Origin of the sequence: Mesorhizobium sp. M1409 (genome assembly GCF_040317535.1) — a bacterium.
Lineage (GTDB): Bacteria > Pseudomonadota > Alphaproteobacteria > Rhizobiales > Rhizobiaceae > Mesorhizobium.
The window spans coordinates 1-56,127 of record NZ_JAMYKV010000029.1; the positions used below are offsets into that span (position 1 = coordinate 1).

Consider the following 56,127-nt stretch of genomic DNA (forward strand, 5'->3'; position numbering starts at 1 on the left):
GCCTCAGGCGCTTCCACGCCATCGCAGACGGCTTCGCCCTTGCCAAACCAAACTGACCCCGAAGCAAATGTGTGCGCACGCTAGCTATACGGGGAGAGGGTGAGGGTGAGGGGTAGCGCGACGCCTCGCTTTTTATTGACGGGTTCGATCAGGCCAGTCAGTCTGTGAGCCCGCCAACTGCTGTCAGGCATGATGAACTATTCCGACACATCCATCGCCACGACCACCCCGTTCCTCAGCCTCGAGAACGTGCGCAAGACCTATCCGGGCGTCGTCGCGCTCGACGGCTTCTCCATGGAGGTCAGGCCGGGCGAGGTCATCGGCCTCGTCGGCGAAAACGGCGCCGGCAAATCGACACTGATGAAGATACTCGGCGGCGTCACCACGCCGGACAACGGCACGATCACCGTCGACGGCATCGCCCACAATAGCCTGACCGTCGAAGCCAGCCTGGGCTCGGGCATCGCCTTCGTCCACCAGGAACTCAATCTGTTCGACAATCTCGATGTCGCCGCCAACATCTTCTTCGGCCGCGAGCCGTTGCGCGCCGGGCCGCTCAGGCTTGTCGACCGCGCAAAACTGCGCACCATGGTGGCGCCGCTGCTGAAGCGCGTCGGCGCCAATTTTTCCGCCGACACACCGGTCGCCGCTCTGTCGCTGGCGCAGCAGCAGATGGTCGAGATCGCCAAGGCGCTGTCGATCGAGGCAAGGCTGGTCATCCTCGACGAGCCGACATCGAGCCTGCCGCTCGCCGAAACCGACAAATTGCTCGACGTCATCAAGGCGCTGAAGGCCGACGGCATCAGCGTCATCTTTATTTCGCACCGCCTGCACGAGGTCGAGCGCGTCGCCGACCGCGTCGTCGTGCTGCGCGACGGCATGCTGGCCGGCACCTTGCCGAAGAGCGACATCGGCCATGACCAGATGGTCAAGCTGATGATCGGCCGCATGCTGAAGGAGCGCGAAAAGGCCTCCGAGGCCGCGCGCGCGCCCGGCGCCACAGCGCTTTCGGCCAAGGCCATCCGCACGCCAGCCTATCCCGGCCGGCCGGTCGATCTCGACGTCAGGCGCGGCGAAATCCTCGGCCTTGCCGGCCTTGTCGGCTCCGGCCGCACCGAACTGGCGCGGGTTTTCTTCGGCATCGACTCAAGTCTTGGCGGCGCGCTCGAGCTCGACGGCAAGCCGCTTGTGCTCGGCTCGGCGGCCGACGCCGTCGCGCATGGCATCTTCCTGGTGCCGGAGGACCGCAAGCTGACCGGCATCCTGCTCGACCTGTCGATCGCCCAGAATATTTCGCTGCCCAATCTGCCGGCGCATGCGCGACGCTCCCTGGTGTCCGCAAGCGCCGAGACCGCCACCGCCGAGAAACAAAAGAAAGATCTCGGCATCAAGGCGCCGTCGGTGCAAACGCGCACCGGAACGCTGTCGGGCGGCAACCAGCAGAAGGTCGTGCTCGGCAAATGGCTGGCCATGAATCCGAAAGTGATGATCCTCGACGAGCCAACGCGCGGCATCGACATCGGCGCCAAGGCGGAAATCTACGGGCTGATGCGCGCTCTCGCCGATGCCGGCGTCGCCGTGCTGATGATCTCCTCAGACATGGAAGAGGTGATCGGCGTGTCCGACCGCATCGCCGTCATGCATGAGGGCCAGATCTCGGGCATTCTCGACAAGGACCGGTTCAGCCAGGAAAACGTGCTGCTGCTGGCGGTGGGTAAGCAGCCGAAATAGGTTTTTGCCGGGGTCTCGCGCAAGCGCGATCTGCTCAGGCATTGGGGAGAAAACGATGAGCAAGAAAGATCTCGGCCTGCTGATCCTGATCCTGGTGGTCGGCGCCATCGTGGCGATCATCAATCCGCGCTTCCTGTTGCCGATCAACCTCGCCAACACCTCGAACCTGATCGGCCTGTTCGGCATCCTGTCGATCGGCCAGGCCTTCGTCATCATCACCGGCGGCATCGAACTGTCGGTCGGCTCGGTGGTTGCGCTGCTGGGAACGTTGTTCATCGACTTCATCGCCGTGCGCGAGGTGGCGTGGCCACTGGCCTTCGTGCTGATCCTCTTTCTTGGCGCCATCATCGGCCTGGTGCATGGCTGGCTGATCACAAGGCTCAAGCTGCAGCCGTTCGTCGTCACGCTGTGCGGTCTTCTGATCTACCGCGGCGTCGCCCGCTTCTACACCGCCGACGGCACCGCCGGCTTCGCCTTCGGCCAGAATTTTCCCGAGCTCGAATTCCTCACCGCCGGGCGCTCCTATGGCGTGCCGAACAGCTTCATCGCGCTCATCGTCATCGCCATCGTCATGTGGGTGGTGCTGCACCGCTCGGTCTTCGGCCGCTATCTCTACGCCATCGGCAAGAACGAGGAGGCGGCGAAATATTCGGGCATCCGCACCGGCCGCGTCGTCATGGCCGCCTATGTCATCTGCGGCGTGCTGACGGCACTGTCGGCGATCTATTTCGCCATGTACACGCGCTCGATCTCGCCGGCCAGCCACGGCCAGTTCTACGAACTCTACGCCATCGCGGCCGCCGTGCTCGGCGGCTTCTCGCTGCGCGGCGGCGAAGGCTCGCTGATCGGCGTCATCCTCGGCACGGTGCTGCTGCAGGAGCTGCAGAACCTCGTCAACCTGCTCGGCATCCCGTCCTCGCTCAACTTCGCGGTGATGGGCGGCGTCATTCTCATCGGCGTGCTGGTCGACCAGCAATGGGGCGTATTCCGGGAACGGCGGCTGATGGTCGACGCCACCCGCAAAAGCGCCGCCGGTGCGGCCGCGGAATAGGCCGGGCTCGAAGCAGGTTAGATCAGCCCCAACATATCGGAAAGGGCCATCGCCTTGCGCAGTACCTCGGCGAAGCGCTCGCCGGCCGCGTCGCGCGGGCCGCTATTGTCGATCGAGGTGACGCCAGGGCCGGACAGAGTGACATTGGCGCTGCGCGCCAGCCGCGCCAGCACTTCGCCGCGCGATTCCCGCCCCCGCATCGCCAGCCGCTCTGCCAGCACGTCGGGCGAGGCGGTGATCTCGACGACAGCCAGGTTGGCATAGCGTTCGCGCAGCACCGGGATGATCGCGCGCGACACATTGGCGACGGCCACGCGGCCATTGGCGACGCACCAGTCGACATCGGCCGGGATGCCATAGCGCAAGCCATGCGCCTCCCAGGAAATGGCGAAGGCGCCATCGGCTTCGGCTTCGACGAAGGCGGCATCGGCGAGCGTGTCGTGGTCTTCGCTGGCGGCATCGCTCGGCCTGGTGATGACGCGGCGGACGAACTCCAGCCTTGTCTCCTCGGCAAAGCAGGCGCGGGCGTAGCCGATCACCGTGTCCTTGCCGGCGCCGCTTGGGCCGACCACGGCGACGAAGACGCCATCGCGGATCGGAAACGTCTCGGCCGACAATTCACGCTCGATCGATGCCGACACCATCATGCCACCCGGCGCCCCTGGCGCCAGACCGTGCGTACGACCGGAACATGGTCGTCGACGCGCACGCGCACCAGATCAGCGCGGCGGCCCTGCTCGATGACGCCGCGGTCGGTCAGGCCAATTGCTTCGGCTGGATTTTTCGAGACCATCGCGACCGCCTGCGGCAATGAAATGCCGTCGACGACGTCTCCGAGGAAGAACGCCGACTGGATCAGACTGAAAGGGATATAGTCGGACGATAGGATGTCGAGCAGGCCGTCGCTGGCCAGAGTGCGGGCCGAGACATTGCCCGAATGCGAGGCGCCGCGCATGACGTTGGGCGCACCCATCAGCACGCCGAGGCCAGCCTCTTTCGAGGCCCTCGCGGCCTCCTCCGTTGTCGGGAACTCGGCGACGCGCACGCCCTGTTCGATCGCTTCGCCGACATGGCCAAGGGTGGCGTCGTCATGGCTGGCCAGCACGATGCCGCGCTCATGGCAGGCGGCGGCGATCACCGCCCGGTTCGGTACCGAATTGCGCGCCGATTCTCCCATCCGCTTTTCGCAGAACAGTTTGAAGTCGCGATCGGTCAGCTTCAGCTTGCGCTGGTAATAGTAGGCATAGGTTTCGAGGTTGACGAACTGGCGCTGGCCGGGCGCATGATCCATCAGCGATGCCAGCTTGACCCGCTCGTCGCCATCGAAATTGGCGAATGCCTTGAGGCAGTCCGGCGCCGAAACCTCGCAGCGCAGATGGATGAAGTGGTCGGCCCGCAGACGATCCTGCTGCACACTGTCCTCGATCGCATCGGCCAATTTGCGGATGTCGGTCGATGTCAGGTCGGCGTCCTCGTCCATGCCGACGCGCAAGGCGTCGAGCACTGTGGTGATGCCGGCGGTCGCCACTTGCGCGTCATGGGCGAGCACGGCGGCGATCGGGTTCCAGCGCACCTTCGGCCGCGGCGCGTAGTGGCCTTCGAGATGATCCGTATGGAGTTCGACCAGCCCGGGAATGATGTAGTCGCCGCCCATATCCTCGCCGGCCATGCTCCCACTGGTATGGCAGGCGCCGGCGTCGATGCCGGCGATAAAGCCGTCGCGCAGCACCAGCGAACCCTCGACGATCTCGTCGGCAAGGACGATGCGGGCGTTGTGGAGAACAGTCTCGACGGTCATTTCAGGCAGTCCTTGGTTAGTCCAGCTGGGGTTGTTCGGCGGGTGCTCAGGCGGTTCTTCTGGCCGGGCGGCGCCCGAGCACGTGATGCGAGAGCACCATGAACGGTGCGCCCGGTTCGGTTTCGACAAACAGCGTCAGCGCATCCACCAGCACCGGCTGTCGCAGAATGTCCGCGAACAGACTATCGATTGCTGCGCGCAAACGAGGGCTTTCCTGTGACGTCGCCCGGCCGGACAGCGTCATGTGAAAGCGAAACGTCTCGAAGACATAGGGGTAGCCCCATCGGCAAAGATTGCGGAACTCGGCCGGCTTCAGCGAATCCGGGCCGCGCCGCTCGATCTCGGATTCGGTCAGCGGAGCGCGAAAGCGATCGAAATCGCGCACCACGTCATCGGCGAAGCGGTTGAGCAGAGGCAGCGGTCCTTCCGGCACCAATGCGAAGAAGCCGTCGATCTGGCTGACGACGAGACGCGGGATGGTCGCCATCGGCGTCGCCTCGGCGAAATGGTCGAGTGCGGCGCGCAGCGAGGCTTCCGTCTCGTTGGCGGCCAGGTGGAACGGCGCCTTCAGCGTCGCGTGAAAACCATAGCGGCGCGCCGAAGCGGTGTGAAAAGCGACTTCCGCCGCCGACAGGTCGGCCACCGCCTCGACCGGCCTTGTCGCGGCACCAAACGGGTCGCGGCCGAGCCAGTTGGCGGCGATCCGCGCCAGTGGCTCGTCCTGCCGGGGGGTGAAATAGAGGGCGTAGCGCATGAAAAGTCCTTCTCAGCTCCGCTGCCATAGGTGATTTCCATGACGGATTGACGAAGCTTTGAAGGGTTTTCGAAGGCAAATCGACCCAGCCGGGTCCTTAGCCGACATTTTTCTTGGGCTGGACCAATTTTCCAGACGTCGGCGCTGCCCCTCACCTGCCTGCCGGCATCCTCTCCCCGTATAGTGACGGGGAGAGGGGCGCTGTCGTCGATGGTTTCGCCAATCACCATCGTAGCAAGAAGAAATGCCGAGGTTGTGGCCGGCCTCCTTCTCCCCGTCCCTATGAGGGGCGGCGCCGACTTTCGACAATGGGTTGGTTTCCAAGAATGGGGAGCTGTCTTTGTCTGAAGCCATTCTATTGGAGGAGCAGATCAGGCCTTCATCAGCCATTCGTGCTCGGGCGCGTTGTGGAATTTCCACGTCCGCTTCGGCCCGGCCATCACGTTGAGATAGTAGAGGTCGTAGCCGTGACAGGCGGCGCAGGGATGATAGCCCTTGGGCACCAGCACGACATCGCCGTCCTCGATCGCCATCGCTTCGTCGAGCGCGCGATGACCATTCTGGTCGGCGTCGGTGTAGACGCGCTGAAAGGCAAAGCCCTGCGGCGGGTTGAGCCGGTGATAGTAGGTTTCCTCGAGATAGGATTCATCAGGCAGATTGTCCTGGTCATGCTTGTGCGGCGGATAGCTCGACGTATGGCCGCCGGGCGTGATGACCTCGACCACCAGCAGCGAATCGGCCGGCTTGCCCTCCGGCAGGATGTTGGTGACGTAGCGCGTGTTGGTGCCCTTGCCGCGCACCTCCTGGCCGAGATCGTCCGGTGCGATGACCCGCACCGGCAGGCCGCCGCCAAGGCCCGGCGCCGAGCAGACCGCGAGTTCCAGGTCGGTATCCGCGGTTACCGACCAGTCGGAGCCCTCAGGCACATACACCGACCACGGCTTGCCTTCGAAGGGCGACATGCGCTCGCCGAGCAGGCCGAGTTCCTTGCCGCCGGCTCTCGCATTGCCCTTGCCGGTGACGAACACCAGGCAGACTTCGCGATCATCCGTCTTCCCGAACGCGCTCTCGCCCGGCTTCAGCCGATGCAGGTCGAAACCAACATAGGTCCAGCCCGCGATTTGCGGCGTCACATGAGCGACGCGGCCATGGCCCTTATTGGCCTTCACCAACAGCTTCGACATTGTGTCTCTCCTATTCCATGGCTTGACGGGCTACAGGCCTTTGAAACCAAGCCGTTTGTTTGAAAGGACTATCGCAAATCTTCGAGTTTGGCCGGCGCTTACAACTTCGTCATCCTAGGGCGTAGCAGGAGCGAAGCTCCGTCGCGAAGACCCTAGGATCCATGCCGCAACCCCAGTCCAAGAGCGCAGCGGAACGGAATTCTGCACCGCAGCGGCTGTTTTGACATCACGGCATGGATCCCGGGGTCTGCGCCGCGTCGCTTCGCTCCTTGCTTCGCCCCAGGATGACGAAGCTAGAGGCCTTGCGGCTAGTCTCCAACGCACGCGATCCATCATGCGCGCAGTGCTCAAGCCGTAAGCCTTCTGCGTCATAGGCCGCTCTATTCCTTCGGCTCGGCGTTGCCGTCGTCCGCGGGCTTGTAGAGGTAAAAAAACTGCCAGACCGCGTAGCCGGCGAAGCCGAGGGCAAGCACGCCCCAGAACGGCGTGCCGGTTGCGAATTCGATGATCGACCAGACGACGCAGACCGCGACGACGGCGACACGCCGCCACAACGGCCGGAAGAAGGGGTGCTCGGAATCTTTCATCGGGCCAATCTACAGCAATCGGCTTTGCCGGGAACCCATCGCATCAGGCCCCCCTTGATCAGACATTGGGAAACCCTTGCGTCTCGACCGTATAGCCGGCGGCGGTCATCACGCGCATCAATTCCTTGTAGCCGACCTGCGCCATCCTGAGCGGCGGGTTCTTCTTCGGATCCTGCTCGGCCTCGACCACGAACCAGCCCTCATAGCCATGGTCGGCAAAGCGCTGCACGATGGCGCCGAAATCCAGCGAGCCGTCGCCCGGCACCGTGAAGGCACCCAGCGCCACCGCGTCGAGGAAGGACTGTTTTGTGCGGTCGAGTTTGTCGATCACGCCCATGCGCACATCCTTCACATGCACATGGTTGATGCGCTTATGATGGTTGTCGATGGCGCGCAGAACGTCGCCGCCGGCGAATGCCAGATGTCCAGCATCGAGCAGCAGCGGAATGCCGGCTCCGGAATGGCGCATGAAAGCATCGAGTTCCGGCTCGGTCTCGACCACCGCCGCCATGTGGTGGTGGTAGGAGAGCGGCATGCCCTGTTCGGCGCACCACTCGCCGAATTCGGTGACGCGTCTGGCATAGGTCTTCATCTCGTCGTCCGACAGCTTCGGCTTGGTGGCCAGCGGCTTGGAGCGGTCGCCCTGGATCGAGCGACCGACCTCGCCATAGACGATGCAAGGCGCGTTCACGGCCTTGAACAGGTCGATCATCGGCTGGATGCGATCCTTGTTGTCGGCCATCTCGCCATCGACCAGCGTGCCGGAGAACCAGCCGCCGCACAGCGTCACGTCGGCTGCCTTGAGGATCGGCAGCATGACATCGGGGTCATTGGGAAAACGCCGGCCCATCTCCATGCCGGTGAAACCGGCCGAGCGCGACTGGCGCAAACATTCTTCCAGCGACACGTCATCGCTGAGTTCCGCAAGATCGTCGTTCCACCACGCAATGGGGGACATGCCCAGTTTGGCTTTCAAGTCGTCACTCCGGTCCTTGTTCACCCTCCCCCTTGTGGGGAGGGTCGCTGCGAAGCAGCGGGGGTGCGGCGCCGACCCCCCACCCGGACCTTCGGTCCGACCTCCCCACAAGGGGGAGGTAGGGGCTTGGCCGCGTTACATCAATCGCCGACGGTCTGCATCTTCCGCTTCTCATCATAGGCCTTGCGCGCCGCGTTCACCTGGCTGCGCGCCGACACTTCCGGCACCGCCACATCCCACCAATGGCCTCCGGCATCGGTGGAAACCAGCGGGTCGGTGTCGATGACCAGCACGGTGGTGCGGCTGTTCGTCTTCGCCTTCTGCAGCGCGTCTTCCAGCCCGGCGATCGACGGCACTTTTTCGGCAATCGCCCCCATGCTGGCCGCATGCGCGGCAAAGTCGATGTCGGGCAGAACTTCGTGGCGCGAGTCCTTCAGGAGATTGTTGAAGTTGGCGCCACCGGTCGCCATCTGCAGCCGGTTGATGCAGCCATAGCCCCTGTTGTCGAGCAGCACGATGGTCAGCTTGAGGCCGAGCATCACCGAGGTGGCGATTTCGGAATTCAGCATCAGGTAGGAGCCGTCGCCGATCATGACGACGACCTCCTCGTCGGGCTTGGCCATCTTCGTGCCGAGCCCGCCGGCAATCTCGTAGCCCATGGTCGAGAAGCCGTATTCGGCGTGATAGGAGCCAGGCGCGCCAGCCTGCCAGAGCTTGTGCAACTCGCCCGGCAGGCCGCCGGCGGCATGCAGCAGCGTCACGCCGGAGCTCATCGCGCGCTGCACGGCGCCGATCACTTGTGCGTCCGACGGGTAGGTGGCATTGGTCGACGCGGTCACCTTGGCCGCCTCGGCCTGCCAGGCTGTCTTTCCGGTGGCCGCATTATCGGTCCAGGTGGAAGGTGCCTTCCAGCCTTTAAGCGCTGCACCCAGTTCGGCCAGACCCTCGGCTGCATCGGCGACCAACGGCAGCGCGCGGTGTTTGCCGGCGTCGAAAGGCTGCACGTTGAGCCCGATGATGGTCTTGCCGGAGTTCTTGAACAGCGCCCACGAGCCGGTTGTGAAATCCTGCAGGCGCGTGCCGATGGCAATCACGACATCGGCTTCCTCGGCCAGCCGGTTGGCGGCCGAGGTGCCGGTGACGCCGACCGCCGCCATGTTGAGCGGATGGTCGTCCGGCAGCGAGGATTTGCCGCCTTGCGTCTCGCAGACGGGGATGCCGGCGTTTTCCACGAATTTCGCCAGCTCGTTCGAGGCCTGGGAATAGAGGACGCCGCCACCGGCGATCACCAGCGGCTTTTTTGCTCTCTTGAGCGCGGCGACAGCCGCCGCAAGCTCATGACGGTCCGGGCGCAGCCGGCGCTGATGCCAGACCCGCTCGGCAAAGAAGCTCTCGGGATAATCATAGGCCTCGGCCTGGACGTCCTGGCACAGCGACAGCGTCACCGGGCCGCATTCGGCCGGATCGGTCAGCACCTGCATGGCACGGGTCAGCGCCGGAATGATCTGCTCCGGCCGGGTGATGCGGTCGAAATAGCGCGACACCGGACGGAAGCAGTCATTGACCGTCGCCGTGCCGTCGGAAAAGTCCTCGGCCTGCTGCAGCACCGGATCCGGGATGCGGTTGGCAAAGACATCGCCGGGGAGAAACAGGACGGGCAACCTGTTTACATGGGCGAGCGCCGCCGCCGTCACCATGTTGAGCGCGCCCGGACCGATCGAAGAGGTCGCCGCCATGAAACGGCGGCGGAAATTGGCCTTGGCATAGGCGATCGCCGCATGCGCCATCGCCTGTTCGTTGTGGGCGCGGAAGGTCGGCAGTTCGTCGCGCACCTGATAAAGCGCCTCGCCGATGCCGGCGACATTGCCATGACCGAAGATCGCCCAGACGCCGCCGAAGATCGGCATGGTCTTGCCGTCGATCTCGGTCATCTGCTTGCTGAGAAAGCGGGTCAGCGCCTGCGCCATCGTCAGGCGGATTGTCTTGCTCATGGTGTCTCCTCCGCAGTCGTTGTGCCGCGCTTCTTATGCCGCTTTGCGGCCGCGCGCGGCAAGCCACGCTTCGGTCAGCTGTTCGAAGCGCTGCGCCATGTCGGCGATAGCCTCGTCATCCGACATCTTGCCGGCCAGCCATTGTTCGGCAGCGTGGACGAAGATGGTGCGGCCGACGGCAAAACCCTTGACGATGGGTGCCTTGGCGGTGGCGGCGAACGCGGCTTCCAGCTCGTCCTGCGGCGCTTCCAGGCCAAGCAGCACGACGCCGCGGCACCAGGGATCGTGCTTCAGGATGACGGCTTCGATCTTCGCCCAGGTACCGCTCGATGCCTGTGGTTCGAGCTTCCACCAATCCGGCTTGATGCCGAGCGCATAGAGTTCCTCCAACGCGCGCGGGATCGTCGTGTCGTCGAGCTTGCCATGCTTGCCGGCAATGATCTCGATGAGAAGTTCTCTGCCTACTTTCCGCGCGCCTTCGAACAGCGCGCGCAGCTTCTGCTGCTGTTCTTCCTTGAGCGCCGCCGGATCGTCGGGATGGTAGAAGCACAGGCACTTGATGCAGTGATCGACCGGCCATTCGGTGAGCTGCGAGCCGATGTCCTGCGAGAATTCGAAGCGCAGCGGCCGCGAGCCCGGCAGTTCGACCGGCCGGCCGAGCCAGGCGAAGGGGTGACGGGCGAATTCGAACATCGCCTCGCGGCCATGCTTCTCGTCGATCAGCATGCCGTAGCCGTCGCGGCCGGCGGCGACCTTCGCCGCTGCCTTGACCGCCAGCACCTTGAAGTCACGGATGCGCGCCGGATCGGCACCGGCCTTCGCCGCCACATCCTCGAGCTGCACGCGGTGGTCGCAGGCAAGCGCCATCAGTGAGGGAATGTCGCGGCGACGCGTCGTCGCCCAATGGATGTGGTTGATCGCCTCGTCCTTGCGCAGCGCCAGATGCTTGCTGCCGTGATTGAGGAAGAACCGCAACTCCTCGAAGGTCGGATACTCCGGCGCGCAGAGCAGCCGCGATACGGCAAAAGCGCCGCAGGCATTGGCCCAGGTTGCGGACGTCGCATGGTCTTCTCCGCCCAGCCAGCCGCGCAGGAAGCCGGACATGAAGGCGTCGCCGGCGCCGAGCACATTGTAGATCTCGATCGGGAACCCCTTGCCGACGACGCCGTCTTCCAGGTCGTCGCTGATCGGTCCGTCATAGGCGATGCAGCCCATGGCGCCGCGCTTCAGGACGATGGTGGCGGACGACAGCGAGCGGATCGTCTTCAGCGCGCTCAGGCAATCATCGGTGCCCGACGCGATCATGATCTCTTCCTCGGTGCCGACGATGAGGTCGCAATCGGGCAGCACCGTCTTCAGCTGGGCCGAGACCCGGTCCGATTTCACATAGCGCTCGAACCCTTCGGCATGGCCGGCAAGACCCCAGAGATTGGGCCGGTAGTCGATGTCGAACACCACCTTGCCGCCCTTGGCCTTCATGATGCGGATCGCCTTGCGCTGGGCGGCATCGCTGTTGGGCCGGGAAAAATGGGTGCCGGTGACGACGATCGACCGGGCCGAGGCGATGAAGGCCTCGTCGATGTCTTCCGGCGCCAGCGCCATGTCGGCGCAGTCCGAACGGTAGAAGATCATCGGCGAGACGCCTTCGTCCTCGACCGACAGCAGCACCAAAGCGGTCAGCCGCTCCTTGTCGGTCTTCAGCCCGTCGACATTGACGCCTTCGCGCTTGAGCTGCTCGCGGATGAAGCGGCCCATCTGCTCGTCGCCGACGCGGGTCAGCAGCGCGGAGCGCAGGCCGAGCCTGGCCGTGCCGACCGAAATGTTGGCCGGGCAGCCGCCGACCGACTTGGCGAAGGAGGTGATATCCTCCAGCCGCGAGCCGATCTGCTGGCCGTAAAGGTCGACGGAAGCGCGACCGATGGTGATGACGTCGAGCGGCGCCTGTTTCGTGTCCACGGCTTCGCTCATTGGAACCTCCCGTCGGCCTTGTTGTCATGAACAACATTGTTGGGTAACACGCGCGAGCGGCAGCGTGGCGCCGGGAATATGAAATAATAATTCCAATCCATAGTCAATATGGAATGAGCGTTCCTTCGTTTAAAAGTGCCACCAAATGATGCGTAGGGGAGGAGACTTTGGCGGGTCTGTCTCCGTTCACCACGGAAGCGGGCCATCGTCGTTGAAGTACCCGGCGTTCGGACCATCGGCATCCAGGGTCGCCAGGCGTATGACGATCTCGGCCGCCTGCTGCACGGTGCGGTGGCCCTTAAATCCATTCAGGTCGGTGGCGGTATAGCCCGGCGCCGCTGCATTGATCTTGATGCCTTGCGGCGCAAGCTCGCGGGCGAAGGCGACGGTGATGGCATTCAGGGCCGTCTTCGAACTGCCATAACCCATCAGATTGACCGAATGGTTCGGCGTGGCGGAATCGAGCGCCCTCCCGATGGAACCCGTGGAACTGCTCACCATCACGATGCGGGCGGCCGGCGCTGCAAGCAGCAGCGGCAGGAAGGCCTGGGTCACGCGGATCGGCCCGAAGACATTGACGTCATAGGTCGCCATGACATCGGCAATGTGCTGCTGGCTCGGCGGCAGCTCGTAGTTGATGGCGACGCCGGCATTGTTCACCAGCACGTCGAGACAAGCGCTTTCCGCCCCGACAGTCTTGGCGGCCGCCGCCACGCTTTCGTCCTGTGTGACATCCAGCTCGAGCCATTGAACGTCCAGGCCTTCGCTGCGCAATTCCTGTGCCGCCGCCATGCCACGCTCGGCATTCCTGGCGCCAAGCCAGACCTTGAAGCCCGTCGACGCCAGACGCCGGGCGATTTCACGGCCGATGCCCTTGTTGGCGCCTGTCACCACAGCGGTTTTCGATTTCATCATTTGTATCTCCATCTCTTCCTGTCGAAGACCCCAGAGATGGCGCCCTGTGGGAAACACCGCGCGCCGAAAACTCTCCAGCTCTTGCCCAATCCTCTCATATGGGTTGCGCGGCCCATTCGGATGCGCGATGCTGAGATCATGAGCGAGGCACTGCAAGAGTTGATCGATATCGCCGCGCGCCATGCGCAGGGGCGACGCACGAGAACGGCGATCCCTCGCGTTTCGATCGGCCGCAGCGAAGTCGCCACGGCGCCAATGGCGGGGGTATGGGGGTCGGGGATCCTGTTCGTGCTGCAGGGTGCGAAAACGGTTCTGATCGGGGGCCGGACCCTTCGATACAATCCCGCCAGCTATTTCATCTACACTGTCGACACTCCCACCATCAGCCAGTTGGTCGAAGCGAGCCCCAGACATCCCTACCTGGCGATCGGCTTCACCCTCGACCTGCAGGCCGTCGCCGCCCTCCTCGTCGAGCATGAACCCGCGCTCGGCGGCGACAGTTTCTCCACCTCGCCCGTCAATGACGACCTGCTCGACGCCTTGCGGCGAATGATGCGGCTGCTCGACCGGCCAAGGGAGATTCCCGTGCTGGCGGCCACGCTTGAACGCGAGATGTTGTTTCGGCTGCTGCAAGGCCCCCAGGGCGGAAAGCTTCGCCAGCTTGCGCGCGCCGACGGCCATCTGTCCCGGATCGGCCAGGCGATTGCCTGGATCCGGTCACATTGCCATCAGCCGGTCCGGGTCAGCGATCTGGCTGAAATCGCCCATATGAGCAACGCTGCATTTTTCCGCCACTTCAAGGCGGCGACGGCCATGAGCCCGATCCAGTATCAGAAACAGATCCGGCTCCTGGAAGCCCGCCATTTGCTGGCCGCCCAGCCAGGCAATGTTGCAAGCGTTGCCTTCGCCGTCGGCTACGAGAGCGCTTCCCAGTTCAGCCGGGAATATGCCCGTCAGTTCGGCTTGTCGCCCGCGCGCGACGCGGCGCGGCTTTTGGCGGCAGGCGAGGCGTCCGTAGAGGTTCTCTAAGCTTTGCGCTTGCGGCCCGTGTCGCGTCGTTTCTCGCCGACGCCGACGGTCAGCGCCATGGCCAGCGCCATCGTCGCCGACAGCGAACGGAAGCCGGCGAAATCGGCCTCGGCAACCTCGAACCAGACCTTGGCGAACTGGGCGAGCGGCGAGAACGAGCTGTCGGTGATGGCGACGATCGGCACACCCTGTTCCGAAATGCTGCGTGCCTCCTCGATGGTGGCCGGGGCGTAGGGTGAGAACGAGATGGCGATGACGGCATCCGCCGGCGTGGCGAAGGCGATCATCTCGGCATTCAGGCCGGCGGCCGATTCGATCAGCTGGTTGCGGATCTTGAGCTTGCCCAGCGCGTAGGCGATGTAGGACGCCACCGGATAGGAGCGGCGCTTGGCCAGCACGTAGATGGTCTCCGCCTTTGCCAGCAGGGAGATTGCGTCTTCCAGATGCGCTTCGTCCAGCGCGCGCGAGATGTCATTGAGCGAGGTGGAGGCGGCAGCGACGAAACCGTCGAAGATCGCCCGGTGGCCGGCGCCCCCCTCGGCCTTGGCGCGCAAGGCCTGCAGCCTTTCGTCATAGGACGAGTTGCGCTCGCGCAGCCGCTCGCGGAATACCTGCTGCAGGCTGGTGAAACCGTCGAAGCCAAGCTGCTGGGCAAAACGGATCAAGGTCGAAGGCTGCACGCCGGCCGAAGCGGCGATGCTGGCGGCGGTGCCGAAGGCGATGTCGTCGGGATTGTCGAGCGCATAGGCGGCGATCTGGGCGATGCGCTTCGGCAGGCTTTCGCGCCGATCGAGGATCGTTGCGCGCAGCGTCTCGAAGTCGCGAGGTACCCGTTCGTCCATCGTCGCCCTGTCCAAGCTCATGCGTGAAGCGTCCCTCTGTGCCCCATCATAGTGAGCCTGCGCAAGAACGCCATAAAAAATGAGACATACATTCCATTCCAAGAGAAAATGGATTAATTCATCCACGAAGCGCTTCAGGCAGTGGAGGAACGGAAAATGGTCGGCGTCGGTCTCATCGGCACGGGTTTCATGGGCAAGTGTCACGCCATAGCATGGAGCGCCGTCGGCGCCGTCTTTCCAGACGTGCCTAAACCCCGGCTGGTCCATCTCGGCGAGGTCAATGAGGAGCTTGCCCGGCGCAAGGCGGGCGAGTTCGGTTTCGCCAAGGCCTCCGGCGACTGGCGCGCGGTCGTCAACGATCCGGAGGTCGATATCGTCTCGCTGACCACGCCCAACCAGTTCCATCCGGAGATGGCCATCGCCATCCTCGAAGCGGGCAAGCATCTGTGGTGCGAAAAGCCGATGGCGCCAAGCTTTGCCGAGGCTGAAGCCATGGCGGCGGCGGCGAAAAAGTCCGGCAAGGTTGCCGCGCTCGGCTACAACTACATCCAGAGCCCGGCGATCCGTCATATCGGCATGCTGCTCGATGAGAAGATCATCGGCGAGGTCAACCATCTGCGCATCGAGATGGACGAGGACTTCATGGCCGATCCCGAGGCGCTGTTCTTCTGGAAGCACGAAGCCACTTCCGGCTACGGCGCGCTCGACGATTTCGCCGTGCACCCGTTGTCGCTGGTCTCCGCCCTGTTCGGCCGCGTCGCCAGCGTCATCTGCGACATGGCCAAGCCCTATGCCGATCGCAAGGTGGCCAGCGGCGGCCGTCGCGCGGTGGAGACCTATGACATCGCGAGCGTGCTCATGCATCTGGAGAACGGCATTGCCGGCACGCTGCTGGTCAACCGCTCGGCCTGGGGCCGCAAGGGCCGCATCGCCGTCCAGATATTCGGCTCGAAAGGATCGATCCTGTTCGACCAGGAACGATCGAACGAATTCCAACTCTATCTCACCGCCGATCGGCCGACCGAACAGGGCTACCGCACCATCCTGGTGGCGCCGCACCACAAGCCCTACGATGCTTTCCTGCCGGCGCCAGGCCATGGCCTCGGCTTCAACGACCTCAAGATCATCGAATGCCACGAATTGCTGACGCGGCTTGCCGGCAAGCCGGCGCGGCTCATCGAGTTTGCCGAAGGGCTGGAGATCGAGCGCACGGTGCACGCGATGGCGCGCTCCTTCGAGGAAAAGCGCTGGGTCGATGTCAGGTAGAGCCATGTAGTTCGTCGACGGGGAAGGTTACCGACTCTCGGCGGGCAAGATTTCACCATTCATTTGGTGACCCGTCGCAGACATTCGCGATTGGCCGAAGCCTCCCTGTCGCTTCGCTCCTTGCTTCGCCCCAGGATGACGAAGTAACGGGCGTTTCGGCCAATCCCCAAGGCATGCGACCTGCCAAGGCAAGCACCATCCGACCGGTCAAAAATTTCCACGCCAAGTATCTGCGGTCACCTCAGCCGCCAGCGGCCGGAGTGTCCCAGCCGCTGACCCAGACCTGCCGCAACCGGTCGCCAATCCCCGGGCGACCGCCTTTGCCGGCCGGGCGGCCGGACTGCTTCTGGTTGTGGTTTCAATGCTGACCGCCTGGCAAGGCTTGAAGGCGGCGTGAATCCAGGTCTGAACCTGAAAACCGCCGCCTTATCCCTACCGGCTTCACCAATCAGGCGGCTCCCTGGCGGCTGTCGATCATGGCGCGGCGCACGGAGCGGCGCCACTCGACGGCGCCGGCAAGGCCGTGCAGCACCGTCTCGGTGGTCGCCCAGCCGATGCAGCCATCGGTGATGCTCTGGCCATAGACCAGCGGCTTGCCTGCCACCACGTCCTGCCGGCCGGCGACGAGGTTGCTCTCGATCATGACGCCGATGATGCGCTCGTCCCCCGCCGCGACCTGGCCGGCGACATCGGCCGCCACCTTGGGCTGGTTCTCGGGCTTCTTGGCTGAGTTGGCGTGGCTGACATCGATCATCAGGCGCGGCGCGACGCCGATGCGGGCAAGCTCGGTGCTGGCAGCTTCGATGCTCGCCGCGTCATAATTGGGCGCGACGCCACCGCGCAGGATGACGTGACAATCCTCATTGCCTGTCGTCGTCGCGATGCCGCTGCGGCCACCCTTGGTCACCGCCATGAAATGATGCGGCTGGGCGGCGGATTTCACCGCCTCGGCGGCGATCCGCAAATTGCCGTCGGTGCCGTTCTTGAAGCCGACCGGGCAGGACAGGCCGGAGGCAAGCTCGCGGTGGATCTGGCTCTCGGTCGTGCGCGCGCCGATCGCGCCCCAGGCGACGAGGTCGGCGATGTATTGCGGCGTGGTCATGTCGAGGAATTCGGTCGCCGCCGGCAGGCCGAGATTGTTGACGGCGGAGAGCACATTGCGCGCCATCCTCAGTCCCTTGTCGATGTTGAAGCTGCCGTCGAGGTCGGGATCGTTGATCAGGCCCTTCCAGCCGACCGTCGTGCGCGGCTTCTCGAAATAGACCCGCATCACGATCTCGAGCCGGTCCGACAGGCTCTCGCGCAGCGCCGCCAGACGGCTGGCATAGTCCACGGCGGCGACCGGATCGTGGATCGAACACGGCCCGACGATGACGAGCAGCCGGTCGTCGATGCCGTTCAAAATAGCGTGGATTGCGTTGCGTGACGCGCTGACGGTGCGCGTTGCCGTCAGCATGCGCGGTATCTCCCGCATCACTTGGTCCGGCGTACTCAATTCCCTGATTTCCTTGACCCGAAGATCATCTGTGGTGGTCAACACGGCTTTCTGCTCCTGTTTGGGGAACCTGCCGGCTGAAAACAAAAAAGCCGCCAGGTATGGCGGCTGTTCGGATCTTGTTGCTGCAATCTTCAGATCGAGCGCAATCCTCCCGCCGCCAGCGAGCTCCTAAAGTACCAATACGTGGCGGTCAGGTTGATCATGTGGCTGATATAGTCGAAGCGGAGGAGCTTGTCACGTGCCTGATCGGGCTTACCAGCGCGGATCAGGCCATTCGACGTTATCCCACTCCAGAAGGTCTCCAGGTGACAAAAGATTCTTCTCACCACGTTGAAGGCGGTATGTGTAGAGGGTTTCGTACATGGGCTCGAAACTGGATAGTAGGTCCAGAAAATGCCGCCTCCGCTCGGATTTTGACCATGAGCAGAAAATTGCGGTACGGCTCCAGAGACCATCGAAAACATTGCGGTATGCTGGATCCAGCCGCTGCCAACGCGCGACTGCTTCAGCGCCAAGCGCTGCGAAATCCTCCTTGAGAGCCTCCTCGATTACGGCTTCCAGAGCATAGACAATGGCCTGGGTTTTTGCGGTGTGTTCGAGATACGCCAGCGATACCCTCAGCATCCTTTGCTGAAGAAGAATAACGGGCCACAGCGCCTGGACTCCATAACGGATGCCCATTTCCTCATGATCTGAGGAGGGGTGTAGAATCTCGCGTTGGCGTTCGTAGGCCTTCCGGACATCGTAGGCTAGATTTAAGAACAGGCCTTCCCTGTTCTTAATGAGTGGCGATCGCTCATTGACCTCATGCACGACCGTGCGGAGCCATTGAAGAGATGTATAGTCACCAACCAGAAGAATGCCGGCGTGATTTTTCAGTAAGCGATATGAGAGCAAACGCACCCTCCTGTCTCAGGCGGCTTTCCAGACATGCTGCACCGAGCGGCTCATGCAGTCCAGGGATCGAAGAGTTCAATTCCAAAGCCTTCGAAATCCTTCGTATTGCGCGTTGCCAAGGTGAGTTCTTGCGCAATCGCCGTGGCTGCGATCAGGCCGTCCATCGACGCCAGACCGCGACCGCGGCGCTTCGCAAGGCCCATCAGGTCGCCCCAGGCCAAGGCAACCAGTTCGTCCACCGGAATAACCCGCTGCTCGAAGCGCTGCGGCAGGTCCCGAGCAAGCCACTCGGCCAGTGCCTCACGTTTCCGGCCCTCATCCATGAGGGCAACCCCGCGCCGGATCTCGGCAATCGACACGACGCTGATAAATGAGCGGTCCTCATCAAGCCCGTCCAGCCAGTCCAGAACGCGTGCGTCCGGTGCCGGCCTTGTCACCTCGGACAAGACATTCGTATCGAGCAGTAGCCTCACAGCGGCAGATCACGCGGTTCGTCACGCTGACGCTGAAGGTCGAGATCGGCGCCGCGCAGCGGCGACTCCAGCAGGAACTCCGCAAGCGTACCCTTGCGCGCGGTCTTCCGCTGCCATTCCTCGGCCGAGACGACAACCACGCTTGGTTTGCCGTTTCTAGTGATCGTCTGCGGTGAAGACTGTGCGCGCTCGATAACTTCCGAGAGCCGGGCTTTTGCCCCGGCGACCGTCCAGTTGGTATTCTCTTTGGGCGCAGATAGCATTGCGACCTCCATGACCAGTCTGACTATCCTGACTATATGGGAATGGCGATGCGGCGGCAACAGGGCGCGGGGGCTAACCGATGGTAGCCAATTGCGGGATGGGCCGAAGCCTCTCGACTTCGTTATCCCTGGGCGAAGCAGGAGCGAAGCTCCGTCGGGGAGACCCTGGGACCCATGCCGGGACGCCAATCGAAGAGTGCAGCGGAGCAGAAGTCTGGACTGCTGTGACGCTCGGAAGTCGCGGCATGGATCCTCGGGTCTGCGCCGCGTCGCTACGCTGCTTGCTCCGCCCGTGGATGACGAAGTGATGCCGCCAGACTCGCCGACGCTACTCCGGCGATGACCCTGCGATGCTCTGGTCGTAGTCGACCAGCGATCCGGTCATGACGCTTGACTGCGGGCTGACCATGTAGCTGATCAGCCGCGCGAGCTGGTCGGGCTTCACCAACTGGCCCATCGGCTGCGCCGCCTCGGCCTTTGCCAGCCAGTCGTCGGGCGCGTCGTGCCATTTCTTCTGCACGATGTCCTCGCCCTCGGTGTCCATCCAGCCGGGCAGCACGGCGTTGCTGCGGATGCGGTTATAGCGATACGCATTGGCGACATTCTTGGTCAGCGTCATCAGCGCGCCTTTGCTGGTCGAATAGGGCGTCAGGAAAGACTGCCCGCAATGCGCCGACATAGACAGCACATTGACGATCGAGCCGGGCGCCTTCTTCTCGAGCAGATGCGCCACCACGCCCTGCATCAGGAAAAACGGCCCGCGCACATTGGTGTCGAAAATACTGTCGAAAAGCTCTTCGCTGGTTTCGACCAGCGAACCACGCGCCGACGTCGCGGCGGCGTTGACCAGCGCGTTGATGGTGCCGAAATGCGAGATCGCCGTGGCGACCGCGCGCTTGCAGTCGGCGACCTTCGAGACGTCCGCGCTGATGAAGATCGCGTCGACACCCAATTTCCTGAAATGGGCAACGGCCTTGTCGCCCTTCTCCTGCGAGCGGCCGATGAGCGCCAGCGCCCGGCAGCCCTCGTCGGCCAGCGCCTCGGCAACGGCAAAGCCGATGCCTTGCGCACCGCCGGTGACGATGGCGCGTGTCTGCGAATTGCGATCGGCGGATGCACTCATCGCTATGCTCCTGGGTCTGGGGTCTGGGGTCTGGGGTCCGGATTCCGGTTCTTACTTGTCGAGGCGGACGGTCTTGCCCGATGTCGCGGATTTCAGCGCCGCATCCGCCAGCTTCAGCGCCACCAGCCCGTCCGCGCCGCTTGGCGCCGCCTTCTTGCCCGACGTCGCCGCTGCGATGAAGGCAGCGATCTCGTTGGCATAGGCGTCGAGATAGCGGGTCATGAAGAAGTCATGCAATGGCGGGCGGGTGTAGCCCTTCTCGTTGGCCAGTTCGATCGACACCGGGCGTTGGTTCTCGGCCGCGATCATGCCTTTCGAGCCATGCACCTCGATGCGCTGGTCGTAGCCATAGGTGGCGCGGCGCGAATTGGAGATGACGGCCTGCTTGCCCGAAGCGGTCTCGAGGATGACACTGACGCTGTCGAAATCGCCAGCCGCGCCGATCTTCTTGTCGACCAGCACCGAGGCATGGGCGCTGACCGCCACCGGCTCCTCGCCGAGCAGGAAGCGCGCCATGTCGAAATCATGGATGGTCATGTCGCGAAAAATGCCGCCCGAGCGCTTGATGTAGTCGATCGGCGGCGCACCCGGATCGCGCGAGGTGATGGTGACCATCTCGACGGTGCCGATGGCGCCGTCGTCGATCGCCTTGCGCACGGCGGCGAAATGCGGATCGAAGCGCCTGTTGAAGCCGACCATCAGCGTCGCCTTGGTCTTGTCGACCACCGCCAGGCATTTCTCGACGCGCTTGACGTTCAAATCGATCGGCTTCTCGCAAAAGATCGCCTTGCCGACCTTGGCGAAACGCTCGATCAAATCGGCATGGGTATCGGTCGGCGTGCAGATGACGACGGCGTCGATGTCCTTGGATTTCTCGATGGCGTCGATTGTGCGCACTTCGGCGCCGTAGGCGCTCGCCAACTCGGTCGCCGCCTTCTCGAACGCGTCGGCGACGGCAACCAGTTTGGCCTGCGGATTGGAGCCGACGGCGCGGGCGTGAACCTTGCCGATGCGGCCGGCACCGAGGAGGGCGAAGCGGAGAGTCATGGAAATTTCCTCTAGGGATGGGTTAGAGAGAGTGGTGTCTCCACCTTGCTGTCAGCGAAAGGTGGCAGGGGTATTTTTCCAGCGAGCCAGATTATTCCTAAACCGGGCGACCACCCTGTTTAGGCCGCGAGTTCCGCCTCGCCGGTCTTGGCGCCGGTGATGTAGGAGACGATATCGTTTCCGTCGGTGTTTTCCTTGCGCAAATTGGCGACGATGCGGCCGCGCCGGAACACGACGATGCGGTCGCAAAGATCGAACACCTGGCGCATGTTGTGGCTGATCAGGATCAGCGGCTCGCCATTGTCCTTCAGCGTGCGGATGATGTTTTCGACCTGCGCCGTCTCCTGCACGCCGAGTGCGGCCGTCGGCTCATCCATGATGATCAGCTTGGAGGCGAAGGTCGCGGTCCGGGCGATCGCCACGCACTGGCGCTGGCCTCCGGACATGTGGCGGATGGTGTTGGACAGATTGGGGATCTTCACCGCCGTGCGGATCAGCGCCGCCTCGGTCGCCTTGCGCATATATTTGCGGTCGAGGATCGAGAACGGCCCGAGATTGAACAGCACCTTTTCGCGGCCGAGGAACAGGTTCGAGGGCACGTCAAGATCGTCGGCCAGCGCCAGGTTCTGGAACACTGTCTCGATGCCCGCCGTGCGAGCCTCGATCGGCCCGGTGAAATTCACTTCCTTGCCGTCGAACCAGATCTGGCCGCTGGTGCGCTGCTCGACGGCGGTGATCTGGCGAACGAAGGTCGACTTGCCGGCGCCGTTGTCGCCCATGATGGCGACATGCTCGCCCTTGCGCAGCTCGAAGTTCGCGCCTTCCAGCGCATGCACGCCGCCATAGCGTTTGGTCAGGTTTTCGGTCTTCAGGACGATGTCTGACATGGTCAAGCCCTCATTGCCCGCAGGCGTTGGCGCCACTGGTCGAGAACGACCGCACCGACGATGATCACGCCCTTGACCATCTCCTGGTAGTAGGCGTCGAGGCGCAGGAAGGTGAAGCCGGAGATGATGACGCCGAAGATCAGCGAGCCTATCACCGTGCCGATGATCGAGCCGCGGCCACCCGACAATGAGACGCCGCCGATGACCGCCATGGCGATGGCGTCGAGTTCGTACATCACGCCCATGCCGGACTGCGCGGTCAGGTTCTTGGAGCTCAGCACCACGGCGGCGAGTGCGGCAAGCACACCGGCGATGACGTAGACGAGGATCTTGTGGTTGGCGATCTTGATGCCGGACATGCGCGCGGCATCCTCATTGGAGCCGATCGCGTAACAGTGCTTGCCGTACCTGGTGTAGGTCATGATCAGCTGGAACAGCACCGCCAGCGACAGGAAGATGATGACGGGCATCAGGCCTTTGCCGATGCCAGCGAAACTCTCGGTGGGAAACGAGATCGGCTGGCCCTTGGACCACCATTTGGCGATGCCGCGCGCGGTCACCATCATGCCGAGCGTGGCGATGAACGGCGGTATGCGCGTGTAGGCGATCAAGGCGCCGTTGACCAGGCCGGCAAACAGGCCGCAGCCGATCGCGACCAGCACCGGCACGATCACCGGCAGGTCGGTCCAGCCCTGTGCAAGGAACATCGCCTTGGGATTGGGATTGCCGTTGACGGTCGCCACCTGGGCAAAACTCATCGCAATCATCGCGGTCGCGCCGACGATCGAACCCGAGGACAGGTCGATGCCGCCGGTGATGATCACCTGCGTCACGCCGATGGCGATGATGCCGACGATCGACACCTGCAGGATGATGATCTGCAGGCGGGCTTCGTTGAAGATCGCGCTGACGTCGCCGCGGGTGTTGAACAGGAAGCTGTCGCCAAGAAAGATGCGGCCGATCAGTTCGAAGACGACAACAAGAATGACAAGCGCCAGGAAAACGTTGAGCTCGGCAGGCCATGCGCGCTTCTTCGCGTCATAGCCAACTCCGCCGACGCCATGAGATGTCTGTGCCACGTATTCTGTCCTCCGTCAGCCGCGGTCGCCCCTCGCTGCCTTGCCGGCGCCGAGGGAAAGAGGAGCGGCGCTGTGAGCGCCGCTCCGTATGTCCGCCGCTCAGTTCTTCTTCAGGAACTTGTCGATGTTGGCCGGCGTCACCAGCTGGAAGGGGACGTAGACCTTGTGTTCGACCTTTTCGCCCTTGGAGAGCTTGAGCGCCGCATCCAGCGCACCGGCGCCCTGGCCGGCCGCGTCCTGGAACACGGTTGCGTCGAGGTCGCCCGCCTGCATGGCGGCAAGTGCGTCCTGGGTGGCGTCGACGCCGCCGACCACGACCGTCTTCATGTCGATGTTGGCGGCCTTCATCGCCTGGATGGCGCCGATGGCGCTTTCGTCATTGTTGGCGATGACGCCGTCGAATGGCTTGCCGGTCGACAACCAGTTGGTCATCAGGTTCTGCGCCTCGTCGCGATTCCAGTTCGATGTCTGCTTGTCGATGATCTTGATGAAGCTGCAGTCCGGCGTAGCGATCACCTCTTCGATATCCTTGGTGCGCTGCACGGCGGCCTGGTTGGAGAGCTCGCCCATGATCACGTAGACGTTGGCTTCCTTCTTGCCGGCTTCCTTGAACAAGCGGCAGACTTCCTTGGTCTCGAGCGTGCCGGAATCGGCCTCGTTCGAGGCGACGAAGGCCTGGTTGTCAGGCAGGGTGTCGACGTTGACCGGCTCGCGGTTGACGTAGACCAGCGGGATCTTGGCCGCGGCGGCAGCGTCCGACATAGCCTGCGTGGCCGAGGTGTCGACCGGATTGACGATGATCGCGTCGACGCCCGAAGCGGCGAAGTTCTTGATCTGGTCGAGCTGCTTGGCGACGTCGTTTTGCGCGTCCTCGACCTGCAGCTCGACGCCATCCATGCCCTTGGCCTGCTCGATCATGCCGTTGCGCAGCACGGTCAGGAAGTTGTCGTCGAACTTGGCCATCGACACGCCAACCTTGGCGGCCATGGCGGATGAACTCATCAGCGCCGCGAAAGCGACGCCCAAAATCAGTTTCTTCATTGTGTTTCTCCTCCACATGCTGGTGTCCGGTTTCACCGATTTATCCGGAATCCCCGATCTCCCCGGGGAATCTCTCCCTGATATCGTTTCTGTTCCGGGTGACGCCTTGCCGTTTGCTGGAACGCCAACCCCTCCGTTTGAAACAGATGTTCCGGAACGAAAGAACCAAAATATATAGTTGGTGAAATATTTATTCCATTTCACATCCGGGCGTCAAGGGCGATTCAGAGGCCTGCCGGCCGATTTATGCATCGCCCTGATAGATTCTATCATTTGCCTCGGCGGCTCGCGCGACGGAAGCTAGATGTTTTCCGGCAGATAGATGTCAAAGGGCAGGAAGGTCTGGCCTGGAGCGTTGGCGGCGCCGGTTTCGATGGCATGCGCCATCAGGTCGACAAGCTCGCGACACAGAGCGGCGAGCGGCGTCGAGATCACCATGGTGAGGATGTTGTCGGCGAGTGCCGCGCGCGATTCGGCGTTGATCTCGTTGCAAACGACCACCGGCATGTTCGCGGGCCTTGCTGCCCGCAGCGCCGAAACCGCGCCTTCCATGCCCCCGCCGGCGACGTAGCAGCCGACAAGATCCGGATAACGCGCCAGAAGATCGATCATCGCATCATGGGTCACCTGGTTGGCTTCCAGATTGACCAGCGTTTCAAGCACGCTGAAGTCCGGCGCATGCTCGCGGAAGAAGGAGCGAAAGCCGATCTCGCGCAGCTCGTGGCCGTGGAAGCGGTGGCTGCCGACGAAGAGGGCGACCTTGCCAGGCTTCTTCGCTGCCTTGGAGATCATCCATGCGGCGGTGCGCCCGACCTTGCGGTTGTCGAGGCCGATATAGCCCTCCCGGATGCCGGCGGCAAAGTCGGACAGCACCGAAAAGACCGGCTGGCCTCTCGCCTTCAAGGCTTCCACGACCGCTGTCAGGGTCGGATGGTCCGGGCCGACAACGGCGATAGCCCGCGATTTTGCCGCCAGCTTGCGCATCTGGGAGGCGATCTCGTCGGGAGCCAGGGAACTGGCGAAGTCGATGGTCGCAACACCGCGGAAGCGTTTCGATTGCGAGATGGCCAGTTCGAGTTCACGCGCGAAGTCACCGTAGAAGGCATCATTGCCCCGCAGCAGCAGGAAGCCCAGCCGGTACTCAGGCAATTCCTGGCGCATGCGCTGCTTGATAAGTCCGGCGGCGTGATAGCCGATATCGGTAGCGGCCTCGTAGACGCGGCGCGCGGTCTCCTCGCGCACCGGCAGCCGGTTGTTCAGCACGCGGTCGACGGTGGCGACACTGACGCCTGAGACGCGCGCCAGATCAGTGATGGTCGGCCGTTTCGCCATGCTTGCCTCATTGGAATTGCCTGAGGCTTCCTACACCATTCTGATGGGAAATGATAGAAACTATCTTTATGATGTTGAGTCTATCATGATCCGGCGCTATTTTTCAGTCTCGAAGACAAGGGATCTCAGGCATTCGTTTCGGCGAGTGCCGTGCCGTGGGAGGCAACCATGCATGCTGCGCCGTCCCGGCGTGACTACAGCCTGATCGGCCGCGACGCCAAGCTCGCCGTCGAGACCGGCCTGTCCGCGGCCGAGTGGTATCACACCGACGTGTCCCGCAAGCAGATGAAGGAGCTGATGCAGCGCTCCGACTGGCCGGCGATCCGCGATACAGCGATCTGGTTCGCCGCGCTGATCGTCAGCGGCGCCGGCGGCGCCTGGTTCTGGGGCAGCTGGTGGTGCGTGCCGTTCTTCTTCGTCTATGGCGTTCTCTACGGCTCGTCGACGGATTCTCGCTGGCACGAATGTGGCCACGGCACCGCTTTCCGGACGCAGTGGATGAATGATGTGGTCTATCAGATCGCCTGCTTCATGATCATGCGCAATCCGGTGACCTGGCGCTGGAGCCACACGCGCCACCATACCGACACCATCATCGTCGGCCGCGACCCGGAAATCTCGGTGATGCGGCCGCCGGACCTTGTTCGCGCCGTGCTGGGCTTCGTCGGTGTGCTCGACGCCTGGCATGCGATGAGCGACATGCTGCGCAATGCCGCCAGCAACATCAGCGCCGCGGAAAAGACCTTCATTCCCGAGCAGGAGCAGCCGAAGGCGATCCGCGCCGCCCGCGTCTGGACGGCGATCTATGCCGCGACCATTGTGTTGGCGCTCTACACCGGCTCGTTCCTGCCACTGATGCTGGTCGGCCTGCCCAGGCTCTATGGCGCCTGGCATCACGTCATGGTCGGCCTGCTGCAGCATGGCGGCCTGGCCGACAATGTCATCGATCACCGGCTCAACAGCCGCACTGTCTACATGAACCCGATCAGCCGCTTCATCTATTGGAACATGAACTACCATGTCGAGCATCACATGTTCCCGATGGTGCCCTATCATGCGCTGCCGAAGCTGCACGAACTGATCAAGCACGACCTGCCGACGCCGACACCGTCGATCCTGGCCGGCTACCGCGAGATGATCCCGGTCTTCCTGCGCCAGCTGCGCAACGAGGACTATTTCCTCAAGCGCGAGCTGCCGCCGACCGCCCGGCCATATCGCGAAGAATTCCACAACGATGCCGTCGCGGCAGCGGCGGAATGATCGTGCTTCTATCCGATTTTCAGGGGAGGACTGAATGAGCGACTGGGTTGAGGCCTGTGGCGCCGAGGACATCGACGAGGAGGATGTGATGCGCTTCGATCATGGCGGCCGCACCTTCGCCATCTATCGCAGCCCCGACGATGAGTTCTTCGCCACCGACGGCCTCTGCACGCACGAAAAGGTGCACCTGGCCGACGGGCTGGTGATGGACGACATCATCGAATGCCCCAAGCACAATGGCCGTTTCAACTACAAGACGGGTGACGCCCGCGGCGCGCCGGTCTGCGTCAACCTGAAGACCTATCCGGTCAAGGTCGACGCCGGCAAAGTCCTGATCCAGATCGGATGACTGATATGGCGCGGGGAATGGTCATCATCGGCGCCGGCGAATGCGGCGGGCGCGCAGCGTTGGCTCTGCGGGAGCTGGGCTATGACGGGCCGGTGATGCTGGTCGGCGACGAGCCGCATCTGCCCTACGAGCGCCCGCCGCTGTCCAAGGACGCGATGGTCAGCGATACGCCCGAAATCAAGGCGATCGCCAGCGACGCGATTCTGGCCGAGAAATCGATCCGGCATATCCATTCCGTCGAGGCCGTGGCGATCGATCGCGCGGCGAATGCGGTGCGGCTGTCGGACGGCTCGGTCCTGCCCTATGACAGGCTCCTGCTGGCGACCGGTTCGACGCCGCGCAAGCTGCCGATGCCCGGATTGGGTTCGCGCTGTGTCTATCTCCGAACCTTCACTGACGCGCTCGCCATTCGCGCGCATCTCAAGGTCGGCAATCGGATCGCCATCATCGGCGGCGGCTTCATCGGCCTCGAACTCGCCGCTGCGGCGCGCAAGCTCGGAGCGTCGGTTACCGTCATCGAGGCGCAGCCGCGCATCCTGATGCGCGGCGTGCCGGCCGAGATCGCCGAGATCATCCATGAGGCGCATGTCGCCGAGGGCGTGACGATCCTGTGCGGGACCGGCATCGCGTCCATCACCGACGATGGCAACGAGGTGCGCGTGACGCTTGCCGGCGGACAGCAGATATCAGCCGACCTCGCCGTCATCGGCATCGGGGCCGTGCCGGTGACCGGGCTTGCCGCCGAAGCAGGGCTGACAATCGACAACGGCATATCAGTCGATGCGCAATTGCGCGGCAGCGATCCCGACATCTTTGCCGCCGGCGATTGCTGCTCGTTTCCGCTCGCCGTTTATGGCGGCCGGCGCGTGCGGCTGGAAGCCTGGCGCAACGCCCAGGAGCAGGGCGCGCTGGCGGCGAAAAACATGCTGGGTGCCGGCGAGGCGCATGCGGCGGTGCCATGGTTCTGGTCGGATCAGTACGGCCTGAGCCTGCAGATCGCAGGGCTCTCCGACGAGGGCCGCAGCACGGTGCGCCGCGATCTCGACGATGGTGCCTTCATCCTCTTCCATTTGGCCGAGGACGGCCGGCTGGTGGCCGCCAGCGGCATCGGCCCCGGCAACGCTGTCGCCCGCGACATCCGGCTGGCCGAAATGCTGATCGGCAAGCGCGCGAAGCCGACGCCGGAGGCGCTGGGATCGCAGGCCGTCAAGCTGAAGTCATTGCTGGCGGCTTGAGCCACCGCGCCGCTTTTCGAGATCGGCGCCGCCCCTCATCTGCCTGCCGGCATCTTCTCCCCGTATAGTGACGGGGAGAAGGGGGCTATCATCTCCGGTTTCGCCAGTCACCAGCACTGCAAGAAGGCGCCGAGGTCGCGGCCAGCTACTTTCTCCCCGTCACTATACGGGGAGAAATGCCCGGCAGGGCAATGAGGGGCGGCGCAAACGTCAGCGAGTTCGCTGCTGAATCCGCAACGCGCCCTAAAACAGCGCCTTCAGCTCCGGTAGCTTGTCGTTGACCAACCAGCCGTAGTAATTCTCCTCCGGCAGCTTCTCCGGCTCGCCGGCAGCGCGGCGCCTGTCGTTCTCCGCCTTCAGCGCATGGGCGCGCTGCTCCGGATTGCCGACATTGTAGAGCGTGGCGGTCAGTCCCGGATTGCCCGAAATATCGAAGCCGGCGATGCTCTTGTAGGCGTCGATCGATTTCCTGATTGTCGCGGCGACGTAAGCCAGCGTCAGGTCGGGATCCATGATGGTCTTGTAGACCGAGTTGGGATCGCCGACGTCGAGCTTCGGCAGGCCGGAAACCTTGTGCACCAGGTCGCTCATCTGCAGGGCGGTCAGCGGATTGAGCTGGCCGAGGCCGAAGGTCTGGCCGGCATAATAGGGCTGGAAGAAGGTGGCGCCGAAGCGGTCGTCGGGAAAGCTTGTCCCGCCGACGGTCTTGCCGCGAAACCAATGGTTCCACACCTGCTCGCGGCATTCCCACAGATCGTAGCTGTCCGACACCCCGGCGCATTTCTTGAATTCCGGCCGCTGCACGAAATCCGTGATGTCCTCGCCGTCATAGGCGAAGGACAGCTTGCTGGAGAGATAGGAGATCGCCTTGACATAGTAGGTCTGCAGCCGGTCGTAGGCGTCGACATTGTAGGTGTGCTCGCCGACGATGGCGCCGACGATGTGCAGGGGATCGATGCCGTAGGTGGCCGCTGCCTTCTTGATCTTGCCGCGCAGGTCGGCGTCGTTCTGCAGCAAGGCGTAAACCTTGCGGTACTTCGCCTGGAAGGTGGTGTTGGTCGCCTGCGTGCGCCGGCTTGAAGCGCCGGGAATGTCCGGCTGTACGGCATTGCGGTTTCCCGCCGGCACCAATGTCGCCGCCTCAGTGGCGAACAGCGTCGCCGCCAGCGTCAAGCCGAGAATGAGGAGGATCAGTTTTTTCATGCGCCGCCGCCCAAGCAATTCCAGGAAAAGTGTGAAACGGTTTTACGTCCGGAATTGCGTCAACCAAGAGATCGAGAATGCCGCGCAAACTAGGTAAAGCTCTCTCTCGAGTCGAGAGCACCCCTTCACCCAGCATTACGAAAGATGGCCAGATGGTACCATCTGGCCACACCCGAAACTTGTTTGCCCGACGTGTCGCCTGGACCGGCGCCGGGATGACCCGGCGCCGCCGTTTAAAGGATGAATCGCGACAAATCCGTGTTGCGCGACAGATCGCCGACGTGCTTTTCCACATAGGCGGCGTCGATCGTGACGCTCGTTCCGTTGCGGTCCGGCGCGTCATAGGAGATTTCGTCCAGCACCCGCTCCATCACCGTCTGCAGCCGCCTTGCGCCGATGTTCTCCACGCTGGCGTTGAGGTCGACGGCGATGCCGGCCAGCGAATCGATGGCGTCGTCCGTGAAGGTCAGGTCGACGCCTTCGGTCTTCATCAGCGCGATATATTGCTTGATCAGGCTGGCCTCGGTCTCGGTCAGGATGCGGACGAAATCGTCCTTCTCCAGCGCCCGCAGCTCGACGCGGATCGGCAGTCGGCCCTGCAATTCCGGCAAAAGGTCGGACGGTTTGGAAACGTGGAACGCGCCCGAGGCGATGAACAGGATGTGGTCGGTCTTCAACGGTCCGTATTTGGTCGCCACCGTCGTGCCCTCGATCAGCGGCAGCAGGTCGCGCTGCACGCCTTCGCGGGAAACGCCGGCGCCCATGCCGCCTTCCCGTGACGCGATCTTGTCGATCTCGTCGAGGAAGACGATGCCGTCATTTTCCGTCGCGTCGAGCGCCCGGCGCACCACTTCGTCCTGATCGAGCAGCTTGTCGGACTCATCATTGACCAGCAGCGCGTAGGATTCCTTGACCGTCGTCTTGCGCGACTTGGTCTTCTTGCCGCCCATCGCCTTCGACAGCATGTCGTTGATGTTGAGCACGCCGATATTGGCGCCCGGCATGCCGGGAATCTCGAAGCCGGGCATGCCGCCAGTGCCGGTGTCGGCGACTTCGATCTCGATCTCCTTGTCGTCGAGCTCACCGTCGCGCAGCTTCTTGCGAAAGCTATCGCGGGTGGCCGGGCTCGCCGTCTTGCCGACAAGCGATTCCAGCACGCGTTCCTCGGCATTGATATGGGCGCGCGCCTTGACGTCCTCGCGCATCTTCTCGCGCACCAGGCCGATGGCGATCTCGACCAGATCGCGGATGATCTGCTCGACATCGCGGCCGACATAACCGACTTCGGTGAACTTGGTCGCCTCGACCTTGACGAAGGGCGCACCGGCCAGCCGCGCCAGGCGGCGCGAAATCTCGGTCTTGCCGACGCCCGTCGGCCCGATCATCAGGATGTTCTTCGGCATCACCTCTTCGCGCATCTGGCCTTCCAGCTGCTGGCGGCGCCAGCGGTTGCGCAAGGCGATGGCCACGGCGCGCTTGGCGTCTTTCTGGCCGATGATGAAACGGTCGAGTTCCGAAACGATTTCGCGGGGAGAAAATGTGCTCATATGACTAAATTCCACTTTGCCACTGCTTGATGGCCTCTAACGGATGCAGCAGCATGATCACGTTGAGTGTCAGATTGTCCCGGATGAGATAGCCGGTACCCAGTTCGAAGATGACGGCCAGGCTGACGATCACCCATATAGGTAGCGTTCGCGCCATCACAAATCCCAGCACCATGGCCAGTGTGTCGGACACCGAATTGATGATGCTGTCGCCGTAATAATCGAGCGAGATGGTGCCGGCGCGGTAGCGGTCGATGATGAACGGGCTGTTCTCGACCAGCTCCCAGCCGCCTTCGATGAGGACAGCGAATGCCAGCCTCAGTCCGATCGGTGAGCGTGGAAACAAAAACCGCGCCAAGGCATAGAACAGGAAGCCGTGGATGAAATGCGATGGCGTGTACCAGTCGGAAATATGCTGGGAATTCTCCGAGCTCTGCACGACACCATGCCAGAGTTTGACGTAGCCGCAGGTGCAGATCGGTGTCCGTCCCATCAAATAGAGCGTGACGGCCTGGACGGTGATCAGTCCAAGCACGATGAGAACCCCCATCCGCCAACTGTTTTCGTAGGCCGATAGGTTTTTGTCCTCGCCGGATGCTTTCATGCCGTCATTCCCCCTCATGCCCTTCGAACTCTTCGGTCATCGCAGCCCGCTACGCCTTCAGCGGCGGCAGCCAGCGGATTACGGCCGCCGGCAAAGTGGGCTTGACGACAAATTCGCCGGATACGCTGCCAGCCCGCCCCGAAAAGGATGATCAACGCGCCGACAACGACCAAAATCAAGGCAAAAGGCGGAATGCCAGTCGAATGGGAGGCGGAGTTGACCAGATAGTAGATGCCCAGCGAGCCGAAATAGGCCAATGTGGGAACTAACAGCGAACGGCGGTCTATGGCGAGCGCAACATAAACGAAGCTAAGGATCAGGATCGTCAGCATGCTGGTCGCATTGGCGTCGGGTGCGATATGTCCGAATGCGACGTTCTGGCCAGTTGCCATGATAAAGAGCGGATGCACCAGCATGGGCGCCGATACGACATGCAGCCAGAACGCACAATCGGACCAGATCTTGCGTCGATCTCGGTCGTGGATGTCGAAAGCCACGGCCGTCGAGAATACGATTAGGCCGCAGATCAGCGGCATGTAGAGTGCCGCGCGGAGCAATTCGGGAACATCCTCGAGGCTTGGCGGCGCAACCGCGCCCGTCGTCACGCCGTCGTACAGGATTATCGCCGTTTGCAGGAAAGCAAGTAGGGTGAAGGCGATGGCGATGACCCCGGCAAGGACGGGAACGCGAAAGCGCCAGAAATAGATCACCGCCGCCGCTATTCCCCCGCCGAGAAACAGATATCCGGCCCGGGAAGCCGTTTGGCGCAACGCCAATAGCTGCCAGATGGTCTCCGGCATGCGGATGTCAAAGCTGGCCCTAACCCCCAGCGCCAGCGCGACCAGGATGGCGACAATGAAGATCAGGGCAAGCACGGAAGAAGACAATTTCATCCGGTGCTGGCGCGTGACAATTTCGGCGAGCGCCCAGGCGAAAACCGCAAGAATGCAGGCAATCCAGAACGTCTGACCAGGAAGCATGGTGATGAGGACGAAGAAAATACCGGCGTTGAGCAGAACAGTCCCCACGGTGATGAACAGATCATTGCCGCCGCCGACCAGTCGCAGGTTTTCCTCGTCACCCTCATCATCGACGCGCTGGGCCTCAGCCGCGACCGAGCGTTCCATGGCCTCAAGTTGATCCCGCAGCGCCTGCGAAATCAGACCCGAGGCGATTGCCTTGTCGAGTGTTTCCGCGCGGATCAATCGGGCTCCTGTGGCGCGTCGCGCGCCATCATCAATGCTGGCCCGTATTCCGATATTCTGGTGTCAAAGGCAACAAAGCCGGCCTTTTCATAAGCGCGGATAGCCCGCCCGTTGGCGGGATCCGGGTCGATGATGACGCGCGGCACGCCTTCCTCGAACAGTTGTTCCACGAACTGGCGCACGATTGCCGAGCCGTGGCCGAGCCCGAGCAGTTCCGGACGGCCGATCGACAGGTCGATGCCGAGCGTTCCGTAAGGCTGGTCGGCATAGGGGTGGTCGTCTTCCAGATGCGGGTCGTAGCTCTGCAGATAGGCGATCGGCTTGCCGTCGAATTCGACGATCAGCGGCTCGACCGAAATCGAGTCGATATGATCGCGAATCTCGGCGATTTCCGTTTCGGGATCGTCCCACCACTCCGCCACATGCGGCTCGGCGAGCCAGCCGGCGATCATCGGCAAGTCCTTCTCCGTCACCGGCCGAAAATCATACCTATCTTCTTGTTGCACCGTGATCTTTCCCGAAAAAACCGGTTGCCACTTTTCGGGATCATGGTCGGCGGCCGGGTCAGCCGGCATCGAGCGTTTCGAAGACGAAATTGTTGTTGGTGTAGACGCAGATATCGGATGCGATCTGCATCGCCTTGCGGGCGATCTCCTCGGCGTCCTTGTCGCTGTCCATCAGGGCACGCGCCGCGGCCAGCGCGTAATTGCCGCCCGAACCGATGGCCATGACGCCATGTTCGGGCTCGAGCACGTCGCCGGTGCCGGTCAGCGCCAGCGAGACTGACTTGTCGGCAACCAGCATCATCGCTTCCAGCCGGCGCAGATAGCGGTCGGTGCGCCAGTCCTTGGCGAGTTCGACGCAGGCGCGCGTCAGCTGGTCGGGATATTGTTCGAGCTTGGCTTCAAGCCGCTCCAGAAGCGTGAAGGCGTCGGCCGTGGCGCCGGCGAAACCGGCGATCACATTGCCGCCCTTGCCGATGCGACGAACCTTTTTGGCGTTGCCCTTCATGATGGTCTGGCCAAGGCTGACCTGGCCGTCGCCGGCGATCACCACCTTGTTGCCTTTGCGCACCGTCACGATGGTCGTGGCGTGCATGGTCAGTTCGTTCGACATTTCCTGGCTCCGAGCGGCGCTATCCCAAAAGGCGATTGGCGCGGTACGAGTAACTTGATCGGCCATATGTATGCATGGGCCCGATGATTGCAAACCGCTCGATACCGACCCGGATGGCAACTGGCAATCGCCGGATCATGCTGCTAGAAGGCTCTCGTTTTCAAGCCGGTGAGGGCTTGAAAGCGTGAAACCCTGGGACAAGGACAAGGTCATGTCGCCCCGCTCCGCCGAAGCCAGCCGCAAGACCAAGGAAACCGATATCGCGGTATCGGTCGATGTCGACGGCTCGGGCAAGTCGGACATTTCGACGGGCGTCGGCTTCTTCGACCATATGCTGGACCAGCTTTCGCGCCACTCGCTGATCGATATGACGGTCACGGCCAAGGGCGACCTGCATATCGACGATCACCACACGGTCGAGGACACCGGCATCGCGCTCGGCCAGGCGCTGGCCAAGGCGCTCGGCGAACGGCGCGGCATCATGCGCTATGCCTCGATCGACCTTGCCATGGACGAGACGCTGACGCGTGCGGCGATCGACGTGTCCGGCCGTCCGTTCCTGGTCTGGAACGTTTCTTTCTCGTCGCCGAAAATCGGCACGTTCGACACCGAACTGGTGCGAGAGTTCTTCCAGGCGCTGGCGCAGAATGCCGGCATCACGCTGCATGTCACCAACCATTATGGCGCCAACAACCACCACATCGCCGAGACCTGCTTCAAGGCGGTGGCGCGTGCGCTGCGCACGGCACTTGAACGCGACCCGCGCCAGCCGGACGCGGTACCCTCCACCAAGGGATCTTTGAAGGGATAGCGTCATGGCCGCCTATGTCGTCATGGAACCGCCCGGCCGCGACGAGAAGGCCGATACGACGGCCTTTGTCCGCGACGGCTTCGCCTGGCTGGGTTTTCTGGTGCCGCCACTCTGGTTCGCCTGGCATCGGCTGTGGATCGAAGCAGGCCTTGCCTTCGTCGTCATGGGCTTGCTTTCCATGCTCGGCCAAAAGCTCGGCCTTGGGCCGGCCGCATCGCTGCTGTCGCTGCTGGTTTCGCTCTATGTCGGACTGGAAGGACAGGTGCTGCGCATATCGGCGCTTCGCCGGCGCGGCTGGCATGAATGGGGCGTGGTCGAGGCCGGATGGCTCGATGATGCCGATACGCGCTATGCGCTGGAGACGGAAGCGCTTTCCGATCAGCCTCCACCGGCACGGCGCATGGTCCCGGACGCTGCCCTGGCGCGGCCGTCGCAGCCGGGCATCGCGCTGGGGCTGACGCATATTCCGGGAAGAAGCTGACATGCGGGTTGCGATCATCGATTACGGCTCGGGCAATCTGCGCTCGGCCACCAAGGCTTTCGAGCGCGCCGCGCGTGAAGCCGGCATATCCGCGGAAATCGACCTGACCGCCGATGCAGGCAGGGTGCGCACGGCCGACCGCATCGTCCTGCCCGGCGTTGGCGCCTATGCCGACTGCGCGGCCGGCTTGAATGCCGTCGAAGGCATGTGGGAAGCGGTCGAGGAGGTCGCGATTGCCAAGGGTCGGCCTTTCCTCGGCATCTGCGTCGGCATGCAGCTGATGTCGCAGCGCGGCCTGGAAAAGACTGTCACCAACGGCTTCGGCTGGATATCGGGCGACGTCAAGGAGATCACGCCCGCCGATCCGGCGCTGAAGATCCCGCAGATCGGCTGGAACACGATCGACCTCAAGCGCCAGCATCCGCTGTTTGCCGGCATTCCGACCGGGCCGGACGGGCTGCATGCCTATTTCGTGCATTCCTACCATCTCGATGCGCGCAAGGCGGATGAAGTCCTGGCGGTCGCCGATTATGGCGGCCCGGTGACGGCGACCGTCGCCCGCGACAATCTCGTCGGCACGCAGTTCCATCCTGAAAAGAGCCAGGCGCTGGGCCTGGCGCTGATCACCAATTTCCTGCGCTGGAGGCCCTGAAACACATGAGCAAGAAGGGCTATTGGATGGCGATGATCGATGTCCGCGATCCCGAGGTTTACAAGCAGTATATCGAGGCGAATGCGGTGGCCTTTGCGAAATACGGCGCGAAATTCCCAGTGCGGGCCGGTCGCTACGAGAATCCCGAAGGACCGACCGGCAACCGTCATGTGCTGGTCGAGTTCGACTCCTACGACAAGGCGGTCGAATGCTATCATTCGCCGGAATATCAGCACGCCTCGAAGTTCCGGCTTGCCGCCTCATCAGGCCATTTCGTCATCGTTGAAGGCGCCTGAACGGATGATCCTTTTCCCCGCCATCGATCTCAAGGACGGCCAATGCGTGCGCCTCAAGCACGGCGACATGGCCACCGCGACCATCTACAATGACGACCCGGCGGCCCAGGCCAAGGCCTTCGAGCAACAGGGCTTCGAGTGGCTGCATGTCGTCGACCTCAATGGCGCCTTCCAGGGCCAGAGCGTCAACAGTGCGGCGGTCGGTGCCATCCTCAAGGCGACGAAAAACCCGGTGCAGCTCGGCGGCGGCATCCGCTCGCTGGCGCAGATCGAGGACTGGCTCGATCGCGGGCTGGCCCGCGTCATCCTCGGCACGGTGGCGGTGCGCGATCCCGACCTGGTCAAGCAGGCCTGCAAGACGTTCCCGGGCAAGGTGGCCGTCGGCATCGACGCCAAGGACGGCAAGGTCGCCGTCGAGGGCTGGGCCGAGGCGTCGAGCCTCGGCGTCATCGAACTGGCGAAAAAATTCGAGGGCGCCGGCGTCGCCGCCATCATCTACACCGACATCGACCGCGACGGCGTGCTGACCGGCATCAACTGGGATGCCACCATCGATCTCGCCGACGCCGTGTCGATCCCGGTGATCGCGTCCGGCGGCCTCGCCTCGATCGCCGACATCGTGCGCATGACCATGCCCGACGCGCGAAAGCTCGAAGGCGCGATCTCAGGCCGTGCCCTCTATGATGGCCGCATCGATCCGTCCGAGGCGCTGGCGATCCTGAAAGGCCGGCCGGCGGCGGAGACGCGGTCGTGAAGATCTCCATCATTCTGGCCTCCTATGACAGCGGCCATTACCACGACGGCATGGGCCAAGGCCCGGATGCGCTGATATCGGGCGGTCTCGTCGATGCGCTGACCATGGCTGGCCACGATGTTGCCGTGGAAGACATCGGCAGGGTCGGAGACAACCAGGAGCGCGAGATCGCCACCGGCTTTGCCGTCTGCAACGCGGTTGCGACCGAGGTTCGCCTTGCCCTGGATGGTAGCCGCTTTCCCATCGTTCTCGCCGGAAACTGCCTGACCAGCGCTGGCGCGGTCGCCGGTGAGGGCGCCGATGCGATCATCTGGGCCGACCAGCATGGTGACCTCAACACACCCGAGACATCCATATATGGCTTTCTCGACGGAATGGCGCTGGCCACTGTTCTGGGCCTGTGCTGGCGGCCGATGGCGGCGGCCATTCCCGGCTTCAAGCCGATCGATCCGTCACGCTGCGTGCTCGTCAATGCACGCGATCTCGATCGGGCGGAAAAGCAGGTCCTCGAGACATTGCCGATCATCCGGACGGAATGTCCTGGGGTGGCCCAGGCGACCGAAAGATTGAAGGTCGCCGGCGCCAGACGCGTGCACATGCATCTCGATCTCGACGTGCATGATCCCCAGGAGCTGCAGGCCAACCGCTACGTCAGTTCCGGCGGGCCGAGCCCGGAACAGTTGCGCGACGCGGCTTGCGCCGTGGCGCTTGCGGTGCCGGTCGTCGGCATCACTGTTTCCGCCTATGATCCGGCCTTCGACGCGCAGGGCGATGTCCCGCCGCTGGTCGGCCAAATGCTCAACGATCTCATCGCCACGATAGAGGGCTGCTGATGCTGAAAGCCCGTGTCATCCCCTGCCTCGACGTCAAGAACGGCCGTGTCGTCAAGGGCGTCAACTTCGTCGATCTGATCGATGCCGGCGATCCGGTCGAGGCGGCCAAGGCCTATGACGCGGCCGGCGCCGACGAGCTTTGCTTTCTCGACATCACCGCTTCGTCGGACAATCGCGAGACCATCTTCGACATCGTCGCCCGCACCGCCGAACAATGCTTCATGCCGCTGACCGTCGGCGGCGGCGTGCGCCAGGTCGCCGACATCAGGAAGCTGCTGCTGGCCGGCGCCGACAAGGTGTCGATCAACACGGCGGCGGTGAAGAGCCCGGACTTCGTCGCCGAGGCGGCCGACAAGTTCGGCAACCAGTGCATCGTCGTCGCCATCGACGCCAAGCAGGTGTCTGGCGTCGGCGAGGCCGACCGCTGGGAGATCTTCACCCATGGCGGGCGTGAGAAGACCGGCATCGACGCGGTCGAATTCGCCCGGCTGATGGTCGATCGCGGCGCCGGCGAGATCCTGCTGACGTCGATGGATCGCGACGGCACCAAGGCCGGCTACGACATCGCGCTGACCCGCGCCGTCGCCGACGCGGTGCGGGCGCCGGTCATCGCTTCCGGCGGTGTCGGCACGCTCGATCACATGGTCGAAGGCATTCGCGATGGCCATGCCGGCGCGGTGCTGGCGGCCTCCATCTTCCATTTCGGCACCTACACGATAGCGCAGGCCAAGGCGCATATGGCCGCCGCGGGGCTGCCGATGCGGCTGGACTCCCTCGGTAATCGGCCTTAAAGCATGATCCCGAAAAGCGGGAACCGGCTTTCGAAAAAAGATCATGCTTAAACAAGCAGATAGATGACGGTCATGACCGAGTTTTCGCTATCCGACCTGGAAAAAATCGTCGGGGAACGCGCCCATTCCGGTGATCCGGACTCCTGGACCGCAAACCTGTTTGCGCGCGGCATCGACAAGGCGGCGCAGAAGCTCGGTGAAGAAGCGGTCGAGACTGTCATTGCCGCCGTCAAGGGCGATAAGCAGGCCCTCGTTTCGGAAAGCGCCGATCTTGTATATCATTGGCTCGTCGTTCTCGGCCTCTCCGGGGTTCCGCTGAGCGACGTGCTTAGGGAACTCGAAGGCCGCACCAGGCGTTCGGGCATCGCCGAGAAGGCGTCACGGCCCAAGGGCTGACCGCGAGGAGGGCAGGTATCTCGATGGATCAGCTCGCGCCAACCGAGAAATATTCCCCCTTTCGTTTCTTCTCCGCCGAGCAATGGTCGCAATTCCGCGCCGACACGCCATTGACGCTGAGCGCGGACGAATTCCGCCGCCTGCGTTCGCTCAACGACCCGATCGACCTCGAAGAGGTCAAGCGCATCTATCTGTCGCTGTCGCGGCTTTTGTCCGCGCATGTCGAGGCGAGCCAGCTGCTGTTCAGGCAGCGCCAGGCCTTCTTCAACGCGGTGGACATCGTCAAGACGCCCTTTATTATCGGCATTGCCGGTTCCGTCGCGGTCGGCAAATCGACCACCGCGCGCGTGTTGAAGGAGCTGTTGGCGCGTTGGCCGTCGAGCCCCAAGGTCGACCTTATCACCACCGACGGCTTCCTGCTTCCCAACGAGGTTCTGCGCCGCGAGAACCTGATGGAACGCAAGGGGTTTCCCGACAGCTACGATGTCGGCGCGCTGCTGCGCTTTCTCTCGGGCATCAAGTCGGCGCTGCCCGATATCCGCGCGCCGGTCTATTCGCATCTGACCTACGACGTCATTCCCGGCGAGTTCGTCACCATCGATCGGCCCGACATCCTGATCTTCGAAGGCATCAATGTCCTGCAGCCCGGCAAGCTGCCGCAGGACGGCAAGATCGTGCCCTTCCTGTCGGATTTTTTCGACTTCGCCATCTACATCGACGCCGACGAGAAGCTGATCCACAACTGGTACATCTCCCGCTTCATGCGGCTGCGCGAGACGGCCTTCCGCAATCCGGACTCCTTCTTTCACCGCTACTCGCAGCTCTCGGAGGGTTCGGCGCGCGCCATCGCCGAGGGTCTGTGGACCAACATCAATCTGAAGAATCTGCGCGAGAACATCCTGCCGACGCGGGCCCGCGCCGACTTGATCCTGCGCAAGGGCGCCGACCACCTGATCGAGGAAGTGGCGCTCAGGAAACTCTGAATTTCCCGGACGTTCCTTGATTTCTGGGCCCTTAAAGTCATCTTAACCCCGCTTTCCTACTGTCGAACCGAGGACACTTCGCGGGCTCCGACAGGCAATGAACGCGCCTTTCATTCACATTGGTTGGCCGGGATGAGCGCGATCGCGGTCCGTCCTGGTCCTGATGCTCGCGCCGCCAGCGGCCGGACCGAGCGGCTTTGGCCGCTTGTTCTGTCGATGGCCGTTCTGGCCATTGCCGTCCCTTGGCAGATGCACTGGGGCGTCAATGGCGATACGAGCTGGAACATCACAATCAGTGAGCGGCTGCTGGCCGGCGATCGCCTCTATATCGATGTGATCGAGACCAATCCGCCCTTCACCATATGGCTATACCTGCCGGCGGTGTATCTCGCGAAACTGCTCGGAGTCGTGCCGGAATATCTGGTCTATGCCTACAGCTATGCATTGTGCATTTTCGGCCTGTGGTTTGCCAGCTTCGTTGCGCGTCGCGCCCGATTCCCCGAAAATTCCGGGCTCTACACGCTGTTACCGGCGTTTCTGGCTTTGCTCGTGCTGTTTCCCGGCAACAGTTTCAGCGAGCGCGAGAATCTGGGGGTCGCCCTGCTCTTGCCGTTGCTGGTGCTCATGGCCTGGCGCGCGGCGAATGACCCGTCATCGCCGCCGGAATGGTGGGTAGCCGCATTGGCCGGTCTGTCCGGCAGTGCCATGGTGCTGGTGAAGCCCTACTATGCGATCATGATCATAGCGCCGGCATCTTATGTGGCGTGGCGCCAGCGCAGCATCAGGTCGCTGTTTGCAATCGAATACTGGATCGTCGGCTTTGTCTGCCTGAGCTATCTGGCCGCAGTGCTCTGGCTTTATCCCGAGTTCATGCGCGACGTCTACCCGAATCTAGCCGACACCTACTTGCGCTACAAACAGTACGGGCCGGTGCTCGCCACCTACGGCGGAGCATACCTTGTTTCGATCTGCTTCCTCCTGTTTTTGCGCAACGGCCGGGCGCTGTCGCCACTGGTCATGGTGCTGGCGATCGGTTCTGTTGCCGGCTTTGTTCCCCTGGTCTACCAGGGCAAGGGTTGGGCCTATCATGCCTATCCGGCGCTGGCGCTGATGCTGGCGGCGATCACCTGCTGTGCTGTCGAGCGGTCATCGGCACGCGGCGTGGCGCGGTTGGACATTGTCCAGAAAATGCTGCTGGCCGCCATCGTTGCAGTCAATTGGTTGCCTTTCAAATATACCGGGAAACCCGCGGCAGACTTTGTTGCGAGCCTGCGCGCCGCAGTCGATCATCCCACCATCGGCTTGATCGGCTCGGGTATGGAAAGCGGCCATCCGCTTACTCGGACGATCGGAGGCCGATGGATATCTGCCTATTGCAGCGATTGGCTTGGCGGCCTCGCTGTCCTTTTTGCGAGAATTGCACGTGCGCAGGGCAACACGGTCGAAGCGGCACGTCTTGACGCGATCGTGCGCAATTTTCTCGACGCCAAGATACGCGAGCTGAAGGCCGCGAAGCCCGACCTGATGATCGTCCAGAAAACGGATACTTTCTGGATTTCACGCGTCATGCAGCGTGACGATTTTTCGAGCTTCATGAATGACTATCGAGTTCTGAGCGAAGATGAGAACATTCGCGTCTACCTTCGCAAGGGTTCAGGAAAAGTCATCTCGATCAACTGAGAGTCACGGGTTGACCCGCCGCAACGTCAGATTGATCCTGCCGCCATTTTTCAGCAGCGCCGAAGTCGAGGGGTGGATGCGGTCGACGCCATGAAAGCACAGCCGCCCTTCGCCGCCGAGCACCACGACGTCACCGCTTTGCAGCCTGAACGACTTCGTGGCGCCGTCACGCGTCGTCTGGCCGACCCGGAACAGGCAATCATCACCCAGTGAGACGGAAACCACCGGCGCCGAAAAATCGGCCTCGTCGCGGTCCTGGTGCAGGCCCATTTTTGCCTCCGGCGTATAGAAATTGACCAGGCACGCTTCCGGCGGATGCGGATAGCCCGAGACCTGTCGCCACAGTTCGAGCAGGCTATTCGGGATTGGCGGCCATGGCGCTCCGGTCACTGGATGCGTCGGCTGGTAGCGGTAGCCTTGCTCCTTGTCGGTGACCCAGCCGAGCGGGCCGCAATTGGTCATGCGCACGCTCATCTCCTTGCCGGTGCGCGGCATCGCCGGCACGAACAGCGGCGCCTGCTGCACGATGCTTCTCACCTCATCGACCAGCGCTTCCTGCACGCTGCGTGACAGGTAAGCCGGCATGTGGCGGACGCCTTTGGGCAGGACGAGCACGGATTCGGGCACCTTGCGGAGGGTTCGGAACCGTAAAATGTCACGATCGAATGAAAACGGCGACCCGAAAGCCGCCGCTCATGTCTAATTGACGATCGCCCCCTATCAGGCGAGGTCTGGTATCCGCGGCACCTGGGTAATCTTGCCGGCATGGGTCACATCGGTATGGCCTCGAAAACGACCGTGTTGTTGGCGCTTGCCGTAGCTTCTTGTGCTCGCCATTGGGCGTGGTGCTTAATCGTTCTCCACCCGGCCGCGCAGTTTCTTGATCGTGCCGCGTCCGGCCTTGCTCTTCAGCCGCCGCTCCACCGCACCCTTCGATGGCCGCGTCTTCTTGCGCGGCAGCGGCGGCGGTTCGGCGGCCTTGGCGACCAGCGCCGTGAGCCGGGCCCGTGCGTCCGCCCGGTTCTGTTCCTGGGTGCGGAAGCGGCCTGCCTCGATGACGATGACACCGTCCTTGGTGGCACGCTGTCCGGCAAGCTTGATCGTCCGCTCGCGCACGCGCTCCGACAGACCCTCTGCGTTGGCCGCGTCGAAGCGCAACTGCACCGCCGTCGCCACCTTGTTGACGTTCTGGCCACCCGGACCGGACGAACGGATGAAATCCTCGTGCAGGTCGCCCGGATGGATCACCGCATCGCCTGATATGATGATGTTGTCGTCGCTCGCCATGCCGCAGTCATGGCGCGGCGGATCGAAAAAGAAAAGGCCCGATCGAAGCCGGGCCTTTCAACGACGGCTGAGTCCGATGGCGTGATTACTCCGCCGCTTCCTGCATGCGCGGCGCGGCACCCAGCACCACGGCGTCGACATGGCATTCGAATTTCTCGAAGTTGACGGCGAACATGCCGACCAGCCTTGCCGCCTGCCGGTCATATCCGGCCTTGTCGGCCCAGGTCGAGCGCGGGTCGAGAATGGCGCTGTCGACGCCGCGAACCGCCACCGGCACCTCGAAACCGAAATGAGGATCGGTGCGGAACTCGGCCGTCTTCAGCGAGCCGTCGAGTGCGGCGGCAAGCAAGGCGCGCGTCGCCTTGATCGGCATTCGCTTGCCGGTACCGTAGGCGCCGCCGGTCCAGCCGGTGTTGACCAGCCAGCAATCGGCGCCATGCCGGGCGATCAGCTCGCGCAGCAGATTGCCATATTCCGATGGATGGCGCGGCATGAACGGCGCGCCGAAGCAGGTCGAAAACGTCGCTTCGGGCTCGGTCACGCCCTTTTCGGTCCCGGCCACCTTGGCGGTGTAGCCGGACAGGAAATGATACATCGCCTGCGCCGGGCTCAGCCGGGCGATCGGCGGCATCACGCCGAAGGCGTCGGCGGTCAGCATGATGATGTTCTTCGGATGATTGGCGCGCCCGGTCTTGCTGGCGTTGGGGATGAAATCCAGCGGGTAGGCGCAGCGCGTGTTTTCGGTGAGCCTTCCATCGTTGAAATCCGGCACGCCATCAGCGTCGAGCACGACATTTTCCAGCACGGTGCCGAAGCGCTGCGTGGTGGCGAATATTTCCGGCTCGGCTTCCGCCGACAGCTTGATCGTCTTGGCGTAGCAGCCACCTTCGAAATTGAAGATGCCGTGCGGGCCCCAGCCATGCTCGTCGTCGCCGATCAGCGTGCGCGAGGGATCGGCCGAGAGCGTCGTCTTGCCGGTGCCCGACAGGCCGAAGAAGATGGCTGCATCGCCGGCCGCGCCCTCATTGGCCGAGCAATGCATCGGCATCACGCCTTTCGCCGGCAGCAGATAGTTGAGCATGGTGAACACCGACTTCTTCATCTCGCCGGCATAGGAGGTGCCGCCGATCAGCACGATCTTGCGCGTGAGGTCGACGGCGATCACCGTTTCGGTGCGGCTGCCGTGGCGGGCGGGATCGGCGCGGAAGGACGGCAGGTCGATGATCGTCATCTCGGGCACGAAATGCTCGAGTTCGGCGGCATTCGGGCGGATGAGCAGATTGCGGATGAACAGCGAGTGCCAGGCAAACTCGGTGATGACCCTGGTGGGCAGCTTCAGTTCCTCATCGGCGCCGCCGACCAGATCCTGGACGTAAAGATCCTTGTCCGCGGCATGCGCCTGGAAATCGGCAAGCAGCGTGTCGAACTGGGCCGGCGAGATCGCCTTGTTGTTGTCCCACCAGATATGCGGCTCGGTGGCGCCGTCGCGGACGACGAATTTGTCCTTGGGCGAGCGGCCGGTGTGCTGGCCGGTCTCGGCGAGCAGTGCGCCATGCGCGGTCAGCCTGGCTTCACCGCGTCGGATCGATTCCTCATAAAGGGTTGCCGCACCGAAATTATAGCGCACTACGCCGGTGGTTTTCAGGCCGATATGATCGATCGCGCAGGCAGGATTGCGTTTGCCGACTTCCGACATGGGGGTCCCTTCTTGGATTTGCCGCATCGTTTGCCGGCGTGTTTCCGGCAAGCCCGCACTGCGGACTGAAATGGTCAGAACCAGAAAAGCCAAATGATATCAAATCATTAATCGATTTAAAAATTTTGAAAGTTGTTTAAATCGTTTATATGTGCAAAAAGTTCCGCGGTTGCCCAAAGGATTGGCGATGTTCGTTCGTCCAATCCATATCGAGGTAGGATTGTGGCCGCCGGCATGCCGCGCGTGACAGCGGACAAGGCCTATGCCACATTTTGTACCTAATTTGTCCTGCAAAAGCCCCTTCTCTACGAAAGAAGGGACAGCTCATGAGGGAGCCGCTTGAAATGGCAACAATCGCGCTTGTCGATGACGACCGCAACATTCTAACATCGGTGTCGATCGCCCTCGAATCCGAGGGGTATCGCGTCGAGACCTACACGGATGGTGCGTCAGCGCTGGAAGGATTGGCGGCACGCCCGCCGAATCTTGCCATCCTCGACATCAAGATGCCGCGCATGGACGGCATGGAACTGCTGCGCCGGATGCGCCAGAAGTCCGACCTCCCGGTGATCTTCCTGACCTCGAAGGACGACGAGATCGATGAATTGTTCGGCCTCAAGATGGGCGCCGACGATTTCATCCGCAAACCGTTCTCGCAGCGTCTGCTGGTCGAGCGGGTGCGCGCCGTGCTGCGCCGTGCCAGTGCCCGCGAGGCCGCCGCCAAGACACCCAGCCAACAGGCCCGCTCGCTTGAGCGCGGTCAGCTCGTCATGGACCAGGAACGTCATACCTGCACCTGGAAGGGCGAGCCGGTGACGCTCACGGTCACCGAGTTCCTGATCCTGCATTCGCTGGCGCAGCGTCCCGGTGTGGTAAAAAGCCGTGATGCGCTGATGGATTCGGCCTATGATGAACAGGTCTATGTCGACGACCGTACCATCGACAGCCACATCAAGCGGCTGCGCAAGAAGTTCAAGGCCGTCGACGACGACTTCGAGATGATCGAAACCCTTTACGGAGTCGGATACCGGTTCCGCGAAGCGTAGGTGCATGTCGCCCAAAAGTGGTCCCGGTTTTGGGACAACGACATGCATCTAAGTAGAGACTAGGCGGGAGCTGCTATTCGATGGCAGTGGAAGCACAGCGAACAAGACCGGCGGGCGCCTCCAGGCGGCCGTCGCGGATCATGCCGTCCTTCGTATCGAAGATCATGGTGCCGATGCGCCGCTTCCTCGGCCATCATATCTTTTCCAGCCTGACGCGGCGTATCCTCTTTCTCAACCTCGCCGGCCTGGCCGTCCTGGTAACCGGCATTCTCTATCTCAACACCTTCCGCGACGGGCTGATCGACGCCCGCGTCGAAAGCCTGATGACACAGGGCGAGATCATCGCCGGCGCGATCGCGGCGTCGGCGACGGTCGAGACGGATTCGATCAGCATCGACCCGGAAAAGCTGCTTGAGCTGCAGGCAGGCGAAAGCCTGGGGCCGGGCTCCGACCAGCTCGACAATCTCGACTTCCCGATCAACCCGGAGCGCGTCGCGCCGGTGCTGAGAAGGCTGATCTCGCCGACCCGGACCCGCGCCCGCATCTATGACCGCGACGCCAATCTGCTGCTCGATTCACGCCATCTCTACTCGCGCGGCCAGATCCTGCGCTACGACCTGCCGCCGGTCGAAGAGGAAGAGCCCGATCTGGTCGAGCGCATCCAGAAATTCGTCTTCGACTTCTTCCGCAACACCGAACTGCCGGTCTATCACGAGCAGCCGGGCGGCAATGGCGCCGCCTTCCCGGAAGTGGTCAAGGCGCTCACCGGCAGCCCGTCGACCATCGTGCGCGTCTCGGAGCAGGGCGAGCAGATCGTTTCCGTGGCGGTGCCGATCCAGCGCTTCCGCGCCGTTCTCGGCGTGCTGATGCTGTCGACCGAAGGCGGCGACATCGACAAGATCGTCGCCGCCGAACGCAAGGCAATCCTGCGCGTCTTCGGTATCGCGGCCCTGGTCACCGCCATCCTGTCGATGCTGCTCGCCTCCACCATCGCCAATCCGCTGCGCCGGCTGTCGGCGGCGGCCGTGCGGGTGCGGCGCGGCGTCAAGAGCCGTGAGGAAATCCCCGACTTTTCCGACCGCCAGGACGAGATCGGCAATCTGTCGATCGCCATACGCGACATGACCAACGCGCTCTACGCCCGCATCGAGGCGATCGAAAGCTTCGCGGCCGACGTGTCGCACGAATTGAAGAACCCGCTGACATCGCTGCGCAGCGCGGTGGAAACCTTGCCGCTTGCCAAGAACGACGATTCGCGCGGCCGGTTGATGGACGTCATCCAGCACGATGTCAGGCGGCTGGACCGGCTCATCACCGATATTTCCGACGCCTCACGCCTTGATGCGGAGCTCGCGCGCGAAGATGCCGGGAACGTCGACCTGAAGAAATTCATCACCGATCTCGTCGCCGTTTCGCGTGAAGCCACGCGCAACAAGAAGGCGGTCGAGATCGAGTTCAAGGTCGCCAAACTGCCGCAGGGCGTCAAAGGCTATTTCGTCGTCGGGCATGATCTGCGCATCGGCCAGGTCATCACCAACCTGATCGAGAACGCCCGCTCCTTCGTTCCCGAGGACCATGGCCACATCGGCCTGTCGCTGGCGCGCGCCGGGAAGTTCAACATCGTCACCGTCGACGACAATGGTCCCGGCATCCGCGCCGACAACATCGACCGCATCTTCGAACGCTTCTACACCGACCGGCCGGCCGGCGAGGCGTTCGGCCAGAATTCTGGCCTTGGCCTGTCGATATCCAGGCAGATCGTCGAGGCCCATGGCGGCACGCTGACCGCCGAGAACATCCCGGGCACCAAACCCGGCGAGATCAAGGGTGCGCGCTTTGTCGTGACGCTGCCGGCCGAAGCATGATCCCGAAAAGTGGGAACCGGTTTTCGGACAAGATCATGCTTCATCCAACAGGCATGATCCCGAAAAGTGGGAACCGGTTTTCGGACAAGATCATGCTTCATCCAACAGGCATGATCCAGCAAAGTGGAAACCGGGTTTCGGACAAGATCATCATGCTTCAACCAAAAACATGATCGTGCAAGATCGTGCCTGATCCAGTTGCGCAGCCTGAAAACATTCACGGAACCGCGATCCTGATCGGCGAGCGCGGCGTCCTTATCACCGGGCCGTCCGGCGCCGGCAAGACGACGCTGGCGCTCACACTCCTGGACCATTGCCGCGCGCGCGGGCTGTTCTCGCGGCTGATCGGCGACGACAGGCTGCTTGCCGCGGCCCGCGCCGGGCGGCTGGTCTGTCGCGTGCCGGCGACCATCGCCGGTCTCGCCGAAGTGCCTGGGTTCATGCCGCGCCCGCTGCCATTCGAGCCAGGCGGAGTGATCGACCTGCATGTGAGGCTGGTGCCGAAGGCAGAGATGGCCCGTTTCCAGGAGGAAATCAGCGAGCCGGTCGCAGGCTGCCCAGTGCCGCGTATCGACCTTGCCGAGCGTAACGCCGCCACGGCCTTGCCCGCCGTGATGGCGCGGCTGTCGATCGCGCCTTTTCTATGATCCGCCCCGGGTTTTTTGCTGCAATGCGTCAAAATGGCATGGCCCTGCGCAATTTTGGGCTTGTCAACGGGCCGTGCGTCGACAAGATAGCGCTCCCGCTGCCTGGAATGGCTGGCGAGCATAAAATGCGCCTGTGAAGCGGCGATGACGGGAGCCACCAAAGAATGATCGGACTCGTGCTTGTAACGCACGGTCAACTGGCCGCCGAGTTTCGACATGCCGTGGAACATGTCGTCGGGCCACAAGACAATTTCGAAACCGTGGCGATCGGCGCCGACGACGATATGGAGCAGCGTCGCCGCGACATCATCGACGCCGTTGCCCGTGTCGACACCGGGACGGGGGTCATCGTGCTGACCGACATGTTCGGCGGCACGCCCTCCAACCTCGCCATCTCGGTAATGGAATCCGGCCGCACCGAGGTGATCGCCGGCATGAACCTGCCGATGCTGATCAAGCTCTCTTCGATCCGCAAGGGCGACAATATGGCCGCCGCACTCGACGAGGCTCAGGCGGCCGGCCGCAAATACATCAATGTCGCCAGCCAGCTCTTGAGCAGCAAATGAACGCGCTGTCCCCGGAAAAAGCTCAGATCGCCAAAGATACCATCACCAGGGACTTTCCCATCATCAACCAGCGCGGCCTGCACGCGCGCGCCTCGGCGAAGTTCGTCCAGCTGGCCAGCGGCTTCGACGCCTCGGTGCACGTCGAGAAGGACGGCGTCAAGGTCGGCGGCACCTCGATCATGGGCCTGATGATGCTGGCGGCAAGCCCCGGCTACTCGATCCGCGTCACCGCCAGCGGGCCGGAGGCCCAGGAGGTCATCGACGCTTTGGAGCAGCTGGTGGCATCCCGCTTCGGCGAGGAAAGCTGATCCGCAAAACCGCCAATGCATGTCCGGGAGACATGCAGGGATAAAGATTTCTTTATATCCCATTGTCGTCTTCGCCCTGATCTGCTAGTCAGGCCGGCAATTCGCGCCCTTCGACGCGCCGACCGGCGCGGGCGCATCCGCAACCAATTCGCAGCACAACAATTCGGAGCACTGCCATGACGGGTAGCAAGGACTATGTGGTCGCCGACATCTCGCTGGCCGGCTGGGGCCGCAAGGAAATCGAGATCGCCGAGACCGAAATGCCGGGCCTGATGGCCAGCCGCGAGGAATTCGGCGACAAGCAGCCACTCAAGGGCGCGCGCATCACCGGCTCGCTGCACATGACCATCCAGACGGCGGTGCTGATCGAGACGCTGAAGGCGCTCGGCGCCGATATCCGCTGGGCCTCCTGCAACATCTTCTCGACGCAGGATCACGCGGCCGCGGCCATCGCCGAGGCTGGCATCCCGGTATTCGCCGTCAAGGGCGAGAGCCTCGAGCAGTACTGGGACTACACCGACAAGATTTTCCAGTGGACCGACGGTGGCCTCTCCAACATGATCCTCGATGATGGCGGCGACGCCACCATGTACATCCTTATCGGCGCCCGCGCCGAGGCCGGCGAGGACGTGCTGTCCAACCCGCAGAGCGAGGAGGAAGAGTACTTCTACGCGCAGGTCAAGAAGCGCCTGAAGGCCTCGCCCGGCTTCTTCACCAAGCAGAAGGCTGCGATCCGCGGCGTCACCGAAGAGACCACGACCGGCGTCAACCGGCTTTACCAGCTGCAGAAGAAGGGCCTGCTGCCCTTCCCCGCCATCAACGTCAACGACTCGGTCACCAAGTCGAAGTTCGACAACAAGTACGGCTGCAAGGAATCGCTGGTCGACGGTATCCGTCGCGGCACCGACACGATGATGGCCGGCAAGGTCGCCGTCGTCTGCGGCTATGGCGACGTCGGCAAGGGCTCGTCGGCCTCGCTCAAGGGCGCCGGCGCCCGCGTCAAGGTCACCGAGGTCGATCCGATCTGCGCCCTGCAGGCGGCGATGGATGGTTTTGAAGTCGTCACTCTGGAAGATGCGGCCCCCACCGCCGACATCGTCATCACCACCACCGGCAACAAGGATGTCGTCACCCTCGACCACATGCGCTCGATGAAGGACATGGTGATCGTCGGCAACATCGGTCACTTCGACAACGAGATTCAGGTGGCCGCGCTGCGCAACCTGAAATGGACCAACGTCAAGCCGCAGGTCGACATGATCACCTTCCCGGACGGCAAGCGGATGATCCTTCTGTCGGAGGGCCGGCTGCTCAATCTCGGTAACGCCACAGGCCATCCGAGCTTCGTCATGTCGGCGTCCTTCACCAACCAGGTGCTGGCCCAGATCGAGCTGTACACCAAGCCCGGCCAGTACGAGAACCAGGTCTACGTCCTGCCCAAGCATCTCGACGAAAAGGTCGCGCGCCTGCATCTCGACAAGCTTGGCGCCCGCCTGACCGCATTGTCCGATGAACAGGCCGCCTATATCGGCGTCACGCCTCAGGGTCCGTTCAAGCCGGAACACTACCGCTATTAACCAAACCTAAGATTGCCACCAGATATTGAGGCCGGGCGATTGACTTTTCGCCCGGCTTTATTTTTGCGCGCAATCGCCTTCACGACGATTCGGCGAGGGGTTATTGTCAGGTGATTCGCGACGCTTCCAGCCCGAGAGGGGTTCAAGAGAGGTGTGCATCAGGGCGGTCTTGCATTCAGGCGGCGGAGAGGACCAAGACATGCCGGGGCAACACCCGCACAGAGCGGGACGGGCCGTTTCCGGCGGCCATGACGATTCGAGGATCACTGGCTCCGCCTTGCAAAGCGGAGGCCTGTCCTGGCGCGCCCGTGCGTCAATCTTCCTTGCCACCTCCGCGCTTGCCGGCCCCTTGGCAGGTGCGGTCGCCCATGCCGAGACCGCCGGTTCCGCCGTCGCCGGATTGTCGATGAGCGCCGTCGAGGTGATGCAGCTTGCCGTGTTTGTCGGCGTGACGGGTGCCGCACTTCTGTCGGCCATCGTCCTCATCCGCGAAAGAGCCCGCACCTCGGCGGAGAATGTCGAACTCAGGAGCCGCCTCGCCGACATCAACGCGGCGCTCCGCCGCTCGGAGGCGCTGCTCAATCTGCGCGACCAGCGCGTGGTCGTCTGGGCCGCGGAAAACAAGAAGCCCGAACTCATCGGCACATTGCCCCTCGAAAGCGGCGCTCCGGAGGACCGGGCCGCTTTCCTCGCTTTCGGCCGCTGGCTGATGCCGCGTTCGGCGGCAGCACTTGAACATGCCGTTGCGGGATTGCGCGAAAAAGCGAAGCCCTTCGACCTCGTCATCGAATCGCAGGCCGGCGCGCCGCTCGAAGTGCATGGCCGCAAGAGCGCGGCGCATGTGCTCGTGCGCTTCGTCTCGCTTTCGGAGACGCAGCGCAGCCAGGCCAGGCTGAAGATCGACAACCAGCGGCTGGCCGCCGACCATGACACGATGATCGGCCTGCTCGACGCGCTGAACATGCCGGCATGGCTTCGCAGCGAGGATGGGCGGCTGAAGTGGGTCAACCGGGCCTATGCCGATGCGGTCGAGGCCGAAAATGCCGAGGCCGCGGTTCGGGAGGCCAAAGAGTTCCTCGGCGGCCAGGCACGCGACGCGATTACCGCCCAGCACAAGACGCATCCGGTCTTCGCGCAGTCGCTTTCCACCGTGATCGAAGGTGATCGCCGTGTGTTTGCGGTCACCGATTTCGCCGGCAGCGATGGCTCGGCCGGCCTTGCTTGCGACACCAGCGCCATCGAGACGGTTCGCGGCGAATACGAGCGGACCGTCAGGAGCCACGCCGACACGCTCGACCAGCTCAATACGGCGGTCGCCATTTTCGATACCGACGAGAAGCTGCGGTTCTTCAATCAGGCTTTCCAGAAGTTGTGGGGACTCGACAGCGGCTTCCTGCACAGTGCTCCCGACAATGCGCTGCTGCTGGACCGGCTGCGCAGCGAGGGCAAGATCGCCGAGCAACCTGAATGGCGCCGCTGGAAGGAAGGTCTGCTCGGCGCCTATCGTGCCGTGGAATCGCAAGAGCATTGGTGGCATCTGCCGGACGGCAAGACCATCCGCGTCGTCGCCAATCCGCAGCCCAAGGGTGGCGTGACCTGGGTGTTCGAGAACCTGACCGAGAAGATGGACCTCGAAAGCCGTTACCAGACAGCGGTGCGCGTCCAGGGCGAGACGCTCGACAATCTTGCCGAAGGCGTGGCGGTGTTCGGCCCCGACGGCAGGCTTCGGCTGTCGAATCCCGCCTTTGCCACACTCTGGGGTTTGAGCGGCGAAGCGGCCAAGCCGAATGTGCACGTGTCCACGATCCGCGACCTTTGCGACCGGCAGGCGGCGGACAGCCCCTGGCCTGGCTTCGTAGCCGCCATCACCGGCTTTGACGACGAGCGCCGCGACCGCCACGGTCAGACCGAACTCAACAACGGCAATGTGCTGAGCTACGCCATAATCCCGTTACCCAACGGGCAGGTGATGATGACCTTCGTCGACGTTACCGACAGCGTTCATGTCGAAAGGGCGCTGAAGGACAAGAACGAGGCGCTGCAAAAATCCGACCAGCTCAAGAACGAATTCGTCCAGCACGTCTCCTATGAACTGCGCTCGCCGCTGACCAACATCATCGGCTTCACCGAACTGCTGTCGCTGCCCACGACCGGTCCGCTGACGCAGAAGCAGCGCGAATATGTCGAGCATGTCAGCTCGTCGTCCTCGGTGCTGCTCACCATCGTCAACGACATCCTCGATTTGGCGACGGTGGACGCCGGCATCATGCAGCTCGACATTTCCGAGGTGCACGTCGATCGCACCATTGCGGCCGCCGCCGAACTGGTCGCCGACCGGCTGGAAGAGCATTCGATCAGGCTCGAGGTCGACGCCGCCGCCGCGCCGAAGACGTTCCACGGCGACGAAATCCGCGTCCGCCAGATCCTCTACAATCTGCTCAGCAACGCCGCCAACTACGCGCCGGAAGCCAGCACCATCCGGCTCACTTGCCGCCATCTGGCGGACGGTGTGGAATTCTCGGTTCATGACGACGGCCCCGGCATGCCGCCGGATCTGCTCGATTCGGTGTTCCGCCGTTTCGAGCCGCGCGCCAATGGCGGCCGCCGGCGCGGCGCCGGCCTCGGCCTGTCGATCGTCAAGAGCTTTGTCGAGCTGCATGGCGGCAGCGTTCGTATCGAAACCGGCAGGGACAAGGGCACGACCGTCATCTGCACCTTTCCCGACATGCCGGGCATCCGCGCCGCGGCCGAGTAGCGCGCTCGATGACAGGATTGGTGCTGGAGCGTTTACTCGCCGACGAGACACAGACAGCGCGGCTGGGCGAGGATCTGGCGCTGTCGCTGCGCCCGGGCGATGTGCTTGCCCTCAAGGGCGATCTCGGCGCCGGCAAGTCGACGTTGGCGCGGGCCTTGATCAGGGCCTTGGCCGACGATGCCGGCCTCGATGTGCCGAGCCCGACTTTCACGCTGGTGCAGAGCTACGACACGCGCGTCCCGGTCCATCATTTCGATCTCTACCGCCTGTCCTCGGCCGCCGAGATCGATGAGCTCGGGTTCGACGAGGCCCTGGCCCAAGGCGCCGCGTTGGTCGAATGGCCGGAACGAGCGGAAGATTATCTGCCGAAGACCACGGTCCTGATCGAGCTCGTCCAGCAAGGCGACGGCCGGCTGGCGCGATTGTCGGGGCAGGGCGCTGCCTTCGATCGGGCGGCACGATCGCTGGCCATGCGCGACTTTCTCGAAAATACAGGCTGGGGGCAAGCGCGGCGTCGCCATTTCATCGGCGATGCTTCGGCTCGCTCCTACGAGATCGTTTCGCTGCCGAACCGGAAGCCGCGAGTGCTGATGAACTCGCCCCGGCTGGTGCTCGGCCCGCCGGTGCGCGACGGCAAGCCCTATGCCGAGATCGCTCATACCGCCCAGTCGGTCTCCGCCTTCGTCGCCATCGACCGCGCCTTGAAGGCCGGCGGCGTCAGCGTTCCGGAAATCCATGCCGACGACCAGGAGCAGGGGTTTTTGCTGCTCGAACATCTTGGTTCCGAAGGGTTTCTCGGCGGCGATGGTCAGCCGCTGGCCGATCGCTACGCGGCGGCGGCCGAGCTGCTGGCCATGATGCATGGCAGGACCTGGCCGCAGCACCTGGAAACAGGGCACGGCGGCTTCCATGAAGTGCCGCCCTTCGACCGCGACGCCATGATGATCGAAGCCGATCTGCTGGTCGACTGGTACGTGCCGGCGCTATCGGGCAGCCCGGCAAGCGACAGCTTGCGCGCCGGCTACCACAGGGAGTGGAACGCGCTTCTCGACCGGCTGCACGGCCGCGAAGTCACGCTGATGCTGCGCGACTTCCATTCGCCCAACATCATCTGGCGCGGCGACCGTTCCGGACATGACCGGCTGGGCATCGTCGATTTCCAGGACGCGCTGATCGGCCCGTCCGCCTATGACGTCGCCTCGCTCGCCATGGACGCGCGCGTCACCATGTCACCCGAGATCGAGAAACAGACGCTGAATGCCTATATCGGGGCGCGCCACGCAGCCGGCACTTTCGACGAAGCAAGTTTCCTGGAATCCTACGCAATCATGGCGGCGCAGCGGAACTCCAAGATCCTCGGCATCTTCGTCCGGCTCGAAAAGCGTGACGGCAAGCCCTATTATCTAAAGCACCTGCCGCGCATTCGCGATTATCTGCGCCGGGCCTTGTCTCACCCGGCGCTGGCAAGCCTGCGCGATTTCTACAACGCCAACGGTTTGCTGGAGGAGCGAGCGCTGTGACAGCAAGACCGGATACTGCCATCGTACTCGCCGCCGGGCTCGGCAAACGCATGCGGCCGATCACCGACACCATTCCCAAGCCGCTGGTCAGGGTCGCCGGCAAGCCGTTGCTCGACTGGAGTCTCGACAGCCTGGCCGCCGCCGGTGTCGGCAAGGCCGTGGTCAACGTCCATTATTTTCCCGAACAGATCGTCGCCCATGTCGCCGCGCGCCGCGCACCGCGGATCGTCATTTCCGATGAGAGCGAAAGACTGCTCGATTCCGCCGGCGGCATCGTCAAGGCGTTGCCGGAACTGGGCTCGCAGCCCTTCTATATCCTCAACGCCGACACGTTCTGGATCGACGACGGTCCTCTCAATCTCCAGCGCCTCGCCCTTGCATGGGACGCGGCGAAAATGGATATTCTGCTGATGCTGGCAGATCTCCATCAGGCGACCGGACACTGCGGCAGCACCGATTTCCTGGTGGCGCCGGATGGCCGCTTGCAGCGTTCAAAGGGGGATCCGGCGGGCTTGATCTATGCCGGCGCGGCGATCGTCCATCCGCGTCTGTTCAAGGGCGCACCGGCCGGGCCGCACTCGCTCAATGCCTATTTCGATACGGCCATAGCCGCAGGGCGCCTGTTCGGCATGCCGATGCATGGCCATTGGATCACCGTCGGCACGCCCGATGCCATCGCGCTCGCGGAAACGGCGGTCGCCGGCGCGCTAGCCGAGTTGCAATGAGCGGCTCAAGCCGCGTTTTCTCAATTCCCCCCGGAGCGCCGTTTCTGCCGACGCTTGCCGAGGCGCTGCTTGCCGGCCGCCTCGTTCCAGGGTTTCGGTTTGACGGCGATCCGCTCGCGTTGGCCGATGTCACCATCTATGTGCCGACGCGCCGCGCGGCGCGCGCTCTGCGGGGTGTCTTCGTCGACAGCCTGGCAACTCGCGGCG

56 protein-coding genes and 1 pseudogene (1 of these 57 only partly in view) are annotated in these 56,127 nt (G+C 63.1%); 28 read left to right on the forward strand and 29 right to left on the reverse strand.

The features are described 5' to 3' along the window. Positions 1-192 precede the first annotated feature (192 nt). Positions 193-1,731, forward strand: coding sequence for a sugar ABC transporter ATP-binding protein (locus tag NKG99_RS21370; RefSeq protein WP_352870678.1), 1,539 nt, complete (start codon positions 193-195; stop codon positions 1,729-1,731). A gap of 55 nt (positions 1,732-1,786) precedes the next feature. Continuing rightward, positions 1,787-2,782: an ABC transporter permease gene (locus NKG99_RS21375; RefSeq protein ID WP_352870606.1), complete on the forward strand. Its 996-nt coding sequence runs from the start codon at positions 1,787-1,789 to the stop codon at positions 2,780-2,782. Between the two features lie 17 nt (positions 2,783-2,799). On the opposite strand, the gene phnN is transcribed toward NKG99_RS21375, so the two are convergent. The 9 genes from phnN to NKG99_RS21420 form a co-directional block, all read right to left on the reverse strand. After that, positions 2,800-3,429 carry a phosphonate metabolism protein/1,5-bisphosphokinase (PRPP-forming) PhnN gene (gene phnN, locus NKG99_RS21380; protein WP_352870607.1) on the reverse strand — a complete coding sequence of 210 codons (630 nt, stop codon included), beginning with the start codon at positions 3,427-3,429 and terminating at the stop codon, positions 2,800-2,802. Beyond that, positions 3,426-4,580, reverse strand: coding sequence for an alpha-D-ribose 1-methylphosphonate 5-triphosphate diphosphatase (locus NKG99_RS21385; RefSeq protein WP_352870608.1), 1,155 nt, complete (start codon positions 4,578-4,580; stop codon positions 3,426-3,428). Before NKG99_RS21385 ends, phnN begins: the two co-directional genes overlap by 4 nt. A gap of 46 nt (positions 4,581-4,626) precedes the next feature. Beyond that, positions 4,627-5,334: a DUF1045 domain-containing protein gene (locus NKG99_RS21390; RefSeq protein ID WP_352870609.1), complete on the reverse strand. Its 708-nt coding sequence runs from the start codon at positions 5,332-5,334 to the stop codon at positions 4,627-4,629. Between the two features lie 371 nt (positions 5,335-5,705). Continuing rightward, the gene (iolB, locus tag NKG99_RS21395) at positions 5,706-6,518 is read right to left on the reverse strand and encodes a 5-deoxy-glucuronate isomerase (protein WP_352870610.1); all 813 of its coding nucleotides are present in this window, start codon (positions 6,516-6,518) and stop codon (positions 5,706-5,708) included. Positions 6,519-6,898: 380 nt separating this feature from the next. Beyond that, a complete protein-coding gene (locus NKG99_RS21400; RefSeq protein WP_352870611.1) occupies positions 6,899-7,105 on the reverse strand; it encodes a DUF3329 domain-containing protein in 207 nt (68 codons plus the stop codon). Between the two features lie 58 nt (positions 7,106-7,163). Next, positions 7,164-8,081 carry a myo-inosose-2 dehydratase gene (gene iolE / locus NKG99_RS21405; RefSeq protein WP_352870612.1) on the reverse strand — a complete coding sequence of 306 codons (918 nt, stop codon included), beginning with the start codon at positions 8,079-8,081 and terminating at the stop codon, positions 7,164-7,166. Between the two features lie 140 nt (positions 8,082-8,221). Next, positions 8,222-10,072 carry a 3D-(3,5/4)-trihydroxycyclohexane-1,2-dione acylhydrolase (decyclizing) gene (gene iolD, locus NKG99_RS21410; RefSeq protein WP_352870613.1) on the reverse strand — a complete coding sequence of 617 codons (1,851 nt, stop codon included), beginning with the start codon at positions 10,070-10,072 and terminating at the stop codon, positions 8,222-8,224. A 33-nt stretch (positions 10,073-10,105) separates the two neighbouring features. Further along, a complete protein-coding gene (locus NKG99_RS21415) occupies positions 10,106-12,040 on the reverse strand; it encodes a bifunctional 5-dehydro-2-deoxygluconokinase/5-dehydro-2-deoxyphosphogluconate aldolase (RefSeq protein ID WP_352870614.1) in 1,935 nt (644 codons plus the stop codon). 186 nt (positions 12,041-12,226) lie between these two features. Beyond that, positions 12,227-12,955 carry an SDR family oxidoreductase gene (locus NKG99_RS21420; protein WP_352870615.1) on the reverse strand — a complete coding sequence of 243 codons (729 nt, stop codon included), beginning with the start codon at positions 12,953-12,955 and terminating at the stop codon, positions 12,227-12,229. A gap of 138 nt (positions 12,956-13,093) precedes the next feature. Between NKG99_RS21420 and NKG99_RS21425 the strand changes: the two genes are divergently transcribed. Further along, positions 13,094-13,984, forward strand: coding sequence for an AraC family transcriptional regulator (locus NKG99_RS21425; RefSeq protein WP_352870616.1), 891 nt, complete (start codon positions 13,094-13,096; stop codon positions 13,982-13,984). Here the strand turns inward: NKG99_RS21425 and NKG99_RS21430 are convergent. Continuing rightward, on the reverse strand, positions 13,981-14,826 hold the full coding sequence (locus tag NKG99_RS21430) for a MurR/RpiR family transcriptional regulator (RefSeq protein ID WP_352870679.1): 846 nt from the start codon (positions 14,824-14,826) through the stop codon (positions 13,981-13,983). The two genes, NKG99_RS21425 and NKG99_RS21430, sit on opposite strands and share 4 nt — an antisense overlap. A gap of 156 nt (positions 14,827-14,982) precedes the next feature. On the opposite strand from NKG99_RS21430, the gene NKG99_RS21435 reads away from it, so the two are divergent. Continuing rightward, on the forward strand, positions 14,983-16,092 hold the full coding sequence (locus tag NKG99_RS21435) for a Gfo/Idh/MocA family protein (RefSeq protein WP_352870617.1): 1,110 nt from the start codon (positions 14,983-14,985) through the stop codon (positions 16,090-16,092). 295 nt (positions 16,093-16,387) lie between these two features. Further along, positions 16,388-16,489 (forward strand): annotated as a pseudogene (locus NKG99_RS21440) (LysE family translocator); the annotation flags it as partial. A 51-nt stretch (positions 16,490-16,540) separates the two neighbouring features. Here the strand turns inward: NKG99_RS21440 and NKG99_RS21445 are convergent. The 10 genes from NKG99_RS21445 to NKG99_RS21490 all read right to left on the reverse strand — a co-directional run bounded on the left by NKG99_RS21445 (position 16,541) and on the right by NKG99_RS21490 (position 25,732). After that, positions 16,541-17,632 (reverse strand): 3-deoxy-7-phosphoheptulonate synthase, encoded by a 1,092-nt coding sequence (locus tag NKG99_RS21445; protein ID WP_352870618.1) that lies wholly within the window; start codon positions 17,630-17,632, stop codon positions 16,541-16,543. A gap of 210 nt (positions 17,633-17,842) precedes the next feature. After that, complete coding sequence (locus NKG99_RS21450) at positions 17,843-18,487, reverse strand: DUF6904 family protein (RefSeq protein ID WP_352870619.1); 645 nt, start codon at positions 18,485-18,487, stop codon at positions 17,843-17,845. 50 nt (positions 18,488-18,537) lie between these two features. Further along, positions 18,538-18,960, reverse strand: coding sequence for a type II toxin-antitoxin system VapC family toxin (locus tag NKG99_RS21455; RefSeq protein ID WP_352870620.1), 423 nt, complete (start codon positions 18,958-18,960; stop codon positions 18,538-18,540). After that, the gene (locus NKG99_RS21460) at positions 18,957-19,223 is read right to left on the reverse strand and encodes a type II toxin-antitoxin system Phd/YefM family antitoxin (protein ID WP_352870621.1); all 267 of its coding nucleotides are present in this window, start codon (positions 19,221-19,223) and stop codon (positions 18,957-18,959) included. Before NKG99_RS21460 ends, NKG99_RS21455 begins: the two co-directional genes overlap by 4 nt. Before the next feature lie 328 nt (positions 19,224-19,551). Next, a complete protein-coding gene (locus NKG99_RS21465; protein ID WP_352870622.1) occupies positions 19,552-20,346 on the reverse strand; it encodes an SDR family oxidoreductase in 795 nt (264 codons plus the stop codon). Between the two features lie 51 nt (positions 20,347-20,397). Beyond that, positions 20,398-21,393, reverse strand: a complete 996-nt coding sequence (gene iolG / locus NKG99_RS21470) for an inositol 2-dehydrogenase (protein WP_352870623.1) — start codon at positions 21,391-21,393, stop codon at positions 20,398-20,400. A 119-nt stretch (positions 21,394-21,512) separates the two neighbouring features. Further along, on the reverse strand, positions 21,513-22,280 hold the full coding sequence (locus NKG99_RS21475) for an ATP-binding cassette domain-containing protein (RefSeq protein WP_352870624.1): 768 nt from the start codon (positions 22,278-22,280) through the stop codon (positions 21,513-21,515). 2 nt (positions 22,281-22,282) lie between these two features. Next, complete coding sequence (locus tag NKG99_RS21480) at positions 22,283-23,359, reverse strand: ABC transporter permease (RefSeq protein ID WP_352870625.1); 1,077 nt, start codon at positions 23,357-23,359, stop codon at positions 22,283-22,285. A 99-nt stretch (positions 23,360-23,458) separates the two neighbouring features. Further along, positions 23,459-24,400, reverse strand: coding sequence for a sugar ABC transporter substrate-binding protein (locus tag NKG99_RS21485; RefSeq protein ID WP_352870626.1), 942 nt, complete (start codon positions 24,398-24,400; stop codon positions 23,459-23,461). A gap of 300 nt (positions 24,401-24,700) precedes the next feature. Further along, on the reverse strand, positions 24,701-25,732 hold the full coding sequence (locus NKG99_RS21490; protein ID WP_352870627.1) for a LacI family DNA-binding transcriptional regulator: 1,032 nt from the start codon (positions 25,730-25,732) through the stop codon (positions 24,701-24,703). A gap of 168 nt (positions 25,733-25,900) precedes the next feature. On the opposite strand from NKG99_RS21490, the gene NKG99_RS21495 reads away from it, so the two are divergent. Genes NKG99_RS21495 through NKG99_RS21505 form a run of 3 tightly spaced genes read left to right on the forward strand, consistent with a single transcriptional unit; the run spans position 25,901 to position 28,576 of the window. Then, positions 25,901-26,992 (forward strand): fatty acid desaturase family protein, encoded by a 1,092-nt coding sequence (locus NKG99_RS21495; RefSeq protein ID WP_352870628.1) that lies wholly within the window; start codon positions 25,901-25,903, stop codon positions 26,990-26,992. A gap of 34 nt (positions 26,993-27,026) precedes the next feature. After that, the gene (locus NKG99_RS21500; protein ID WP_352870629.1) at positions 27,027-27,341 is read left to right on the forward strand and encodes a Rieske (2Fe-2S) protein; all 315 of its coding nucleotides are present in this window, start codon (positions 27,027-27,029) and stop codon (positions 27,339-27,341) included. Beyond that, entirely contained in the window at positions 27,338-28,576 is a 1,239-nt protein-coding gene (locus tag NKG99_RS21505) for an NAD(P)/FAD-dependent oxidoreductase (RefSeq protein ID WP_352870630.1), read from the forward strand. Before NKG99_RS21500 ends, NKG99_RS21505 begins: the two co-directional genes overlap by 4 nt. Positions 28,577-28,819: 243 nt before the next feature. Here NKG99_RS21505 and NKG99_RS21510 read toward each other — a convergent pair whose 3' ends face one another. The 6 genes from NKG99_RS21510 to hslV form a co-directional block, all read right to left on the reverse strand. Beyond that, positions 28,820-29,779 (reverse strand): DUF1402 family protein, encoded by a 960-nt coding sequence (locus tag NKG99_RS21510; protein WP_502910970.1) that lies wholly within the window; start codon positions 29,777-29,779, stop codon positions 28,820-28,822. A gap of 233 nt (positions 29,780-30,012) precedes the next feature. Further along, positions 30,013-31,326: an ATP-dependent protease ATPase subunit HslU gene (gene hslU, locus NKG99_RS21515; RefSeq protein WP_352729331.1), complete on the reverse strand. Its 1,314-nt coding sequence runs from the start codon at positions 31,324-31,326 to the stop codon at positions 30,013-30,015. A 4-nt stretch (positions 31,327-31,330) separates the two neighbouring features. Further along, a complete protein-coding gene (locus NKG99_RS21520) occupies positions 31,331-31,930 on the reverse strand; it encodes a DUF2585 domain-containing protein (protein WP_352870631.1) in 600 nt (199 codons plus the stop codon). A 14-nt stretch (positions 31,931-31,944) separates the two neighbouring features. After that, positions 31,945-33,135: a hypothetical protein gene (locus tag NKG99_RS21525; protein ID WP_352870632.1), complete on the reverse strand. Its 1,191-nt coding sequence runs from the start codon at positions 33,133-33,135 to the stop codon at positions 31,945-31,947. Continuing rightward, entirely contained in the window at positions 33,132-33,710 is a 579-nt protein-coding gene (locus tag NKG99_RS21530) for a GNAT family N-acetyltransferase (protein ID WP_352870633.1), read from the reverse strand. The genes NKG99_RS21525 and NKG99_RS21530 overlap by 4 nt, the downstream gene beginning before the upstream one ends. Next, on the reverse strand, positions 33,700-34,251 hold the full coding sequence (hslV, locus tag NKG99_RS21535; protein WP_352870634.1) for an ATP-dependent protease subunit HslV: 552 nt from the start codon (positions 34,249-34,251) through the stop codon (positions 33,700-33,702). Before hslV ends, NKG99_RS21530 begins: the two co-directional genes overlap by 11 nt. Before the next feature lie 211 nt (positions 34,252-34,462). Here hslV and hisB point away from each other — a divergent pair, with 211 nt between their 5' ends. The 10 genes from hisB to NKG99_RS21585 all read left to right on the forward strand — a co-directional run bounded on the left by hisB (position 34,463) and on the right by NKG99_RS21585 (position 41,928). Then, the gene (gene hisB, locus NKG99_RS21540) at positions 34,463-35,062 is read left to right on the forward strand and encodes an imidazoleglycerol-phosphate dehydratase HisB (RefSeq protein ID WP_352870635.1); all 600 of its coding nucleotides are present in this window, start codon (positions 34,463-34,465) and stop codon (positions 35,060-35,062) included. A gap of 4 nt (positions 35,063-35,066) precedes the next feature. After that, complete coding sequence (locus tag NKG99_RS21545; protein WP_352870636.1) at positions 35,067-35,543, forward strand: DUF2628 domain-containing protein; 477 nt, start codon at positions 35,067-35,069, stop codon at positions 35,541-35,543. Between the two features lies 1 nt (position 35,544). After that, positions 35,545-36,195: an imidazole glycerol phosphate synthase subunit HisH gene (gene hisH / locus NKG99_RS21550; protein WP_352870637.1), complete on the forward strand. Its 651-nt coding sequence runs from the start codon at positions 35,545-35,547 to the stop codon at positions 36,193-36,195. 5 nt (positions 36,196-36,200) lie between these two features. Then, entirely contained in the window at positions 36,201-36,491 is a 291-nt protein-coding gene (locus NKG99_RS21555; RefSeq protein ID WP_352870638.1) for a DUF1330 domain-containing protein, read from the forward strand. A 4-nt stretch (positions 36,492-36,495) separates the two neighbouring features. Further along, positions 36,496-37,245: a 1-(5-phosphoribosyl)-5-[(5-phosphoribosylamino)methylideneamino]imidazole-4-carboxamide isomerase gene (gene hisA, locus NKG99_RS21560; RefSeq protein WP_352870639.1), complete on the forward strand. Its 750-nt coding sequence runs from the start codon at positions 36,496-36,498 to the stop codon at positions 37,243-37,245. Continuing rightward, on the forward strand, positions 37,242-38,078 hold the full coding sequence (locus NKG99_RS21565) for an arginase family protein (protein WP_352870640.1): 837 nt from the start codon (positions 37,242-37,244) through the stop codon (positions 38,076-38,078). Before hisA ends, NKG99_RS21565 begins: the two co-directional genes overlap by 4 nt. Further along, a complete protein-coding gene (gene hisF / locus NKG99_RS21570; protein ID WP_352870641.1) occupies positions 38,078-38,869 on the forward strand; it encodes an imidazole glycerol phosphate synthase subunit HisF in 792 nt (263 codons plus the stop codon). Before NKG99_RS21565 ends, hisF begins: the two co-directional genes overlap by 1 nt. Before the next feature lie 72 nt (positions 38,870-38,941). Further along, a complete protein-coding gene (locus NKG99_RS21575; protein WP_352870642.1) occupies positions 38,942-39,265 on the forward strand; it encodes a phosphoribosyl-ATP diphosphatase in 324 nt (107 codons plus the stop codon). A gap of 23 nt (positions 39,266-39,288) precedes the next feature. Then, positions 39,289-40,248: a type I pantothenate kinase gene (coaA, locus tag NKG99_RS21580; protein ID WP_352870643.1), complete on the forward strand. Its 960-nt coding sequence runs from the start codon at positions 39,289-39,291 to the stop codon at positions 40,246-40,248. 132 nt (positions 40,249-40,380) lie between these two features. Further along, complete coding sequence (locus tag NKG99_RS21585; protein ID WP_352870644.1) at positions 40,381-41,928, forward strand: hypothetical protein; 1,548 nt, start codon at positions 40,381-40,383, stop codon at positions 41,926-41,928. A gap of 3 nt (positions 41,929-41,931) precedes the next feature. Here the strand turns inward: NKG99_RS21585 and NKG99_RS21590 are convergent, their stop codons facing one another. From NKG99_RS21590 to NKG99_RS21600, 3 genes are all read right to left on the reverse strand, one after another. Next, positions 41,932-42,543 (reverse strand): alpha-ketoglutarate-dependent dioxygenase AlkB family protein, encoded by a 612-nt coding sequence (locus NKG99_RS21590; protein ID WP_352870645.1) that lies wholly within the window; start codon positions 42,541-42,543, stop codon positions 41,932-41,934. Between the two features lie 234 nt (positions 42,544-42,777). Beyond that, on the reverse strand, positions 42,778-43,215 hold the full coding sequence (gene arfB / locus NKG99_RS21595) for an alternative ribosome rescue aminoacyl-tRNA hydrolase ArfB (protein WP_352870646.1): 438 nt from the start codon (positions 43,213-43,215) through the stop codon (positions 42,778-42,780). An 85-nt stretch (positions 43,216-43,300) separates the two neighbouring features. After that, entirely contained in the window at positions 43,301-44,911 is a 1,611-nt protein-coding gene (locus NKG99_RS21600) for a phosphoenolpyruvate carboxykinase (protein WP_352870647.1), read from the reverse strand. A gap of 344 nt (positions 44,912-45,255) precedes the next feature. On the opposite strand from NKG99_RS21600, the gene NKG99_RS21605 reads away from it, so the two are divergent. From NKG99_RS21605 to addB, 10 genes are all read left to right on the forward strand, one after another. Further along, the gene (locus NKG99_RS21605) at positions 45,256-45,957 is read left to right on the forward strand and encodes a response regulator transcription factor (RefSeq protein ID WP_013528337.1); all 702 of its coding nucleotides are present in this window, start codon (positions 45,256-45,258) and stop codon (positions 45,955-45,957) included. An 80-nt stretch (positions 45,958-46,037) separates the two neighbouring features. Next, a complete protein-coding gene (locus NKG99_RS21610; RefSeq protein WP_352870648.1) occupies positions 46,038-47,822 on the forward strand; it encodes a sensor histidine kinase in 1,785 nt (594 codons plus the stop codon). A 185-nt stretch (positions 47,823-48,007) separates the two neighbouring features. Then, the gene (locus NKG99_RS21615) at positions 48,008-48,469 is read left to right on the forward strand and encodes an HPr kinase/phosphorylase (protein ID WP_111545059.1); all 462 of its coding nucleotides are present in this window, start codon (positions 48,008-48,010) and stop codon (positions 48,467-48,469) included. Positions 48,470-48,633: 164 nt separating this feature from the next. Beyond that, positions 48,634-49,035 carry a PTS sugar transporter subunit IIA gene (locus NKG99_RS21620; RefSeq protein WP_352870649.1) on the forward strand — a complete coding sequence of 134 codons (402 nt, stop codon included), beginning with the start codon at positions 48,634-48,636 and terminating at the stop codon, positions 49,033-49,035. Next, positions 49,032-49,343 carry an HPr family phosphocarrier protein gene (locus NKG99_RS21625; RefSeq protein WP_352870650.1) on the forward strand — a complete coding sequence of 104 codons (312 nt, stop codon included), beginning with the start codon at positions 49,032-49,034 and terminating at the stop codon, positions 49,341-49,343. Before NKG99_RS21620 ends, NKG99_RS21625 begins: the two co-directional genes overlap by 4 nt. Positions 49,344-49,519: 176 nt before the next feature. After that, positions 49,520-50,920, forward strand: a complete 1,401-nt coding sequence (gene ahcY, locus NKG99_RS21630) for an adenosylhomocysteinase (protein ID WP_352870651.1) — start codon at positions 49,520-49,522, stop codon at positions 50,918-50,920. A 199-nt stretch (positions 50,921-51,119) separates the two neighbouring features. Further along, positions 51,120-53,675, forward strand: a complete 2,556-nt coding sequence (locus NKG99_RS21635; RefSeq protein WP_352870652.1) for an ATP-binding protein — start codon at positions 51,120-51,122, stop codon at positions 53,673-53,675. Positions 53,676-53,683: 8 nt separating this feature from the next. Next, the gene (gene tsaE, locus NKG99_RS21640) at positions 53,684-55,195 is read left to right on the forward strand and encodes a tRNA (adenosine(37)-N6)-threonylcarbamoyltransferase complex ATPase subunit type 1 TsaE (protein ID WP_352870653.1); all 1,512 of its coding nucleotides are present in this window, start codon (positions 53,684-53,686) and stop codon (positions 55,193-55,195) included. After that, complete coding sequence (locus NKG99_RS21645) at positions 55,192-55,920, forward strand: nucleotidyltransferase family protein (protein WP_352870654.1); 729 nt, start codon at positions 55,192-55,194, stop codon at positions 55,918-55,920. Before tsaE ends, NKG99_RS21645 begins: the two co-directional genes overlap by 4 nt. Then, positions 55,917-56,127: the beginning of a double-strand break repair protein AddB gene (addB, locus tag NKG99_RS21650; RefSeq protein ID WP_352870655.1), read on the forward strand. It continues 2,924 nt past the right edge of the window; 211 of the gene's 3,135 nt are visible here — the first part of the coding sequence; it begins with the start codon at positions 55,917-55,919; its stop codon lies beyond the right edge, outside the window. Before NKG99_RS21645 ends, addB begins: the two co-directional genes overlap by 4 nt.

What these genes read in the sequence shown, in the direction of transcription:
- NKG99_RS21370 (WP_352870678.1), top strand. Translation starts at nt 193, where the DNA reads ATGAACTATTCCGACACATCCATCGCCACGACCACCCCGTTCCTCAGC.
- NKG99_RS21520 (WP_352870631.1), bottom strand. Translation starts at nt 31,930, where the DNA reads ATGAAAGCATCCGGCGAGGACAAAAACCTATCGGCCTACGAAAACAGT.
- NKG99_RS21490 (WP_352870627.1), bottom strand. Translation starts at nt 25,732, where the DNA reads ATGGCGAAACGGCCGACCATCACTGATCTGGCGCGCGTCTCAGGCGTC.
- NKG99_RS21505 (WP_352870630.1), top strand. Translation starts at nt 27,338, where the DNA reads ATGACTGATATGGCGCGGGGAATGGTCATCATCGGCGCCGGCGAATGC.
- iolD (WP_352870613.1), bottom strand. Translation starts at nt 10,072, where the DNA reads ATGAGCAAGACAATCCGCCTGACGATGGCGCAGGCGCTGACCCGCTTT.
- hslV (WP_352870634.1), bottom strand. Translation starts at nt 34,251, where the DNA reads ATGTCGAACGAACTGACCATGCACGCCACGACCATCGTGACGGTGCGC.
- NKG99_RS21385 (WP_352870608.1), bottom strand. Translation starts at nt 4,580, where the DNA reads ATGACCGTCGAGACTGTTCTCCACAACGCCCGCATCGTCCTTGCCGAC.
- NKG99_RS21625 (WP_352870650.1), top strand. Translation starts at nt 49,032, where the DNA reads ATGAACGCGCTGTCCCCGGAAAAAGCTCAGATCGCCAAAGATACCATC.
- ahcY (WP_352870651.1), top strand. Translation starts at nt 49,520, where the DNA reads ATGACGGGTAGCAAGGACTATGTGGTCGCCGACATCTCGCTGGCCGGC.
- NKG99_RS21575 (WP_352870642.1), top strand. Translation starts at nt 38,942, where the DNA reads ATGACCGAGTTTTCGCTATCCGACCTGGAAAAAATCGTCGGGGAACGC.
- NKG99_RS21430 (WP_352870679.1), bottom strand. Translation starts at nt 14,826, where the DNA reads ATGGACGAACGGGTACCTCGCGACTTCGAGACGCTGCGCGCAACGATC.
- hisA (WP_352870639.1), top strand. Translation starts at nt 36,496, where the DNA reads ATGATCCTTTTCCCCGCCATCGATCTCAAGGACGGCCAATGCGTGCGC.
- NKG99_RS21605 (WP_013528337.1), top strand. Translation starts at nt 45,256, where the DNA reads ATGGCAACAATCGCGCTTGTCGATGACGACCGCAACATTCTAACATCG.
- NKG99_RS21600 (WP_352870647.1), bottom strand. Translation starts at nt 44,911, where the DNA reads ATGTCGGAAGTCGGCAAACGCAATCCTGCCTGCGCGATCGATCATATC.
- NKG99_RS21530 (WP_352870633.1), bottom strand. Translation starts at nt 33,710, where the DNA reads ATGCCGGCTGACCCGGCCGCCGACCATGATCCCGAAAAGTGGCAACCG.
- NKG99_RS21635 (WP_352870652.1), top strand. Translation starts at nt 51,120, where the DNA reads ATGCCGGGGCAACACCCGCACAGAGCGGGACGGGCCGTTTCCGGCGGC.
- NKG99_RS21400 (WP_352870611.1), bottom strand. Translation starts at nt 7,105, where the DNA reads ATGAAAGATTCCGAGCACCCCTTCTTCCGGCCGTTGTGGCGGCGTGTC.
- NKG99_RS21610 (WP_352870648.1), top strand. Translation starts at nt 46,038, where the DNA reads ATGGCAGTGGAAGCACAGCGAACAAGACCGGCGGGCGCCTCCAGGCGG.
- NKG99_RS21460 (WP_352870621.1), bottom strand. Translation starts at nt 19,223, where the DNA reads ATGCTATCTGCGCCCAAAGAGAATACCAACTGGACGGTCGCCGGGGCA.
- hisH (WP_352870637.1), top strand. Translation starts at nt 35,545, where the DNA reads ATGCGGGTTGCGATCATCGATTACGGCTCGGGCAATCTGCGCTCGGCC.
- NKG99_RS21435 (WP_352870617.1), top strand. Translation starts at nt 14,983, where the DNA reads ATGGTCGGCGTCGGTCTCATCGGCACGGGTTTCATGGGCAAGTGTCAC.
- phnN (WP_352870607.1), bottom strand. Translation starts at nt 3,429, where the DNA reads ATGATGGTGTCGGCATCGATCGAGCGTGAATTGTCGGCCGAGACGTTT.
- NKG99_RS21495 (WP_352870628.1), top strand. Translation starts at nt 25,901, where the DNA reads ATGCATGCTGCGCCGTCCCGGCGTGACTACAGCCTGATCGGCCGCGAC.
- tsaE (WP_352870653.1), top strand. Translation starts at nt 53,684, where the DNA reads ATGACAGGATTGGTGCTGGAGCGTTTACTCGCCGACGAGACACAGACA.
- NKG99_RS21415 (WP_352870614.1), bottom strand. Translation starts at nt 12,040, where the DNA reads ATGAGCGAAGCCGTGGACACGAAACAGGCGCCGCTCGACGTCATCACC.
- NKG99_RS21500 (WP_352870629.1), top strand. Translation starts at nt 27,027, where the DNA reads ATGAGCGACTGGGTTGAGGCCTGTGGCGCCGAGGACATCGACGAGGAG.
- NKG99_RS21485 (WP_352870626.1), bottom strand. Translation starts at nt 24,400, where the DNA reads ATGAAGAAACTGATTTTGGGCGTCGCTTTCGCGGCGCTGATGAGTTCA.
- NKG99_RS21390 (WP_352870609.1), bottom strand. Translation starts at nt 5,334, where the DNA reads ATGCGCTACGCCCTCTATTTCACCCCCCGGCAGGACGAGCCACTGGCG.
- hisF (WP_352870641.1), top strand. Translation starts at nt 38,078, where the DNA reads ATGCTGAAAGCCCGTGTCATCCCCTGCCTCGACGTCAAGAACGGCCGT.
- NKG99_RS21555 (WP_352870638.1), top strand. Translation starts at nt 36,201, where the DNA reads ATGAGCAAGAAGGGCTATTGGATGGCGATGATCGATGTCCGCGATCCC.
- iolG (WP_352870623.1), bottom strand. Translation starts at nt 21,393, where the DNA reads ATGACTCTCCGCTTCGCCCTCCTCGGTGCCGGCCGCATCGGCAAGGTT.
- arfB (WP_352870646.1), bottom strand. Translation starts at nt 43,215, where the DNA reads ATGGCGAGCGACGACAACATCATCATATCAGGCGATGCGGTGATCCAT.
- coaA (WP_352870643.1), top strand. Translation starts at nt 39,289, where the DNA reads ATGGATCAGCTCGCGCCAACCGAGAAATATTCCCCCTTTCGTTTCTTC.
- NKG99_RS21375 (WP_352870606.1), top strand. Translation starts at nt 1,787, where the DNA reads ATGAGCAAGAAAGATCTCGGCCTGCTGATCCTGATCCTGGTGGTCGGC.
- iolB (WP_352870610.1), bottom strand. Translation starts at nt 6,518, where the DNA reads ATGTCGAAGCTGTTGGTGAAGGCCAATAAGGGCCATGGCCGCGTCGCT.
- NKG99_RS21420 (WP_352870615.1), bottom strand. Translation starts at nt 12,955, where the DNA reads ATGATGAAATCGAAAACCGCTGTGGTGACAGGCGCCAACAAGGGCATC.
- NKG99_RS21510 (WP_502910970.1), bottom strand. Translation starts at nt 29,779, where the DNA reads ATGAAAAAACTGATCCTCCTCATTCTCGGCTTGACGCTGGCGGCGACG.
- NKG99_RS21620 (WP_352870649.1), top strand. Translation starts at nt 48,634, where the DNA reads ATGATCGGACTCGTGCTTGTAACGCACGGTCAACTGGCCGCCGAGTTT.
- hslU (WP_352729331.1), bottom strand. Translation starts at nt 31,326, where the DNA reads ATGAGCACATTTTCTCCCCGCGAAATCGTTTCGGAACTCGACCGTTTC.
- NKG99_RS21545 (WP_352870636.1), top strand. Translation starts at nt 35,067, where the DNA reads ATGGCCGCCTATGTCGTCATGGAACCGCCCGGCCGCGACGAGAAGGCC.
- NKG99_RS21425 (WP_352870616.1), top strand. Translation starts at nt 13,094, where the DNA reads ATGAGCGAGGCACTGCAAGAGTTGATCGATATCGCCGCGCGCCATGCG.
- NKG99_RS21585 (WP_352870644.1), top strand. Translation starts at nt 40,381, where the DNA reads ATGAGCGCGATCGCGGTCCGTCCTGGTCCTGATGCTCGCGCCGCCAGC.
- NKG99_RS21475 (WP_352870624.1), bottom strand. Translation starts at nt 22,280, where the DNA reads ATGTCAGACATCGTCCTGAAGACCGAAAACCTGACCAAACGCTATGGC.
- hisB (WP_352870635.1), top strand. Translation starts at nt 34,463, where the DNA reads ATGTCGCCCCGCTCCGCCGAAGCCAGCCGCAAGACCAAGGAAACCGAT.
- NKG99_RS21465 (WP_352870622.1), bottom strand. Translation starts at nt 20,346, where the DNA reads ATGAGTGCATCCGCCGATCGCAATTCGCAGACACGCGCCATCGTCACC.